This is a genomic window from Pseudomonas sp. FG35 (assembly GCF_057809295.1).
On sequence record NZ_JBMDJR010000012.1, the window covers coordinates 114449 to 172119 of the forward strand.

Sequence of the window (57671 nt, forward strand, 5' to 3'; positions counted from 1 at the left end):
CGGCGGTGCCGATGGTTTCGAACGCCGAGCGCTGCTCGCCCCAGATGCCCGCCCAGCCGAGGTTCAACTGGTGCGTGACGGGGCCGGTGTCGAAGCGGCCGTTGAGCCCGGCCATGGCACTCTGGTTGTCTTCGTCGTGGGGTGAATAGAGCATGCCGCCACGGGCGTTGCCGTTGAGGTCGGTGACGGTCAGCGACGAGTAAACCCCGTTCTCGCGGGTGTGCTTGGCGCCGCCGGACAAGTAGGCGGTCCAGTTGTCGTTGAGGTCGTACTCGGCGCGGGCCATGCCGAAGGTGTCTTCGAGTTGCGAGTAGCTCCAGCTCTGGGCGTAGCTGGCGTTGGCGTGCGGCACCTTGGGCGCTTTTGCCAAGCTCGAATCGACATAGACCACCGAGCGGCCCTGGTTGATGACCTGCTTCTGATAGCCGAAATCGGTCGAGACTCGCAGGCGATCGCCACGATAGTCCAGGCCGAGGCTGAACAGCGACGAGCGCTGGTCTTCGTCATCGACGGCAGTATCGCCTTCGCGCTGCATCAGGTTGACCCGCGCGCCGAAGCGGTTGTCCTCGCCAAAGCGCTGGCCCAGATCCAGATGGCCGCCGACCCGACCGTCGGCGCTGTAGTCGAGGGTGACGCTGCGGGTCGGCGTGTCCATGGCGCGTTTGGGTTGCAGGTTGATCCCGCCACCGATGCCGCTGCCGCTCGGGGTCACGCCGTTGACGAATGCATTCGGGCCCTTGAACAGTTCGACCCGGTCCAGCGCTTCGACGGCAATGATCTGCCGGGGCAGCACGCCATAGAGGCCGTTATAGGAAATGTCATCGGAGGCCAGCGGCAGGCCGCGGATCATGAACATCTGCGAGAAGTTGCCGAAGCCGTTGGACTGGCGCACCGAGGCGTCGTTGAGCAACACATCGCCGACGGTCTGGGCCTGTTGGTCGGCCATGGTCTTGGCGGTGTAACTGGTGACGCTGAAGGGCAGGTCGTTGACCTCCTGGTTGCCGAGCATGCCGATCTGCGCGCGGCGGGCGACCTGTTCGCCGCCGTAGGTGTCACCACTGTCGTCACGCAGGGCGCTGACGTTGGTGGCGCCCAGTTCCAGCGCGCTGTCCGCCGCAACTTTCGGCGCCACGGTGTAACCGTTGTGCCCGGTGCTGATCAGCTCGAAACCGCTGCCTTCCAGCAACCGGGCAAAACCGCTCTGCGCGGTGTAACTGCCTTGCAGGCCGGGGCTCTGGCGATTGCCCAATTGCGCCGGATCGAACGACAGCGGCACGCCGACGCTGACCGCAAATTGCGCCAGCACATGGCTGAGCAGGCCGGGGCCGATGTTGACGCTGCGGCTGGCGCTTTCACTGACGCTGTCGGCGGCTTGGGCGGCGCTCGGCAGCAGTGCGCTGAAGGCCAGGGCCAGGCTCAGGTTCAGGGCCTTGAGCGCAAACGTGGCGTGGCGGGGCGATGGCATTGCGGTCATTCGGTGTTCCTGTCGGGGGCGTGGAATCGGAAGGTCTATCCACTCACCGGACGAGTCGCGAAAAGGTATCAGGGAATATTGAAAATATTGTCCGAGGGCTCAGACACGGGGCTCCACCGACAGCCAATAGCGGGTCAGGCTGTTGATGTTCAGCGGCAACGTATCGCTGAGCAGACGCAGGCTGGCGTCGGTGTCGCGCAGGGAAAACGCCCCGGACACGCGCATCGCCGCCACGTCCGGATGACAGCGCAGCACGCCCCGGCGATAGCGGCTCAACTCGCCGAGCAATTCGTCCAGACGCATGTTGCTGGCCAGCAGCATGCCTTTGTCCCAGGCCAGGGACGCGGTGTCGAAGGTTTCGCTGCTGTCGAAGCTGTTGAGCTTGAAGCGCTGCCGTTCGCCGGCCTGGAGAATCGCGCTCTGCTTGAGCAGTTGCGGGGTGATCTGGACCTGGCCTTCGAGCACCGACACCAGGCTGCGCGAACCCTCGGTGCGCACGCAGAATCGTGTGCCCAGTGCGCGAGCCACGCCCTGCGGGGTTTCGACAATGAACGGGCGGGCGCTGGCGTCTGCGGCGGTGTTGATCAGCACTTCACCGTTGAGCAGCAGGACGCGGCGCTCTATCGGACTGAAAGTGATGTCCACGGCGCTGTCGGTGTTGAGCACCAGTTGAGTGCCGTCCGGCAGTTGCAGGTTCTTTTGTTCGCCGACGGCGGTGCGCTGGTCGGCTGCCCATTGCTGCCACGGCACATGCTGCGAAGCGATGCCCAGCGGCCCGGCCATCAACAGCAAGCCGAGGCGGGTGAGTGTCTGGCGACGGCTGAGGCCTTCTTTGCGCGAGGCGCGTTTCAAGGTCTGGATCGCGACGTTGGCCGGCACGCTGCGCAAATCCCCCAGCAGCGCTTCGGCCCGTTGCCAGGCCATGGCGTGCTCGGCGCTGCGGCTGCGCCATTGGGCGATGGCCTGATGGTCGGACGGGGTGGCGGTGCCGGAATGCAGTTGCACCAGCCAGTCGGCGGCTTCGCCGAGAATCTGCGGATTGATCATCGACGAACTCATCAGGCGACACTCAGGCAGGCAATGAACGCAGCACGCATGTGGCGTTTGACGGTGATCAGCGAAACATTCAGGCGCGTGGCGATCTGCGCGTAGGTCAGGCCTTCGATCTGCGACAGCAGGAAGGTCTCGCGGGTCTGTTCCGGCAGTTCGCGCAGCAGCGCTTCGATGCGCCACAGGGTTTCGAGAATCAGGTAGCGGGTTTCCGGCGACGGCACTTCGGCGGCGGGCAGGTGCGCGATGGTTTCCAGGTACGCGCGCTCCAGGTCCTGTCGCCGCCAGCGGTCGATCACCAGACCTTTGGCAATGTGCGTCAGCAGCGCCCGGGGCTCGTTGCCCAAGGGCTTGATCACCTGCCGGGTGAGCAGGCGCAAAAAGGTATCGTGCGCCAGATCGGCCGCATCGCAGCGATTGCCCAACTTGCGTTGAAGCCAGCCCTGCAGCCACCCGTGGTGTTCGCTGTAGAGCGTCTGGACTTGCTGATTCAACGGCTGATCGAGGGACGACATGGAGGGCAGATACTCGTTTCGGGCGTCCGTTGCCAGAGATGCAATCGAGAGTGCGATTAGGGTGCAATTAAGAATTGATCGCATTCTAGTGGCGCGCAACGAGTGATGGCAATTGTCCTTTCACACTTTCTTTTCTGACACCGACGCAGTGGCCTACCCATCTTCCGGGAGATTGGCTATTTGCCGGTCCGGGCGCCGGGACTAACGTAGCCCCACATTCACTTGCCCCGGAGATCCCCGATGAAACCTCGTATCGATTTCTACACCGCGTCCCCCGATGCCCTGAAAGCGATGATTGCCCTGGAAACCGCCGTCTCGAAACTGCCGCTGGAAAAGACCCTGATCGAACTGGTCAAGCTGCGCGCCTCGCAGATCAACGGCTGCGCGTTCTGCATCGACATGCACACCGCCGACGCGATCAAGGGCGGCGAAACCCCGCGCCGTTTGTTCGCCGTGACCGCGTGGCGTGAAGCGCCGTTTTTCACCGAACGTGAACGCGCCGCGCTGCTGTGGACCGAATCCCTGACCCAACTGAGCCTGACCCACGCCCCGGACGAAGACTACGAAGTGGTCGCTGCGCAGTTCTCGCCTCAGGAAATGGTCGACCTGACGGTCGCAATCAGCACCATCAACAGCTGGAACCGCCTGGCCGTGGGCTTCCGTAAAACTCCGCAAGCCTGATCGATCAATGTGCATCGGCACTCGGCGCGGCCGGTGGTTGCACCTTGCGCATCAAGGGCACCATCGCCGTGGCGATGCCGAAGCACACCATGATCATCAGGAACGTGTCGCCGTAGGTTTGCGTCTGCGCTTCACGGTAGGTCAGCAGCCATAGCTGACGCAGGCTGGCGGTGAGGCCGACGTCGCCGCTCTGACCCAGCGCGGCAAAGTTGCCGCCGACCTGGGCCAGCCACTGATTCACCGCTTCGTTGCTGCTGTTCAGATGCTCCGCCAACCGGGTGAAATGCAGGTTGGTGCGGTCATTGAGGATGGTCGCGCAGGCGGCAATCCCGATAGCACCGCCCAGATTGCGCATCAGGTTGAACAGGCCCGACGCATGCTTGAGCCGCGCCGGTGCCAAGCCCCCTAAAGTCAATGTCACCGCCGGCGGCACCGCCAGTTGCTGGGCAATCCCGCGCAGGGCTTGCGGCAGCAGCAATTCTCCGGCGCCCCAATCGTGGGTGATCGGACTGAATTCCCACATCGACAAGGCAAACAACGCCAGGCCCGCCATCATGATCCAGCGCAGATCGATGCGATTGGCGAGAAAGGCGTACAGCGGAATCGCCATGATCTGGAACACCCCGGTGGAGAAAACTGCCAGACCAATATCCAGCGCGCCGTAGCCGCGTACCCGGCCGAGAAACAGCGGCGTCAGGTAAATCGTCGCGAACAGGCCGATGCCGGTGACGAAGGAAAAGAAGCAGCCAAGGGCGAAGTTGCGATCCTTGAGCGCGCGCAGGTCGACGATCGGATTGGCGACGTGCAGCGTGCGGCCGACGAAGGCCAGCCCGGCCAGGCCACTGATCCACGCGGTGGTCAGGATCGTCTGGTCGCTGAACCAGTTCCAGCGCGGGCCTTCTTCGAGGGTGTATTCCAGGCAGCCGAGAAACAGCGCCAGAAACACCATGCTCAAATAGTCCGCGCCTTTGAGCAGCGACAGTTCCGGCTGGTCGATCTTCACCAGCATCGGCACCGCCACGGCGACGAAAATCCCCGGCACCAGATTGATGTAGAACAGCCAGTGCCAGGACGAAATATCGGTGATCCAGCCGCCGATCACCGGGCCCAACGTCGGTGCCAGCGAAGCCACGGCGCCGATGGTCGCGGCAGCAATCACTCGCTGCTTGCCGGTGAAGAAAAAGAACGCCGTGGTGAACACCAGCGGAATCATCGACCCACCGAGAAACCCTTGCAGCGCGCGAAAGGCGATCATGCTCTGGATGTTCCAGGCGATGCCGCAGAGCAGGCTGGCGAGGGTGAAGCCGACCGCCGAGGCGCAGAACAGCCAGCGCGTGGAAAACACCCGCGACAGCCAACCCGACAGTGGAATCACGATGATCTCGGCGATCAGATAACTGGTCTGCACCCACGCCGTTTCATCGGTGCCGGCGGACAACCCGCCGCCGATATCGCGCAGCGAGGCCGAGACGATCTGGATGTCCAGCAACGCGATGAACATGCCGATGCACATTGTGGCGAAGGCGAACACCTTGGTCGCCGTCGCCATCTCGGCGGCATTGAATGGCTGCGCGGCGGCGGTGAGGGCGGTGCTCATGGCGCGCTGGCCACGGCAGTGGTTTCAGGTTGGGCGCGGGTGTCGACTTCAGCGGTCACCGACAGGCCGGGACGCAGATGGCCGAGCACGCCGTCCGCCGGGTCGAGCAGGATCCGCACCGGCACCCGCTGAACGATCTTGGTGAAGTTGCCGGTGGCGTTTTCCGGCGGCAGTACGCTGAATTGCGAGCCGCTGGCCGGGGCGAGACTGTCGAGGCGGCCGTGGAATTCCTGGCCGGACAACACGTCGGCACGGATGCTCACGCGCTGGCCGGGTTTCATTCGCGCCAGTTGATCTTCCTTGAAATTGGCATCGACCCACAGACCGCTGGCCGGCACTACCGACAACTGTTGCGAACCGGCCTGTGCATAGGCGCCGACCCGCGCGCGGCGGTTGCCGATCACGCCGTCGACCGGGGCGCGCAGCTCGGTATAGCCGAGGTTGAGTTGCGCCAGATCCCGTTCGGCCCGGGCTTGCTGGAGGGCGGCGCGGGCCTGTTGTTTCTGGGTTTCGATCACGGTGAGCTGGCGCTGCGCGGCCAGCAGTTCAGCCTGGGCCTTGGCGCTCAAGGCTTGTGCGGTCTTGAAGGTGGCGTCGGCCCGTTGCGCGCTTTCTACCGAGACCGCGTTGGTGGTCACCAGACGTTTATAGCGCGCGTTGTCATCCCGCGAACGAGCGGTTTCAGCGCTGGCGGCATCAATGCCGGCGCGGGCCTGACCGATCACCGCTTGCTGCAGTTGTTCGGTGGCGTCGAGGTTGGCCAGCAGCGCCTCTTCGGCGGCGACCGCGCCTTCGGCCTTGGCCAGATTGGCGCGGTAGTCGCGGGCGTCGAGGCGAATCAGCACGTCGCCGGCCTTCACCTTCTGGTTGTCGCTGACCAGCACTTCTTCGATGTAACCGGCGACTTTCGGCCCGATCACCGTGACGTCGCCGCCGATGTAGGCATCGTCGGTTTCCTCGAGAAACCGCCCCGTGCCCCACCAATGCACGGCATATAGCCCGGCGAATACCAGCGCAGCCAGTCCCGCAGTCGGCAACAGCAGGCGTTTGAGCAGGGGAGGTTTGGGGGCGCTGACCGGAACGGCGAGATCGGGTTCTACGGTGGGCATGCTGGTCATGGCGTAATACCTGAAGAAGCGGAATGGCTATTACGACCGTAATATGACGTGAGTAATATTTTGTGGCAATTGATTTTTATCGCCGGTCGTCAGATGAATCTTGTTGAAAGCAAAAGCTGATCATTTGTTTAAGAAATGTAAGCGCTGTAGGAAGCGTCTTGCATTTGTGTAGGAAGGCTCTGACTATCACCGCAATTGATGGGGTGGCATTACGCCAGTTGATTGCAAGGATGTTGAGTGCCGTATTCGCTTTGCGTTGTTTCTCGTTGTCGTTCCCTGCCGCGCCCGCTGTTGTCGGCCTTGTTGTTGAGTGTGTGCGCGCCCAGCGTTCTCGCCGCCGAAACTCCAGCCCCTGGCCAGGAAGTGCTGCGTCAGCAGCAACTGCAACAGCGTGACCTGCAACAACTGCAACTCGAACAGCGCAAACGCCAACTGGAGCGCGGCGCGTTTGGCCCGACGCCGGTCAATCCGGACATTCCTGAGTCGATCAAACCTGATGAGCGCTGCTGGCCCTTGAGTGGTACGCGCATCGGCGGTGTGACGCTGATCGATAAAGACAAACTCAACGCCCGGATCAAACCGCTGTTGGCGCCGTGCATGGGCGTCGGCCAGATCAACCATTTGCTGGCGACCATCACCGCGCTGTACGTGGAGAAGGGCTATATCGCCAGCCGGCCATACCTGAGCAGCGCTCCAGCGGCGGGGCAATCGCTGGATATCCTGATCGACGAAGGCTACATCGAGTCCATCGAGCTGGCCGACCAGAGCCTGCCAGTGTCGCTCGGCGGGGCGTTCCCCGGAATGCTCGGCAAACCGCTGAACCTGCGGGATCTGGAGCAGGGGCTGGATCAGTTGAACCGTCTGCGTTCGCTCGATCTGACCGCCGACATCGCCCCCGGCGGCCAGCCCGGCGCGTCGAAAATCATCCTGCGTTCGCGGACCTCCTGGCAGTCGCGCTGGGCCCTCGGTGCCGGTTTCGACAACCTCGGCAGTGCCAGCACCGGTCGTGACCGTGACACCCTGAGCCTGACCCTCGACAGTCCGCTCGAACTCAACGACCTGCTGAGCCTCAGCGCCAGCGACACCCTCAATCAGGGGGATCGCTACAGCCGCAACGCCAGCCTCTATTACGCGATTCCCTACGGTTACTGGACGTTCAGCGCTTTCGCCAGCCACGCCGAATACCGTGCGCCGTTCAAACTCAGCGCGGCGACCCTGCACAGCACCGGCATCACCGATCAGCTCAGCCTGCGCGCCGACCGGGTGTTGTGGCGCGACCAGAGCCATCAGCTCAGCGCCAACCTGCAACTGGCGCACAAGGACGTCGACAGTTATCTGGAAAACGTCCGCCTCGGCATTCAGAGCCCGACCCTGACCGTGGCCGAAGCCGGGCTCAATCTGTTCTGGCTCGACCGCGCGGTGTGGAACCTCGACGTCAATTACGCCCAGGGTTTAAGCGGGTTCGGTGCCGACGACGATGCCGATCGCCAGGTCAAAAACCTGCCCAAGGCACAGTTTCGCAAGTACCGCGCCGGCCTCAGCCAGTGGCGCAACGGCCAGCTCGGCGCGCAAGCCTGGCAATGGCAGAGCCAACTCAATTTGCAGTACAGCCCGGATCCGTTGCCGGCCATCGAACAACTGCTCGGCACCGACGATTCCGCCGTGCGCGGTTACCGGGTCAGCAGCGCGTCCGGCGCCAGCGGCGCGATCTGGCGCAACACCTTGCGCCTGCCGCTGCGCAGCGATTTGCCGGTGCAGCTCACCCCGCGCGTCGGCCTCGACCACGGCTGGATCAAGGCCGATCACGGCGCTCCGGTTCAACGCCTGAGCGGCGCCAGCATCGGCCTCAACCTGGGCTGGAAAAACCTGCAGGTGGACGTCGATTACCAACGCAGCCTGAACACCCCGACCGGCCTGCACCGCGAACCTGAAACCTGGTTGATGCGGGTCGGATTACAGATATGAACGTCAGTGAACAACAGCCATCGGACCTGAGCGCGACAGCCGTGGCCTTCAACTTAACGCGCAACGTGATGCCGCACTACATGGAGAGTTTTTTATGCCAATGAATACCTTTGCGTTTCATCTTTCCCCACGGGGCAAACTGCGCTGGGCGATTGCCAGCCTGTTTCTGGTCGCTCACCTGCCGGGCGCCATGGCCGGCGGTGTGGTGGTCGCGCCCGGCCCCGGCGGCACCGCGCAATTGCAGACCCAGGGCGGCGTCCCGATCGTCAACATCGTCGCGCCCAACGGCTCGGGCCTGTCGCATAACCAGTTCCTCGACTACAACGTCGACCGTCAGGGCCTGGTGTTGAACAACGCCTTGCAGGCCGGCCAATCGCAGCTCGCCGGGCAACTGGCGGCCAACCCGCAATTGCAGGGCCAGGCCGCGAGCGTAATCCTCAACGAAGTGATCAGCCGCAACCCGTCGGCCATCAACGGCGCCCAGGAAATCTTCGGTCGCGCCGCCGACTACGTACTCGCCAACCCGAACGGCATTTCGGTGAACGGCGGCAGCTTCATCAACACGCCGAACGCCAATCTGCTGGTCGGCCGTCCCGAGCTGAACGACGGCAAACTGCAAGCCCTGAGCACCCGCGACGCCACCGGCCAGTTGCAGATTCAGGGCGGCGGTCTGCGTAGCGGCGAAGGTTCGATCAACCTGATCGCCCCGCGCATCGACAGCCAGGGCGCGATCACTGCACGCGATCAACTGAACCTCACCGTCGGACGCAATCAGATCGACTACGCCAGCGGCCAGGTGAAAGCCGTGGACCCGGCGGGCAACACCACCGATCAACGGATCGACGCCAGCCTGTTCGGCGCGATGCAGGCCGGGCGCATCAACATCGTCAGCACCGCAGAAGGCGCGGGCGTGAAGGTCGGCGCTGTGCAAGTCGCCGGACGCGACGGCGTACAGATTCGTTCGGCTGGCGACTTGAGCGTCAGCGGTCAGGCGATCCCGGACAGCCTCGACGTAACCCGCGCCGGCATTCGCAGCAGCCAGGGCGACGTCGGCCTGCACAGCGGCAAGGACCTGACGCTGGCCGCCACCGATGTCAGCGGTCGGGACGTGAAGGTCGAGGCCAAACGCAACCTGACCCTGACCACCGTCGAAAGCCGCAAGCTCCAGGAGCAGCGCGAGAACTGGAACAACAGCACCATCGGCATCACTTGGGAAACCTACGAACGCACCAAGACCGACAGCGATTCGCGCCAGCACGGCAGCCAGATCGTCGCCAGCCGCGACGCGCAACTGTCGTCCGGCAAAGACAGCGAACTGAAAGCCGCCAAGGTCGAGGCGAAGAATAACCTCAGCGTGCAAAGCGGCGGCGACCTGCGCCTGACCGCTGCCACTGAAAGCCACACCCAGACCGACCAGGGCAAACACCGCAAACACCTGTGGAAAGCCGATTGGGACAGCAGCAGCGAAGAGCAGCGCAGTATCACCAGCGAGCTGAAGGCCGGCAACATTGCCCTGCAAACCGCGGCACTGTTGCGCTCCGAAGGCGCTGAACTGAACAGCGCCGGCGATCTGCAACTGGCCGGCAAACAAGTGGAAATCACCACCGCGACCCGCACCAACCGCAGCAGCGACAACCGCTATTCCGGTGATCTGGTCGGCGGCGGTTTCTTCGGCAAGACCGGCGACGCCGACAAGGGCCAGACCCAGCATCAGGGCAGCAAGATCAACGCGGCCGGCAAACTGCTGGTCAAGGCTGACGACGTGCGCATCAGCGGCAGCCAGGTGCGCGGCGCCAAGGACGCGAGCGTGATCAGCGACAACGGCTCGCTGACCATCGACGGCGTGCAGGACACCTCGCACAGCAACAACCACGACAAGGACAGCAAGTTCTTCGGCATCACCAAGGACGAGTCCCGGCAGAACAGCAAGGACAGCACCACGGTGCGCAGCGAGCTGGCTTCCGACAGCAACCTCAAGCTCAAGAGCGCCAAGGACATCGAAGTCGCCGGTTCCACGGTCAAGGCCGGCGGTTCGCTGACGGCAGATGCGGCGGGTGATGTGGAGGTGCATTCGACGCAGAACACCCACGACAGCAGCAACAGCACGCAGACCCGTGGCTTCGACGCCTACGCCAAGGAGCAAACGGCGGAGCAGTATCGCGCCGGCGTGCATTACCAAGACAAGGCGCAAACCGTCACCGCCAACGACGTCACGCAGCAGGGTTCCAGCCTCAGCGGCGGCAGCGTGCAAGTGAAGGCGGGCGGCGACGTGACGCTCAAGGGCGCCGAGGTGAAATCCACCACCGGCGACACCACCCTGAGCGGCAAGAACGTCTCGCTGCTGGCCGAGCAGGACAGCCACAGCACCTCGACCGAAACCCGCAGCACCGGCGGCGGTTTCTACTACACCGGCGGCCTTGACCGCGCGGGCAGCGGTGTGGACTTCTCGCACAGCACTTCTCAAGACACCACCGCTAAAACTACTGCGCAAACCACCGGCGTGCAGAGCAGCGGCAGCCTGAACATCAACGCTGACAAACTCGCCACCGAAGGCGCGCAACTCAAGGCCGGCAACGGTCTGAACGTCGCCGCCAACGAAGTGGACAACCGTGCCGCCAGCAACACCGAAAGCAGCACTCACAAGGAAAGCAACTGGTCGGCGGACATCGGCGCCAACGTCGAGTACAAAGACATCGCCCGGCCGATTGCCGGCGCGGTGAAAGAAGTACTCGACGGCAAAGTGCCGGACAAGGACGCACTGGCCAATCTCGGTCAGCCGAACGTCGGTATTGACGTGGCAATCGGTCATGCCAGCGCCGATAAAACCGAGCAGGGCAGCAACGCGGTGGTCAGCCGGTTCGACGGCCAGACCGTGGACGTGAAGGTCGGCGGCGCGCTGCGCGACCAGGGCACCCAGTACAACGCCAGCGCCGGCAAAGTGAATATCAGCGCCGACAAACTGGTGGCCGATGCGGCGAACAACACCCACAGCAGCACCGAAAAATCGGTGGATGCCAAGGTCGATGTGCGCGTCTACACCAAGACCGGTGAAGACGTGAACGTGGCCGGCAGCGGCGCGGGTGGCAGCAGCCAGTCGAGCAAGGACAGCTCCACCGCGGTGGTCGGCGGTTACGCTGGCAACCAGGGCGTGAACATCCATGTCGGCGGCGATGCACAGTTCGAAGGCAGCCGTTTCGACGGCGGGCAGGGCGGTGTCAGCGTCAAGACCGGCGGTGATCTGGCCCTGAATCAGGCCAACGACCGGCAGAGCAGCGACAGCTCCAGCCTGCGTGGCAACGGCTCGTTGACCGTCGGCACCTTGCCGGGCACTGACGGCACCAACATCGATCTCGGCGCCGGGTTCCAGCTCGATCACAAAGGCCACCAGACCACCGACAGCCAGGCCCACGTCGCCAGCCTCAGCGGCAACGGTCCGGTGCGATTGAGCAGCGGCGGCAATCAGGTTCAGCAGGGCACGAAGATCGACAGTGCTGGCGCAATCGATCTGAAGGCTGGCGGCAAACTCGACCTGCAAGCAGCTACCGATTCGCACGTCGCCACCGGCAGCAATCTTGGCGGCGGCCTGAACGCCGGCGGCAGCAAAACCAGCAGCGAGAAGAGCCGCGATCAGGGCGGCAACCTTAGCGGCAACTTCAAGATCGGTCGGGTCAACGAAAACACCCAGACCCTCAGCGGTGGCCAGCTCAACAGCCAGAACGGCATCGCCTTGAGCGGCGATTCGGTGCACCTGCAAGGCACTCAGGTCAGCGCGCCAAACGTCAGCATCGACGCGCAGAAGGGTGGTTTCGTTCAGGAGTCCGCGCAGTCCACCGACAACCGCAACAACTGGAACGTCGCGTTGAATGCCGGTGGCAATCTGAGCAAAAGCACACCGACCGCCGCCGATGAAAAAGTCAGCAGCGATCACGGCTTCAGTGCCGGGGCCAAGGTGGGCGTGGATTACCTGCAAGGCACCACTCAGCAGAACAGCCAGATCAAGGCCGACACGGTGGTGTTGAACAGTGGCGGTGATGCGAGCCTGAACGGTGCGCGGATTGATGCGCGCAATGTCAGCGGCAAAGTGGCCGGTGATCTGTCGGTTGAGAGCCTTCAGGACTCCAGCTCTCACGCCAAGGTCGATGTGGATCTGGGCCTGACCGCCAAGAAGACCCCGGCCGACGACAAGGGCAAACTGGCTGGCACCGACTACAAGCCAACGCTGAAAGTCGATGGCGAATACGCGCACAAGGACAGTGTGAAACAGGCTTCCGGTATCAGCGGTAGCCAGGGTGTGAATCTCACGGTCGGCGGCGCTACCCAACTGACCGGCGCGCGGATTTCCGCCACCGAAGGCAAGGTCGATCTGGGTGGTTCGAAGGTCAGCAGCAGCGATCTGAGCAACCTCGACTACGGCGTAGAAGCCGGCCTCGACCTGCCACACAAAACCGAAGAAAACGCACCGAAGGTGTCCCTTGAAAACGGCAACCTGAAAGTTGGTCCGGTGACCCTGAGCGGTCATCTGGACAGTCAGCCGCTGCAAGCGGGGATCGACGAAAAAGGCTGATTCACCGTCAGTGAAACCGGCGGGAGCGAGCCTGCTCGCTCCCGTTTCTGGATGGATGCCCCGCTCAAAACGGCAGCCACTGTCGTTTCCCGTCAAGTCGATGAAAACACGCGCTCTACACTCGGGTGAAACCGGGAGGCCGCGCCATGCACGACAACGTCGAACACCTGAGAATCCAGCTGGCCTGCCTGAAGGACTCGCGGCTGCCACCGATCGAGCAGAACAGCATGCGGTTTTTCGAGCGGATGGCGATTGATGACGGCTTTGACGGCATGGGCCTTGGGGAAGAAGCGGAGCGGGGGAGCAGGCTGCTCGGTGACAAGCCGATCCTGCTGATGGGCAATCACGGCTTGTTGGTCGCGGCACCGAGCGTGGCCCAGGCGTTTGATGATCTGTATTACTTCGAGCGGGCTTGCGAGGTGTACATCACCGCACTGGCGACCGGGCGCGAGTTGCACGTGGCCAGCGATGAAGTGGCGCGCAAGACGTGTCGGCAATGGCTGGAGTATCCGGGGGTTACGGATAAGCATTTCAACGCATTGATGGAAATCCTCGACGAAGAGGAACCGGTCTACCGCCAGCTGAATTAGCGCTGAGTTCTCGGATAGCCGATCTAAAATCCGCGCGGATTCGTGCCACAGTGAAACTGAGTTTGGCTGGAAAGAACAAATTGTTATAGCGAATGGGTCTTGAATGACTGTCAGTTCTGACAGTGTGCAAAAAGCTGATAAGGGACGACGATTGGCTTGAGGCGCGTGGTTCCGATTGAACCTGCGCTGACATTGAGCCAATCAATTCAGGGAACTGAAAATGAGCAACATTACTTTTCCAGGCGCATTTAACGGTGCGATCATTTGCCGTTCTGACCCAATGAACGGCATCAAGGTAAAAATTGGACCACTTACCGGTGCGCAAATCGGTGGTGTGCTGACAATCACATTGCAGGGATACAGTGATCCAGGTGGCTCAGTACCCATCCCCGGCACTCAGACATCGCTGAATCATTTTATTACCCAGAATGACGTCGACAACGGGTTGGAAAAAACCATCGGTGACTGGCTCGCAAATATCAAACCCATTCAAAACGGCTCGGCTCGCGTTGACTACACGATCAATGGCGGTGGTGGGAACAATGCGTTGGTAGCGGTCCGGTTATTGAACTCAATTGGTCAATCGTGCGACGAAGTCTGAACGCACAGCTGAACGTTCGAGTTTCAACAGTGCCTGCCTGTGGTAGGCATTTTTTTGCCAAAAGCTTGCGCAACGTCTCGGGTGAACGGCCGCTCTTCGTTTCAAGGTGCCTTGCCCAGCGGCTGGCGCATCACCGGCGCGCTCCACGCCTGACGCCGATCCTCACTCGGCGGGCAACCAAACCGCGCGCGGTAAGTGCGGGAGAAATGCTCCAGTGAGCCAAACCCTGAACACGCCGCCACCTGGGCCACGCTCATCTGTGTCTGTTGCAACAGGTTGTGTGCCCGAATCAGGCGCATGTCGGCCAGATCCGGAAACACGCGGCGTATTTCCTCATCGACCCCAGGGTACAGATCCCGCGGCGACAGTGCATTCGGGTCGAGGTTGAAGTAGATGAAGCCGCCGAGTTCTTCGGTGCGCACTTGGGAAATGTTGAACTGTGCCAGCTCGAAATTCTTTATCCACTTGCAACGCGGCGTACCGTGCGGAACGGGTGTGGGGTTGATGGATTGCGACCAGTCGATGGGCGGAATGATCAATCGCCTGCTTCACGCGAGAGCCTTGACAGCCCTGCGATAATGAAACTTCGCCGCGATCTGCGCGGAGCATTCGATCATGATGCAGAGGAAGGTTTTCCATGGACAATCAAGCACTCAAGGCCTTGTTCGACCAGCAGTCCGCCGTCTATGACAAACAGTGGAGCGGCATGGCGCCGCTTCGTGATGCCCTGTATTTGCTGCTGGATTCGGTGTTTGCGGGCCTGCCGGAGAATGCCCGGATACTCTGCGTTGGCGTGGGCACCGGTGTGGAAATGGCCCATCTGGCGCAGCAGTTTCCCGGCTGGCGATTCACTGCAGTCGACCCTTCGGGCGCCATGCTCGACGTGTGCCGTAAGCGAGCGAAAGAGGGTGGTTTCATTGACCGCTGCCGGTTTCACGAAGGCTACCTCGATACGCTGACGGATGAATCCGGTTACGACGGCGCGACCTGTTTTCTGGTGTCGCAGTTTTTGCTCGACCCTCAGGTGCGTATCGGCTTTTTCCATGAGATTGCCCGTCGTCTGGTGCCGGGTGGAATTCTGGCTAACGCTGATCTCGCCTCGGATACCGAATCACCGGCCTATGAAGCATTGCTGCGTCACTGGATGACGCTGATGGCATCGGCCCAGGTGCCAGTGGAGATGCTCGAGCGAGCGCGTTCGGCCTATGCCCGGGATGTGGCGATTCTGCCGGCGCCGCAGGTCGCCGGTCTGATCGAGTCGGCCGGGTTCGAGACACCGATCCAGTTCTTTCAGGCGGGTTTGATGCATGGGTGGTTCTGCCCACGCAAGGCAGGGATTGCCGCGAATTAGAGCGCCGAAGGGATAGAGGAAAACAGCTTCGTCGGCACACCCGAGGAATCCATTGCTTCGCCTTAATAGGAAGCATTACTATTCACGCCCCTTTCCTCAGCACGCCGCAATGATCCCCATGCTGCCCCGCAGACCCGGCTTTCTCGAGCATTACGAAGAGTTGATCGGCACCTGGACCCGTCGCCTGCGCAATCGCTCGCAGGCCGAGGATCTGGCGCACGACACCTTTGTGCGGGTGCTCGAATCCGATTCGTCGGCGGTGCAGCAACCTCGGGCGTATTTGCACCAGACCGCGCGCAACATTGCGGTGGACGGCTATCGGCGTGAGGACCGGCGGGGCGCCATGGAGTCGGAGGCGATCGATCTCAGTGAGTCGCCGACCGGCGACCCGGAGCATTACATGCATGCGATCCAGCTGGCCGATTCCATCGAACGTGCGCTCACGGAGCTGCCGGTCAACTGCCGACGAATCTTCGTCTGGCAGAAGATCGAAGGCCTGACCCAGGCGGAAATCGCCGAACGCCTGGGCCTGTCCAGGAACATGGTGGAAAAGTATATGATCCGCACCCTGCGGCATCTGCGTGATCGCCTGGACGGGGCGCAATCATGAGCCGTGGCGTCTTTTCATCCCCAGCCAAACAGGACATTCCATGATGGATACTCGTGATTGCGCGTGCGGGCAAACAACGGTGCGCGATGACGCGGCACGCTGGTTTGTGCGTTTGCAGGAGCCGGCCGTCAGTGCCGACGAACAGCAGCGCTTCGATGCGTGGCTGAACGAACATCCCCAGCACCGTGACGAATTCCAGTTACTGCAAGGCTTGTGGTCAGCGGCGGATCTGCTGCCGGCGCCACGGCTTAAAGCTTTGTGCGAAACCCCGCCGGCGCGGCGCGAACGCCGTCCGCTGTTGCGTTATGCCGTGGCGGCCAGCGTGGTCACGGTGGCGCTCGGGCTCGGGCTGTTCAGCGGCTTGAATCATCCGCAAGGTTACAGCGCCGAATTCGCCACCGCGTTGGGCGAGCGCAAGCATGTGGCGCTGCCGGACGGCTCGATGATCGACCTCAACAGCCGCAGCCGTTTGCAGGTGCGTTTCGAAAAGGATCGGCGGCTCATCGAGCTGACCGAAGGCGAAGCGATGTTCAGCGTCGAGCACGATACGTCCCGCCCGTTCGTGGTCGAGGCCGGCAGCGGCAAGGTCACGGTCACCGGCACCCGTTTCGATGTGCGGCGCGACGTGACCCAGACCCGGGTCGCGGTGGAGCAGGGCACGGTCAAGGTGCAGGGCCGTGATGCGGCCGATGCCGATTTCATCAGCCTCACTGCCGGCCTCGGCACGCGGATCGATGCCCAAGGCAAAGTGGCGCCAGCCTACGCGGTCAACCCGGCGGAACTGACGGCCTGGCGCAGCGGCAAACTGGTGTTCAACAACGCCAGCCTCAGCGAAGTGGCCGAGGAAGTGTCGCGTTATCGCGACAAGCCGCTGAAAGTCGCCAACCCGGCCGTGGCCAATTTGCGCCTGACCAGCGTGTTCAAATCCGACAACACTGAGGCCTTGCTCAAGGCGTTGCCGAGCATCCTTCCGGTGGCCGTGCGCACCCTTGCCGACGGCAGCCAGGAAATAATTTCAAAATAAAATTCAGGTTTTTTTCGAGTTCGTCGTCTTCCTGTTCAACTGCAACTGGTTTGCATTAACAGCCGCATACTCTTGCGATCCACAGGACTCCGTTCGACGTGAAAAACTCCACCGCCAAAAACAAAAAATCCCCTTGGTTGCCGCTGGCGCTTGCGCTGGCGGTCAACGCCGCCGTGCCGATGGCCTTCGCCGCCGAAGCCATTCACATCCGCGCACAGCCGTTGGGCCAGGCCCTGAGCGAACTGGGCCAGCAAACGTCGTTGCAGGTGTTTTTCAGCCCGGACCTGGTTGCCGGCAAACAGGCCCCGGCGGTGGACGGCAATCTTTCTCCGGAGCAGGCCCTGCGCCAATTGCTGCAAGGCAGCGGTCTGGATTATCAGATCAATGAAGGCTCGGTGACCTTGTCCCCGGCCCCGACTTCCGCCGCCAACGGCCCGCTGGAGTTGGGCGTGACCGACATCAAGGTTGTCGGCGACTGGCTCGGCGACGCCGACGCCGCCGTGGTGCAGAACCACCCCGGCGCGCGCACGGTGATCCGTCGCGAAGCGATGGTCGAGCAGGGCGCGATGAACGTCGGCGACGTGCTGCGCCGCGTGCCGGGCGTGCAGGTGCAGGAAGCCAACGGCACCGGCGGCAGCGATATTTCGCTGAACGTCGGCGTGCGGGGTTTGACGTCGCGTCTGTCGCCACGCTCCACCGTATTGATCGACGGCGTGCCGGCCGCGTTCGCCCCGTACGGTCAGCCACAACTGTCGATGGCGCCGATTTCTTCCGGCAACCTCGACAGCATCGACGTGGTCCGTGGTGCCGGCTCCGTGCGTTACGGGCCGCAAAACGTCGGCGGCGTGATCAACTTCGTGACCCGCGCGATTCCGGAAAAAACCACCGGTGAAATCGGCACCACCCTGGAAACCTCGCAGCACGGTGGCTGGAAACACATCGACACCGCGTTCCTCGGCGGCACCGCCGACAATGGCATCGGCATGGCGCTGTTGTATTCGGGCGTCAACGGCAACGGTTACCGCGAGCGCAACAACGGCAACGACATCGACGACGTGATCCTCAAGACCCACTGGGCACCGACCGATCAGGACGATTTCAGCCTCAACTTTCACTACTACGACGCCAGTGCCGACATGCCCGGCGGCCTGACGCAGAAGCAGTACGACGACAAACCGTTCCAGTCCGACCGCGACTACGACGGCTTCAGCGGCCGCCGCAAGGACGTGTCGTTCAAGTGGATCCGGCAGATCGACGAGCGTACTCAGGCAGAAGTGCTGACCTATTACTCCGACAGCTTTCGCGGCAGCACCATCGCCGCCCGCGATCAGAAAACCCTCAGCTCGTTCCCGCGTTCCTACTACACGCTGGGCATCGAGCCGCGTGTCTCGCGTGTGTTCGACGTCGGCCCGACCACCCAAGAAGTCAGCGTCGGTTACCGTTATCTGAAAGAGGCGATGCACGAGCAATCGAGCCGTCTGGCGCTGGTCAACAATGTGCCAGTGGTCACCAAGACCTCCGATGGTCATGTGTTCCAGGACCGCACCGGTGGCACCGAGGCCAACTCGGTGTACATCGACAACAAGATCGACGTCGGCAACTGGACCGTGACTCCGGGCATTCGCTTCGAACACATCAGCACCGACTGGCATGATCGCGCCGTGCTCGACACCGCCGGCAAACGCGTGCCGGAAAAAAACCGCAGCATCGAAAGCAACGAGCCGCTGCCGGCCCTGAGCGTCATGTATCACCTGTCCGATGCGTGGAAGCTGTTCGCCAACTACGAGACATCGTTCGGCAGCCTGCAGTACTTCCAGCTCGGTCAGGGCGGCTCGGGTGACCAGACCGCCAATGGTCTGGAGCCGGAGAAAGCCAAGACCTACGAAATCGGCACGCGCTACAACGATGACGTGTGGGGCGGGGAAGTGACGCTGTTCTACATCGACTTCGATGACGAACTGCAATACATCAGCAACGACGTGGGCTGGACCAACCTCGGCGCGACCAAGCACCAGGGTATCGAAGCGTCGGTGCACTACGACATGGCGGCGCTTGACCCGCGCCTTGATGGCCTGACCGCCAACGCCGGTTTCACTTACACCCGCGCGACCTACGAAGGCGAGATCCCGGGCTTCAAGGGCCGCGACCTGCCGTTCTACTCGCGTCAGGTGGCGACCGTCGGCCTGCGTTACGACATCAACCGCTGGACCTACAACATCGACGGCTTCGCCCAGTCCAAACAGCGCTCGCCTGGCACCGGCGTGAATGCTGATGGCAGCTTCAATGGCAATTACATCACCGAAGGCACGGCGGACGGGCAGTACGGCGACATTCCGGGCTACGTGACCTGGAACTTGCGCGGCGGCTATGACTTCGGTTCGCAGCTGTCGAACCTGAAGCTCGGCGCCGGGGTGAAAAACATCTTCGACAAGCAGTACTTCACCCGCTCCAGCGACAACAACTCGGGGATCTACGTGGGCACGCCACGGACTTTCTTCGTGCAGGCCAGCGTCGGTTTCTGATTGGCAGGGCAGGCGGCTGGTGACAACCGCCTGTTTTTCATTAGGTTTGAACGAGCCAGTTGCCGGTCATCACTGACTGGGCAACGCAAAATCACTAATTGGAGAGGGATTGCCTGCCATGTCTGTGGTCTTGAGGCAGACTTTTTTCGGGCCGTCCCCCACCGAAACCTTAAAGTCCAGCAGCGGCGGCCTGACCGACTTGTAACCCTCACTGCTTTGGCAGTCGACCATTTCTGGTTCACCACTTTTGTATTGGTAGCGACTGACGTCCAGATCCGGCGTTATCCCGAGCGGTTGTACGGTGAACTCATCCTTTGCACTTTCAAATGCGCTGTAGGCAGGCGGCGTTTTGACGGGTTCTGCCAGAGCCCAGCGGTAATAGATTCTTGCATTGCGGCCGGCCCATCTTTCCCCGGGCCCTGCATTATGTTGTTGCCCGACCACACACAGGAAATACAGACCCGGTCCATCGCGCAGCGTCTGAGTCGAACTGTCTGAATCGTCTCCATGGCTCGGTTGTACCGGATCGTAACCGACGTCCGACGCACAGTCGGCCAATGTCTTTACAAGCCTTACCCGATAGAACGGTTGATCGCTGGTGAACGATTGCTTCCATTGCAAAGGGATGAATTCCCCATTCGCGCCACGGACCAACCTCATATAGACGTCACCAAATATGGGATCGAAATTTGTCGCGCGGCCCAATGGGCACTCCGGGTTTTTCGGGTTGAAATGAGTGGCTGTAAAACACTGGTTCAGCTGCGCTGCTCCGGTGGCGTAGTTGGTCTCCGGTATTTTTATCGATTCCCCTTTGTTGACTTCGCACGGGGCGTTGCGAGTGCAACGTGAGAGCCCGCTGCCTTGCGTTGTGGTGCCGACGATCGCCACGATTTCATTGCTGTACCGATTCAAGACAGGTGAACCCGAAATGCCGGGCCGTACCTCCCGGCAACGGTTGCTGAATTGTCCGGGCCATGCCCAACCCGCTTCGAAAACATCCGCGCGGTGCTCCTGAGGGCAGGCGGCGCGTTGCACATGGCCATCCATCGGTGCGCCAACCACCAGCACATCACTGTCGACAGTCAGCGGTTGCGACGCCACTTTGAGCGGCGTGATGCCATCGGTCATCAATTGGTTGAGTGTGCGATCGAGCCTGAGAATTGCAATGTCGAGACCTCGCAGGGTGCTCCACTCGATTCCAACGATCGGGTAGCGCTTTTGTTGGGACTGGGTGTCCTGGAAAAAGTTGAAGGTAACGAGACCGGACGCCGGGGCGTTTTCGACGTACCGGTTAGCGTCACCTTTTGCGCAATGTCCTGACGTCAGGACGTAGGCCGGGCCACTGCGGTCATCGTTTGAGCCTCGGGTATCGATCAGGCTGCCCGAGCAGACAGAACTGCCTTCAACCTTGACGCGAGCAATGGCTTGCCAGTGATCGTAGCGCCCGGCTGCGTTGTTCAGAATTTCGGCAGGGGAGAGGTTGACTGCGCCTTCTCCCCAATCCTGAGTGGCCGCACCGTCGAGCGTGGTGCAACCGCTCAGGGCGATGAGGAACGTCAAGGCAATGGACTGATGCGCGATAGGAGGTTTCATGGTTTCAACACCAGTAAGGGTTCCTCTCATGCTGGAATCCCAGGCTACCGGTGTCTACTGTCAGATCTGACAGTCAGTTCAGCCAACATCGGCCGCTTGATGTTTGTCGGCTCAGACCTTGAGCGCTTTGCCGCCAATCGCCACCGCCACCAGCAACGTCGCCATCAACCCGAAGGCGAAACTCAGACTGCTGGCATGGGCGACAAACCCGATCACCGCCGGCCCCGCCAGAATCCCCGCATAACCCAGCGTAGTGATTGCCGGCACGGCGATGCTTTCCGGCATCACCGTCTGCTTGCCCACCGCCGTGTACAGCACCGGCACGATGTTCGAACACCCGGCACCGACCAGTGCATAACCGACCAGTGCGGCTTCCCAGCTCGGGGCGAATGTCGCCAGAAACAAACCCGCCGCCGCCAGCAGGCCACCGAACAGAATGATCCGGGTTGCGCCCAATGCGCGAACGATCCGGTCACCGGTCAAGCGGCCCGCAGTCATCGTCAGCGCGAACGCGGCATAACCCAGCCCTGCATACGCCGTATCGATCCCGCGTTCCTGCGCCAGAAACACCGCGCTCCAGTCCAGCGCCGCGCCTTCGGTGAGGAACACGATGAAGCACATGCCGCCGATGAACAGCACGATCCCGTGGGGCACCGCGAACGCCGGCCCCGAGCTTTCACTGCCGTAAGGCAACATGTGCGGCACCGCCTTGAACAGCGCCGCGATCAACACCACGACCACCACCAGCATCGCCGCCAATGGCGACAGCCCGAGACCGAGCAGGGCGCTCACGCCCGCTGCACCGACGATCCCGCCGAGGCTGAACAGGCCGTGGAACCCCGACATCATGTTCTTGCCGCTGGCCCGCTCGACGATCACCGCTTGCAGGTTCACCGTCGAATCCACCGTACCGAGCCCGGCGCCGAACATGAACAACGTGGCAATCAACGCCGGAATCGACGACACCGTCGCCAGCAACGGCAACGCCGCGCAGATCAGCAGCGTGCCGCCGGTGGCCACCTTCCGACAGCCGAACCGGGTGGCCAGAATCCCCGCCAGCGGCATTGCCAGAATCGAACCGACGCCCAGGCACAGCAACAGCAACCCCAGCGTCCCTTCATCGAGCCCGGCGCGCGCCTTGGCGTACGGCACCAGCGGCGCCCACGCGGCGATGCCGAGCCCGGCGATGAAGAAGGCGATGCGCGTGGACATCTGTTCGAGGCGTCCGGGAACGAACGTGTCTTGAGGGGTGAGGCTGGTCATAACGATCCTTGGCAAAAAACGTTTCAGCAGCGGACATCCTTGCACAGCTCTTTCGATGGAGCGAGCCCGCTCGCGTCGGCAGGGCGTTGCGATTTACAGTGGCGTCCCTGTCGACGGGAAAAACAAGGGCGGGTTCATGACGCAGTTCTACGATGCACGGGGCAATATCTACGGGGTCGTTTCGCCGCGAGTGCTACGCGATGCCGGTATCGATTTACCGACCAGCGCGGCGCAGTGCGCGTCGTCGCGCCAGACGTGGAGTACCGCAGCCATCGCGCAGTGTTGCGATTGGCCCGACGGTCAACGTCCCGTCGGCAGCAAATCCCATCGCAGCGATGGCCTGTTGATCGGCCCGTTTCAATCCGCGCCCCCCTTCGACCTGCTGATCGTCAACACCGACGGCACGCTGGCCGAGCGCAGCGGCAACGGCCTGACGATTTTCTCCCGGGCGCTGCTTGAACAAGGGTTGATGCCGGAGGAAGGGGCGACGCTGCGGGTGCATCACGACAAACAGGACTCGCAATCGCCAGTGCCAACCTCGGTGAAACCGGCGCAAGTAGCGGGCGTGCACGGCTTTTGGCTGGACCTCGGCCAGCCCGGTTTCGGCCCGGTAGCCGTCGGTGCGCTCGGGGTTGAACCGGTGCCGTTCAACGGTGTGGAGGTCAACCGTGTTCGGCCGTTGGCGCAACTCGATCCCGCCTGGGCGCACAGCCAGTTCGTGCGGATCGGTAATCCACATTGCGTGACGCTGGTGCGGGATGAAGCCGCATTGCCGAGCAACGCGCAGATGCTTGAACCGCCGCTGACGGACAATCTGACGGCCATCGCCTACGCCATGCCCACCGGCGCCGGCCAGCCGTGCCCGGCCGGGGTCAACCTGCAATGGGCGACGCGCGCCGGGGATCAGCGCATTGTGGCGCGGGTGTTCGAACGGGGCGAGGGGCCGACGGCGTCTTCGGGCACCAGCGCCAGCGCGGTGGCCAGCGCTGCGTGGCGAGTGGGTTGGGTGTCGGCGGGAGAGGTGCAAGTGCTGATGCCGGGCGGTACGGCGCCGATTTTACTGGAAGAGCGCGATGGCGAGCTGCTCGGCGTGCGTCTGTTCGGCACCGCGCATCGGACAAAAAGGTGAAGTCCCTTTCATGATCGTCCCCCCGGGAACGATGGATCCCTTGGGGCTTACTGTGGGCCTGCGCGCAGCGCTTGTCGCCTGTCAGATCTGACAGGTCGACGCTATCGTTTTGCGATAAAACCGACCCGTTCCATAACCATGAAACCGCTCATTGGGCCTTGAACAGTTTTACGGCGACAACAGTGTCATCGACCACCGTCGCATACAGCAGGGCTCTGGGTTGCGTCTCGGGGCTTTGAAAACACTCGACGATTACAGCCTGCGCTGTGCAGGCTTGCAGCGCCAAACGGTCCGCCTGACGTAACTGGCGTTTCACTGCGGCACTCAGCGGAATCGGTGGATGGCCCGCGCGAACGTCTGCGCAAAATCTCGAAGTGACTTCTCTCGGGGTGGGGGGCGGTGGTGATTCAAGGCCCGCTTCTGCAAACAGATGATTGAGTTGCTCCGCCGCACTGACCGCTCGGGGGAAACCGGCGAAGGCCGAAGCCTGCAGCAGTATTTCAGTCAATTCACCCGGTGCGAGGCCCGATGCCAGGCCGGTTTTGAGGTGCACGCTCAGCGGAGGTCCGACCATGCCCGAGGCGACAATGGCGGCAAGGGACACCGCTTCGCGCAATCGCGGATCAAGACCAGGCCGCGAGTGTAAATGTCCGTACACCACGCCGACGGCCAGTTGGCCCAATGCGGGAACGGTATGGAACAAGGCGTCGAGCCTGGCCCCGCCATCGGGTACGAGTTCGACAAACGTGTGGCGGCCTTCCTGGTAAAGCGTGGCCATGGGATCGGAAGTGGTCTTTTGATTCATGTCGCGTCCTCACGGATCAATGAGGATGGCAGCGGAGCAACAGCGCGCGAACTACGGCATGACAGGCGTCCATCGGAAGCAGTCGGCGACGTTGCGACGCCGACTTCTACACCTTAGACGAATTCCACCACCGGCATCTGCCGCTTCATCAACACCTTGCCATTACGGATCGAGTACAGCGGCAGGCCTTGGCTGCGGATCACTTCGTAATCGCTGTCCGCCGACAGGATCAGCAGGTTCGCCGGGCGGCCCTGTTCCAGACCGTAGCGTTCGCCAAGATGCATGGCTTTGGCGCTGTTGTCGGTGACCAGATCCAGCGCGCTTTGCAGGTTGCGGTAGCCGAGCATGTGGCAGATGTGCAGGCCGGCTTCGAGTACTCGCAGGATGTTGCCGTTGCCCAGCGGATACCACGGATCGACGATCGAGTCCTGACCGAAGCACACGTTCATGCCGGCTTCGAGCAACTCGTTGACGCGGGTCACGCCGCGGCGTTTCGGGAAGTTGTCGAAGCGACCTTGCAGGTGAATGCTTTCGGTCGGGCAGGAGACAAAACTGATCCCCGAATGCCCGAGCAGGCGGAACAGTTTGGCGCAGTAGGCGTTGTCGTAAGAGCCCATCGCGGTGGTGTGGCTGGCGGTCACGAGGGCGCCCATGTCGCGGCTGCGTGCCTCTTCGGCCAGCACTTCGAGGAAGCGCGAATGCGGGTCGTCGGTTTCGTCGCAGTGCACGTCCACCAGGCAGCCGGTGCGCTCGGCCAGGTCCATCAGGAACTTCACCGAGCTGACGCCCTGATCGCGGGTGTATTCGAAATGCGGAATCCCGCCGACCACGTCGGCGCCCATGCGGATCGCTTCTTCCATCAGCTCGCGCCCGTTGCGGAACGACTCGATGCCTTCCTGGGGGAACGCGACGATCTGCAGGTCGATCAGGTGACGGCTTTCCTCGCGTACTTCAAGCATCGCTTTGAGTGCGGTGAGTTGCGGATCGGTGACGTCGACGTGGGTGCGCACGTGCTGGATGCCATGGGCGGCGAGGGTCTGAATGGTTTTCTTGGCCCGGGTCTTGGTGTCTTCCTGGGTGATGGTGACCTTGCGCTCGCCCCAGCATTCGATGCCTTCGAACAGCGTGCCACTCATGTTCCAGCGCGGCTCGCCGGCGGTCAGGGTGGCGTCGAGGTGAATGTGAGGCTCGACGAAGGGCGGCACCACCAGATTGCCGCCGGCATCAAGGTCGTCGGGGCCCAGGGTCGGCGCTTCGGTCTGGCGCGCGATGCTGCGGATCAGGCCATCTTCCAGGTGCAATTCGTGCAGACCTTCCTGGTTGCGCAGTCGGGCGTTGATGATGTGCATCGGGCGAATCCTTTTATAGATCTTGTAGAGGGGCGGCCGCGTTGCGGGCGCCGAGCAGGCCGGTCACTGCGATATACGTTAACGCGGCAACGGCGATCCCGACCAGCGGCGCGACCCACGGCGAGCCGAACGCGGCGACGGTTCCGGCCGCGTAAGCCGCCAGCCCCGGCCAGTTGAACGCCGGTAGCCGTGCGTCGGCCAGACGCGGATAACGCCCGCGCCAGCGGAAGAAAAAGTCCGCCATGATCACCCCGCCAATCGGCGGGATCACCGTGCCCAGCAGGATCAGATAAGGCACCAGCATGTCGTACATGCCCAGCAGCGCGAGCGCCGTGCCGATCACGGCACCGGCCAGGGTCACGGTCTTGCGGCGCCCGGTGCGCAGCAGGTTGCAGCCGGCGACGGCGAAGTTGTAGATGGTGTTGTCCTGGGTACTCCAGATGTTCAGCAACAGCATCGCCATCGCCGCCGTGGCGAAGCCTTGCAACAGCAGCACTTCGACCACGTCGGGTTGTTGGTAGACGATTGCGCCGTAGGCGCCGATCAGCACCATCAGGCCATTGCCGATGAAAAAGCCGATCAGGCTGGCCAGCACCGCAATGCGCGCCGAGCGCGAAAAACGCGTCCAGTTGGTGGCCTGGGTCGCGCCGCTGACGAAGGTGCCGAACACCAGCGTGATGGCGGTCGACCAGTCCAGCGAACCGCTGGGTACGACGCTGAGCAATCCGTCGAGGCCGCCGACTTTCACGGTCGCAACCCACATCGACAGCATCAGCAGCAACATCATTGCCGGCACCGCGATGTACGACAGAATTTCCAGCCCTCGATAACCGACATACGCCGTGGCGCAGAACACCAGGCCGAACAGCACCATCAGCCCCAGCACCGTGGCTTCATTCAGATCGAAATACTTGCCAAGTACCACCGCCGCCGTCGCGGTGCCCCAGGCGTACCAGCCGATCTGGGTGAAGCCGAGGATCAGGTCGCTGAGCTTGCTGCCGACTTCGCCAAAACAGAAGCGCCCCATCAGCACCGAATTCAGCCCGCTTTTGAAGGCGATGTAACCCAGGCCTGCGGCGTACACACCAAGCAGCAGGTTGCCGATGACGATGACGGCGAGCATTTCGCCGAAGTTGAACGCCACGCCGAGCTTGCCGCCGGCAAACATGGTCGCGGTGAAGAAGGTGAAGCCCAGCAGCACCATCGCCGTGGAGGCCAGGCCTTTGCGCGCGTGCATCGGCACTTCACTGAGGGGGTAATCGTTGCCGGGATCGTTTTGCGTCATGGGGGCGTTCCTTGCTGGAAAGAGGAGGACGCGAAGAGGTTGCAGCGGTCGTGCCAGTCACGGATTGACGGGGTTATGTATAGACGAGGCACGGATGATCGGCGCGAAAGCAGTGCATCGGGCGCCGCACCGAACCATGTGGGAGCAGCTGTTCCCACAGGGTCATGGGATTGGATCAGAGGAACCGCAGCAGCGCGGCGACTATGGCTTCAGGCGCATCTTCCTGCACCAGATGCCCGGCATTCGGGACCGGATGAAACTGCGATCCCGGAATCATCTTGTGCAACTCGCGTCCGCGTTCGATGGGAATCCACTGATCGTCCTCGCCCCAGAGAATCTGCACCGGGCAACGGATCGTAGGGTACAGCGGCTGCACTTCCAGCGTGTAGCGCTGATCCATCTGCGCGATCTGCCGGTGGAACGCCGCTTGCCCCGGATCGCCCAGCCATGGCTGCACGTAGGGCGCCAGTTCGTCATCGGGAATTTCCCGGTGAATCGCCCCGCGAATGTAGGTCGGCACGATGGCGCGCTGGATGTAATCGGGCAGGCCGCTGAACGCCGCTTCATGAGCGGCGGGCCGTCGCCGCGCACCCCGTGGCGAATCTGTCGCCCGTTGAAATCAAAGACCTGATCCAGCAGCCAGTCCGTCATGGGCCTGTCCTCTTGGCGGGTTCGAGCCAAAAAGCATAGGCGTAAAAAAACCACCGGTCTCGGTGGTTTTTTGTGTCGCGGGAATTACTCGCCGCGATAGATGCAACCGCTGGTGCAGGTCTCGTGGATGCGGATCGCACTGAGTTCCGGCAGCAGGGGCTTCAATTCATTCCAGATGAATTTGGCCAGCACTTCGCTGGTCGGGTTCTCGAGGCCCGGAATGTCGTTGAGGTAGTTGTGGTCCAGACGCTCGTACAGCGGCTTGAAAATCGCCTTGATCTCGGAGAAATCACGGATCCAGCCGGTGTGCGGATCGAGGTCGCCGCTCAGATGAATCGCCACTTTGAACGAGTGACCGTGCAGGCGTCCGCACTTGTGGCCGTCCGGTACGTGGGGCAGGCGGTGGGCGGATTCGAACGTAAATTCCTTGAAGATTTCCACAGTGATTTCAGCTCTGTTCAGATGGCGTTCGCCGCAGCGAATTCGGGCAGGCGGCGAGTTTATCAGCTTGTTCCCGGCTGTGCTGACTAAAGGGTCAGCAAGCGCTCGGCGAGGCGACCATTGGCAGTCAGTTCGAGGAATTCGTCGCCCAGCCGTCGGCTCTCGTCCATCGCCGCGCGCCAGTATTTCTGCCGGCTCGGCGCATCGCCCATGAAGCGCTTGAAGTCGTTACGGTCGGGGAGTTTGCCGTAGGGCAGGCGCGCCAGGTATTCCTTTGACGGCGCCAGCAACAGCACGTCCTGCAAACGCTCGACCGAAGCTTTGCGCCACGGCAGGGTCTTGTCGAACCAGCCCGGAATCACCCGGTCGGTGAAGTGCGGATAGAGCACGATGCCGTCGCCGCTGTAGGGCAGGTCGAGGTGATAGTCCAGCAGGCCGCCGTCGCGGAACGTGCCGGCACCGGCGCCCGGCAGGTCGCGCACGCCTTCCATGACCATCGGGATCGAGCCGGACGCCAGCAGCGCCTGACGCAGGTTGCCGGCATCGAGGGCGACGAAGCGCGACGGGAAGTCGTGCAGCGCATGTACCGGCGGCGCCAGGCGCGGGTCGTGGATGATCAGCCGTTCGAAGTGCCGCGACAGCCGCGCGCGGCCCCGCAGGTTGTCGGCGATCACCGAGCCCAGCGCCAGCCCGAGCCGGCCGCGATGGTCGTCCGCCAGCCCGCCGTGGCTTTTGACCACCATGATGTTCAAGCGGTAATGGGCGTTGGTCAAAAGGCTGGCATCGCGTCCGTCGAGCAGGTCATCAAGCATGCGCTGCGAGCTGCGGCTGACCTCGCCGATGGTCACGCCTTTGTTGAAGTTCTGCTCGTTGTACAGATGACCGAGGCGGCGTATGCCTTCGGCGGCGTCCGGCAGACAAGCGCTGGCGAAGCGCCAGGAGCCTACCGACGCACCGATCAGCGAACGCTCGCGCGGCGCCGTCGGCAACCACTCGCCGAACAGCGCCAGATCCAGCCCCTGAATCCCCAGCGCCTTTGGCCCGCCGGCAGCACCGGGCAGGGTGCCGACGTCAGCGGCGCTCAGGCCTTGGGCACGAATGCGCGCCATGGCCCGGGGGCCGGCCTTGAGGGTGAGGGCAGGAAACTTGATGTGGATGGCGGTCATACCGGTCTCGATCGTTAGCAAGCGAAAGATTATAAGCACATGTTGCCGGGCTCAGTAGGGGCAGGCCCAATGATGGCCATTCAGTTTCAGTTAAGTTCGCACCGTTAAGGTGCCGCCCGTAGCGACACATAAAAATACGGAGACACCATGAAAACCCTGACTGCCCTGACCCTCGCCTCGATCATCGGCCTCGCCGCCAGCACCGTTCACGCCCGCGATCTCGGCCCGGATGAAGCCCTGCGTCTGCGCGACGCTGGTACTATCGTCTCCTTCGAGAAGCTCAACGCCACCGCGTTGGCCAAACACCCGGGCTCGACGATCACCGACACCGAGCTGGAAGAGCAGTACGGCAAGTACATCTACCAGATCGAACTGCGTGATCCGCAGGGGCTGGAATGGGACCTGGAACTGGACGCGGTGAGCGGGCAAGTGCTCAAGGATCATCAGGATACGTAATGAAGGTGAATGTTCGCGCCACCCGCTGTACAGCATTGGCGCTGGTGATGTTTTGCTCGACGGCCATGGCCCGCGACCTGGGTCCCGACGAAGCCCTCAATCTGCGCAAGCAGGGTGTGATCCTGCCGCTGGAGCAGGTATTGCAGCAGGCGATGGACCGTTATCCCGGCGCGAAACTGCTGGAAGTCGAGCTGGAAGAAAAACACGACGTCTACATTTATGAAGTCGAGTTGCTGACCGTCGAAGGTGTGGCCCGCGAGCTGCACCTGAAGGCCGACACCGGCGAACTCGTGAAAGACAAGGAAGATTGACCGATGCGCTTGCTTCTGGTGGAAGACCACGTACCGCTGGCCGACGAACTGCTCGCCGGCCTGCAACGTCAGGGCTACGCGGTGGACTGGCTGGCGGACGGGCGCGACGCGGTCTATCAGGGCAGCAGCGAGCCCTATGATCTGATCGTCCTCGACCTCGGTCTGCCCGGCGTGCCGGGGCTTGAGGTGCTGGCGCAATGGCGCGCTGGCGGTCTGACGATTCCGGTGCTGATTCTCACCGCCCGCGACTCCTGGGCCGAGCGCATCGAAGGCCTGAAGGCCGGCGCCGACGATTACCTGACCAAACCTTTCCACCCGGAAGAACTGTACTTGCGCATCCAGTCGCTGCTGCGCCGCTCCAAGGGCCAGGCCAACCAGCCGACGCTCAAGGCTGCCGGGCTGCACCTGGATGAGGGCCGCCAGTGTGTCGTGCGCGACGGTGCCGACATTCAGCTGACCGCCGCCGAATTCCGTCTGCTGCGCTACTTCATGCTGCACCCGGAGCAGATCCTTTCCAAGAGCCACCTCGCCGAACACCTCTACGACGGTGAGACCGAACGCGATTCCAACGTGCTGGAAGTCCACGTCAATCACTTGCGGCGCAAGCTTGGCAAGAGCGTGATCGAAACCCGTCGCGGTCAGGGTTATCTGTTTGGCGGACAGGCTTCGTGAGATCGATCCAGCGCCGCTTGAGTCTGGGGTTGATCAGCGTGCTGGTGGTCGTCGGCGTACTGCTGGCGCAAACCAGTCTGTGGTTGTTCGAGGTGGGATTGCAGCGCTATCTCGAAGCCGGCTTGCGTAACGACAGCGAGAGCCTGTTGGTGGCGCTGGTTCGCGGGCCACAGGGTTTGCAGCTGGATGAGCGTCACTTGTCGCCGGCCTATCAGCGACCGTTTTCCGGGCATTACTTCCGCATCGATTTCGCCGACAGCCATTGGCGCTCCCGCTCGTTGTGGGATCAGGATCTGCCGTTGCTCGAACGCTCCGGTCTGCACAGCAACCTGCAACTGGGGCCGGACGGTCAGCAACTGCTGGTGCTGCGTTCGGACTACCGACGGCTCGGCCAGTCGATTTCCATCAGCGTGGCTCAGGATTACACCCCGGTGCGCGAGAGCTTCCAGCGCATGCGGCAGATCGGTCTCGGCCTCGGGCTCGCCGGGTTGCTGCTGATTCTATTGCTGCAACGCCTGACCGTGCGCCGCGCGTTGCGTCCGCTGGAAAAGGCTCGCGAACAGATCGCCCAGTTGCAGCAGGGCCAGCGTTCACAACTCGATGAACAAGTGCCGGCGGAACTGGAGCCGCTGGTGGCGCAGATCAACCACTTGCTGGCGCACACCGAAGACAGCCTCAAGCGCTCGCGCAATGCGCTGGGCAATCTCGGGCATGCGCTGAAAACCCCGTTGGCAGTGCTGCTCAGTCTGGCGTCGAGTGAAAGGCTCGACGCACACCCGGAGCTGCGCAAGATTCTCAAGGAACAACTGGAGCAGGTTCAGCAGCGACTGAATCGCGAACTCAATCGTGCGCGCCTGTCCGGCGATGCGTTGCCGGGAGCACTGTTTGATTGCGACGCAGAACTGCCGGGGCTGCTGTCGACGTTGAACATGATCCACGGCGAGCATCTGGAGCTGAGTTATGTGGCGCCGCCGGGCCTGCAATTGCCGTGGGATCGTGAAGATTTGCTGGAACTGCTCGGCAATCTGTTGGACAACGCCTGCAAGTGGGCGGATGCCGAGGTGCGACTGAGCGTGCTTGAGCGGACGGATGGCTTCGCCCTGAGCGTTGAAGATGACGGGCCGGGAATTCCCGAATTGCAGCGTGCTCAGGTGTTCAGTCGTGGTACGCGACTGGACGAGCAGACCGACGGGCATGGCTTGGGCCTGGGGATTGTGCGCGACATCGTCGACACCTGGGGTGGGTTGCTGGTGTTGGGTGAGAGTGAGTGGGGCGGTTTGAAGGTGGTGATCGAATTGCCTAAACGCTGATTTCCGTCATTCCACAAACCTGTGGGAGCAGCCAGGCGGGCTCCCACAGGGACTTTGCGATGAACCCTAGACCCGAAACTGATCCATCAGACTCTGCTGCTGATTCGCCAGACTATTGAGCGACTGACTCACCCGCGCCGATTCATTCGCCTGTCCCGACAGCGACTCCGTCACATCACGAATCGTCGCCACGTTGTTGTTGATCTCTTCAGCCACCGCGCTCTGCTCTTCGGCGGCGCTGGCGATCTGCAGGTTCATGTCGCTGATCACCGTCACCGCATCGCCGATCTGGCGCAGCGCGGTAACCGCTTGACCCACCTGTTCGACACTGCCCTGGGCCTGGCGATGGCTGTTGCCCATCGAGCCGACCACGTCCTGGGTGCCGTTCTGCAGTTGCTCGATGACCTGACGGGTTTCTTCCACCGACTCTTGAGTGCGGCGGGCGAGGTTGCGCACTTCGTCGGCGACCACCGCAAAACCGCGACCTGCTTCACCGGCACGGGCCGCTTCGATGGCGGCGTTGAGCGCCAGCAGGTTGGTCTGTTCGGCGATGGCGCGAATGGTTTCCAGCACGGTGCCGATCTTCTCGCTGTTGGCGGCCAGGCCTTCGACTTGCACCATCGCTGCGCTCATGTCGGCGGCGAGGGTGTCGATGCTGGCGGTGGTGCGGTCGATCACGGTCAGGCCCTGACGGGTGGCGCGGTCGGCGTCCTTGGCGGCTTCGGCGGCTTGTGCCGCGCTGCGGGCCACGTCCTGGGCGGTGGCGCTCATTTCGTGGGACGCGGTGGCGACCTGATCGACCTGACGGTATTGCTGCTCCATGCCGGCGCTGGTCTGGGTCGCTATCGCTGAAGACTGGTCGGCGGTGTTGCGCGCGTCCTGCACCGAGCGTTTCACCTCGGCGATGATCGGTTGCAGCTTGTCGAGAAAGCGGTTGAACCAGCCAGCCAACTGGCCAAGCTCGTCCTTCTTGTCATAGGCCAGACGGCGGGTCAGGTCGCCTTCGCCGCTGGCGATGTCTTCCAGCATGTGGGCCACGCCGAGGATCGGTTTGGTCACGCTGCGGGCCATCAGCCACACCAGCAACAGGCCGATCAGCGCGGCAAGCACGCCGAGGCTCAGTTCGATCAGGGTGCCCGAAGTATTGCTGGCATCCAGTTGTTGCTTGAGCGCTTCGGCGCGTTCCACCAAAACTTTTTCCGGCACATCGAGCAGTACGCCCCACGACGGGCCACCGGGAATCGGCTGGAACGGCGACAGCACTTTCAGTTGCGCGTTGCTGTGCAGGCTGCTGACGGCGTTGCTCGAGGCGAGCAGACGCAGCAGTTCGGCGCCGCTGGTGGTGTCCACGGCATCCAGGCGCTGGCTGAGTTTGTTGGCGTCCGGGCTGTAGCCGGCGAGCAGGCCGGCGGGGCTGATGATGCTCACGGCGGTCTGGCCGTCGTAGAGCTTCTTGCTGGCGCTCTGGCTGATCGCTTGCAGGCTGTTGAGGTTGATGTCCACCGACAGCGAGGCGATGACTTTGCCGTTGACCATCAGCGGGAACACGATGCTGGTCATCAGCACCTTTTGCCCGTCGATCACATAGAAATAGGGTTCGATCACGCATGGCTTGAGCGTGGTGCGCGGGCAGGTGAACCAGGCGTTGGCAGCCTGGCCGCTGGGGCCGGTGCTGGTGTCGGTCATGTCGCTTTCCGACAGCGCCATCGAGGTCACTTTGCCTGGGGTCGGCTGCGACCAGTACAGGGCGAAGCGACCCTTGTCGTTGCTGCCTAATTCATTTTGCCCGGCGAATAGTTCGTCCTTGCCGTCCAGCGCGTTGGCTTCGAACACCAGCGACAGACCGAGCAGATCCGGGTTGGCCTGCAGTGCCGATTTCACCTGACGGGTCAAGTCCTCGCGCAGATCGAAGGCATCGAGGAAGCGCTTCTCGGCCTGCTCACGCAGGAACAGCACCTGACGCGAGAAACCGTGGCCATATTGATAGGCGTCCATGAACTGCTGGCGAATACCCGCTGCCTGGACTTCGCCCTGGGATTCGATGCGAGCCTGGGCCGATTCGGTGAGCATTTCCATGCTCGAAGCTTTCACCAGTTCGGAACTGTGCTCCATGCGATACAGCGAAAGACCCACCAACAGGGTCACGATACCGGCCAGGCAGAGCCCGGCGAGCAGGGTGATTTTCCATTGGATGGAAAGTTGTCCGAGTGACATGGAAACGTCCTTATTCGATAAATATCTGAGACTTTGCACTGTAACGGCCGCGTTTCGGCTTTCTTTATGGCGTAAATGCAATAGGGCGAATTGACGCATGTTGTGGCGGATATGCCTTGTTCAGCGGATTGATCATGGAAAGTTACACAGTGTTGCGACCCGTCGCTTTGACACTGCGCCCGCGCTGCGGCACAGTGCGCGCCCTTCTAATAAGACCCTCTATGCAAATCCGCTGGCGACCTTCGTGGCTTGTCGGCCGGACTCATTCTGTCTGGCGGTGAATGGCTTTACCGTCGTGTTTTCGAGGTAGTGAAATGAATGCAGTGATTGCTGCGGTCGGCGTCATGCTGATCCTCAGCCTGTCCCGGGTGCATGTGGTGATCGCGTTGATCGTCGGTGCGCTGGTCGGTGGCCTGACCGGTGGTCTGGGCATCGACGCCACGCTCAAGGCTTTCAACAGTGGCCTGGGTGGCGGGGCGACAGTGGCGTTGTCCTACGCGTTGCTCGGCGCTTTCGCCGTGGCGATTGCCAAGTCCGGCCTGGCCCACGCGCTGGCCGACAAGGCTCTGGCGATGGTCGATCGTCAGCATGCGACCGGTGGCGGCAGCGTCAAATGGCTGCTGATCGGCCTGCTGTGGGTGGTGGCGATCGCTTCGCAGAACATCCTGCCGATTCACATTGCGTTCATTCCGCTGCTGGTGCCGCCGCTTCTCTATGTACTGACCAAGCTGCAACTGGATCGCCGGTTGATCGCCTGCGTCATGACCTTCGGCCTGATCACGCCGTACATGTTCCTGCCGGTGGGTTTCGGCAATATCTTCCTCAACGAGATCCTGCTGGCCAACGTTGCTCGCAGTGGCGTCGACATCAGCGGGATCAACGTCACCCATGCCATGGGGATTCCGGCGCTGGGCATGCTGGTGGGGCTGGGCATCGCCTTTATCAGTTATCGCAAGAAGCGCGTCTACGACCTGGGGAAAATCGAGCAGGTCGAGCAGGTGGCGGTGCAGTACAACCCGCGAAGCCTGTTGATCGCCGGTGTCGCCATTGCCGCAGCCTTCATTATTCAGTTGCTGCTGGATTCGATGATTATCGGGGCGCTGACCGGTTTCCTGATCTTTTCAGCGTCGGGCATCGTCAAATGGCGCGAGACGGATGACCTGTTTACCGAAGGCATGAAGATGATGGCGATGATCGGCTTCATCATGATCGCCGCTTCCGGATTCGCCGAAGTGATGAAGGCCACCGGCGAGGTGCAGACCCTGGTCGAGTCTTCGGCGTCGTGGATCAATCACAGCAAGGGCATCGGTGCGTTGCTGATGCTGCTGGTCGGTCTTCTGGTGACTATGGGCATCGGCTCGTCGTTTTCCACGGTGCCGATTCTGGCGGCGATTTTCGTGCCGCTGTGCGTGCAACTGGGCTTCAGCCCGATTGCCATTGTCTGCATCGTCGGCACGGCCGGGGCCTTGGGCGATGCCGGTTCGCCCGCGTCCGACTCGACCCTTGGCCCGACCTCCGGTCTGAACATCGACGGCCAGCACCATCACATCTGGGACACCGTGGTCCCGACTTTCCTGCATTACAACCTGCCGCTGCTGGCGTTTGGCTGGGTGGCCGCGATGGTCCTGTAGCACCGCCCCTGCGGGGACTCACTCAACTTTTGGTTTCGCGTGCCGTTAAAGCCTTTAACCACGCCAATAAAATCAAAAGAGTGAGCCCCCATGCGCCTGAGTCTCAAGGCTAAAGTCCTGTCCCTTGCCGTCCTTCCGGTTTTGCTCTTTGCGCTGGTGATCAGCCTGACCACGCTGTTCATCCTCCAGGAACAGGCGCGCAATGAAGTCCAACAGACCCGCGAACGCCTGCTCGGTGACGCCAAAGCCACGCTGGCCAGTTACGTCGCCGTGGCCATGACCACCATCAAACCGCTGTACGACGCCGCCGCCCCCGGTGATGCCGAGGCGCGGGCGCAGGTGATCAAGCTGCTGTCGAGCATCAAGTACGGCAAGGACGGCTACTTTTTCGGCTACGACTCCGAGACCGTGCGCCTGTTCAAGGCCAACGACCCCGAAGGCGTGGGCAAAAGCTTCAAGGACAACCGCGACCCGAACGGCGTCTACGTCAACCGCGATCTGGTGAAAGTCGCGAAGGACGGCACCCATTACCTGCAATACAGCTCGCCGCTGCCGGGCAACGCGCAAGTGCTGGTGCCGAAACTCGGTTACACCGAATACCTGGCGAAGTGGGACATGGCGGTCGGTACGTCGGTCAACCTCGATGGCATCGAAGCGCAAGTGGCGGTGGTCGAGGCCAAGGTGCAGGAACGCATGCAGGGCGTGGTGCTGAGCATCGTCGGCGTGGCGGTGGTGGTGCTGCTGGTGATCGCGGCAGCGGGGATGCTGCTGGCCAACACCATCCTGCGACCGCTGACCCTGATGAAAGCCAACCTCGATGACATCGCGGCGGGCGAGGGCGACCTGACACGGCGTCTGACCATCACCAGCCAGGACGAACTCGGCGAACTGGCCGGCTCGTTCAACCGTTTCGTCGACAAGATCCACGGCCTGGTGCGGCAGATCACCGAAATGACTTCGCAACTGACCGGTTTGGTGACGCAGGTGTCGGATCAGGCCCAGCGCTCTGATCAGGCCATGGAACGTCAGCGCCACGAAACCGATCAGGTCGCCACGGCGATCAACGAAATGTCCGCCGCTGCCCAGGAAGTCGCCAAGAGCGCGCAGAACGCCGCCGTCGCCGCGCAGCAGACCGACGAAGAAGGCCAGACCGCCAAGCGTGTGGTGGCCGGCAGCATCAAGCAGATTCATGCGCTGGTGGACGACATCCGCAGCAGCGGCGTGTCCCTCGACAGCCTGCAGCAGGACGTGTCGTCGATTGTCGGCGTGCTCGGGGTCATCCGCTCGATCGCCGAACAGACCAACCTGCTGGCACTCAACGCCGCCATCGAAGCGGCGCGGGCCGGCGAGGCCGGGCGCGGGTTTGCGGTGGTAGCGGACGAGGTGCGGGCGCTGGCTTCGCGCACGCAGATCAGCACTCAGGAAATTCAGGGGATGATCGATCGCTTGCAGGCGGGTACGCAATCTGCGGTTGAGGCGATGCGCCGTTCCAGCGAGGCGGGTGACGGCACGTCGGCCCAGGCCAATCAGGCGGGGGCTTCGCTGGATGCGATGGCGGATCTGATTGCGACCATCAACTCGATGAACGCGCAGATCGCCAGTGCGGCGGAAGAGCAGACGGCGGTGGCCGAAGAGATCAACCGCAGCGTGCATCAGATTGCGGTGGCGGTGGATAACGTGGCGGATGAGACACAGTTGGGGGCGCAGACATCGCGCAGTCTCGCGGAGTTGGGGCAGCGATTGGGCAAACTGGTCGGCCAGTTCCGTATCTGACCCCCAAAGGCCCCCTCACCCTAACCCTCTCCCGGAGGGAGAGGGGACTGACCGCAGTGTCTTGCGTCATACATCGACCTGAAAAATCGTGTCGATTATGGATTCACAGCCGATCGCTCATGTCGGCGTATCTCTCGAATATCCCCCGTTCGGTTCCCTCTCCCTCCGGGAGAGGGCTAGGGTGAGGGGGCTTTTGATCTTCAGGGACGATCCCAATAAGGAACCTCCCCAAAACACTCAACAAAGAAATCAATCACCGTCCGCACCTTCACCGACAACCGCCGGCTCCCCGGCCACAGCACCGCAATCTGCTGCGGCTCCACGCTGTTCGACACCTGATACTCCCCCAGCACCGGCACCAGCGTGCCCTCACGCACCGCCTCACCGATCAGCCATGACGGAAACATCACCAGCCCCAGCCCTTGCACAGCGGCTTGAGTCAACGTGTCCGCGTGGTTGCCGGTGATCGGGCCCTTGACTGCATACGCCGTCCACTCGCCCTGATCCTGACGGAAGAACCAGCGTTGCTGGCCGGTCGCACCCTTGTAGGCCAGACACTGGTGGCGGGCGAGATCGTCGGGATGCTGTGGCGTGCCATAGCGCTTGAGATACGCCGGGCTGGCCGCGACCTGAAAGCGGTGCGGCGCGAGGATCCGCGCCTGCATGCTCGAGTCGTGCAGCGGGCCGATGCGAAACAGCAGGTCGGCGCCTTCCTGCAGCGGATCGATGTAGTGGTCGGTCTGCTGGATATCCAGTTGCAGCTTCGGATAGCGCTCGCACAAACGGCCCAGCCATGGCGTCAGGTGGCGCTGGCCGAACACCACCGGGGCGTTTATCCGCACCAGACCGGTCGGTTCGCTTTGCTGTTCCTGCAACGCCTGTTCGGCTTCTTCCAGTTGCACCAGCACCAGCCGTGCGTGGTGGCCGAGCATGCGCCCGGCCTCGGTCGGTGTGACCGCGCGGGTGTGGCGGTAGAGCAATTGCTGATTCAGCGCTTGCTCCATCAACTGGATCTGCCGGGAAATCGAGGAGGGCGCCACGCCCTCGCGGCGGGCGACTTCGGAAAAACTGCCGTGGTCGAGCACCGCCACAAACAGCCTTAGCGCCTTGAATCCCAGTTCGTTGAGCCCGTGCATCGTTTGTCCTGCTGTGCGAGTTGCGCAAAAGTGTTGTCAGGATGCTCCCATTTATCGCACAGCTGCGCCAGCCGATAATCCGCGCCATCGTTTCCTTCAGAGGTTTTTTGGATGCAGTCGTTTGATGAAGTGAGTGCCGCGCCGGCCCCGGTCGCCCGGCCGGGTTTGCGTTTGTTGCTGTTGCCGCTGGTGATTCTGGCCGGCATGGGGTTGTCGGTGGAGGCCGGGTTGCTGGGGCCGTTGGGTGAGCAGGTCGGGCATTTGTGGGCGACCTTGAGCATTTTCGGGGTGGGCTCGGCGATTCTGTTTTTGCTGTTGCTGTTTGCGGGGCCACAGAAGGGGCCGGAGCTGACGGATCTGCCGCGCTGGCAGTTGATCGGCGGGTTTCTGGGGCCGATGTATGTGGTGGTGTTGACGCTGGCGACGCCGCATATCGGGATTGCGATGACGATGATTGCGATTTTGTCGGGGCAGGTTGGCAAGAGTGTGCTGATTGACCATTTCGGGTGGTTTGGGGCCACGCGCAAGAAGGTCAATGCTGAGCGGTGGCTGGCGTTGGGGTTGATTGTGGCGGCTTTGGTTTTGATTGCGCGGGGGTGAGTGATGAGTCTGGTTATTTTGTTGGCAGTGGTGGTTTTGGCCGGTGCGGTGTTGAGTGTTCAGGCGGCGATCAATGGGCGTCTTGGGGAAACCGTTGGTGTGTTGCGCAGTAGCCTCCTGACTTTCGTGGTTGGCGCGGTGAGTACAGGGCTGCTGATTCTGTTTTTCGAACCGGCCCATGCGGTCAGCCTGCTGGATGTGCCGAAGTGGCAGTTGAGTGGGGCGCTGTTTGGGGTTGTTTATATGATGGTGATGGTGGGGGCGGTGCCTCGGGTGGGGACGGCTGTGGCGACGGTGGCGGTGATTGTCGGGCAGTTGGGGATGGGGATGTTGATTGATAATTTTGGCTGGTTGGGGAATCCCGCTATTGAGTTGTCTTCGAGTCGGGTTTTGGCGATGGTTTGTTTGGGGCTGGCGTTGGTGTTCATGTATCGCAGTAGCGTGCGTCAGGCCGTTTGAACTTGGCGGCCTTTGGGCCGACCAGGCTTTTGTTCGTTTTGCGTGTATATCCGTTTCTTCGGGGGTTGCGGCTGGCGGTTTCGCCCTTACGGCGAGTCACCTTTTCCAAACGCCGAAAAGGTAACCCAAAAGGCTTTACCCTGACGTACGGCCCTCGCTGTGGCTCGGGTTCCTTCGCTCCGGGATTGATCCGGGGGCATCGCCTACGGTTTGCTTCGCTGCACCTCCTCTCGATGCATGCGGCTGCGCCGCACGGTCGCTGCGCTCCCACCCCCGGATCAATCCCTCCACTCAGCCTGCCGACGGGCCTTGCGATCAAAAGCTTTACTCGAGCTAACGCTCATCGTGGTGGGTGGTGTGGGTTGGGAGGTTAGGTGGTTTTCACGTTCTACACTGGTAGCACGGCTGTTCTTTCGGCCTCAGACAACCACCACCAGAGGAGTCTGTTTCATGGCAGATAGAAAATGCGATTGTCCGGGATGTCGTTGCACGATCAAGGAGGGTGAGCATTCTTATGTGGCGCACGGTAAGCATTATTGCTGTGAGGCCTGTGCGCATCATCACAAGAGTGGTGAGGAGTGTTCGGGCAAGGGGTGTCAGTGTGCGCATCCCGAGTAATCTCGGGTATTGAAAAGGTGGAGCCTAATCAGGCTCCACTTCCAGTTTCAGGCTGTCGTCGTCCAGGCGTTCGGTGTGGCGGACGTTGCCATGCAGGCGGCGGCCTTCGACGTTGACGACGATGGTCTTGGCCTTTTCAAGGTCTTCCGGCAAGGGGGCCGGTACGCGCAGGGCGAAGCGGTAGGGGTCGTTTTCGACCGGTTCCAGGCCAACCGGGCAGTCAACGCTTTTGGTGATGCGGCCGAACAGGGTGTCCAGGCCGTAGTCCAGGTGCGCCGGGCTGTTGATGGTTGTCATGTGTGTTCCCCCGAAAGTGTCCCCACCGCGCGCAAGCTTAGCTTGCCGGTCGCCATGTGACGTTTTCCACGCCGAATTTTTCGGCCATCGGCTTGCTGGTCTTTTGCACTTTCTCCCGGCCGAAACGCGGGATGCGGCCGACCCCGGCGTCGCAGCTTGCCCAGTGCCACGCCTCGGTGTTGTCCATTTTGTCCGAGCGGATAATGAACGACTTTGGCGCGCCGTGAAGGGTGTAATCGATGACGTACAGTTTTGCGTTGTTCATAAAGCCCATCTTCCTCCCTGTGGTAATAGAAGGATCGCTGGGCTGCGGGAAAATTCACTCGGATTGTCAGACGGTATCTATCAATGGCGAGGTTCCGGTCGGACTGGTTACCATGGCGCTTTCGCCCACCCCGATGAATGTTCGCCATGGCCCTCGCTGCGCCCCCTGATCTGACTGATACCGATGTGCCCGTGCAGCCGCTGGCGCGCACCTATCCGCGTGGGTTGTTTATCGAGCCGCACGAGCATGTGTGGGGGCAGTTGCTGTATGCGATGAGCGGGGTGATGTGGGTCGAGACGCCGCACGAGGCGCTGGTGGTGCCGCCGCAGCGGGCGGTGTGGTTGCCGCCGGGGGTTCCGCACGGGATTCGGGTGGTGTCGGATTTGCAGATGCGCAATATCTACCTGCGCCCGGCGCTGGCGGCGACGCTGGATGAGACGGTGCAGGTGATCGAGGTCGGCGGGCTGCTGCGCGAGTTGATTGTCGGTCTGGTGGCGCAGGGCGACAGCGGTGATGCCGAGTATTACGAGGCGCTGGTCGGGCTGGCGCTGCTGGAGCTGAAACGTGCAAGGCGTTCACAGCTGAAGATCCCGTTGCCGGATGATGCCGACCGGCGGTTGATGAGTCTGTGTCAGGCGGTGATGGCCGCGCCTTCGCTGGACGTTCCCTTTGAGCAGCACGCCGAAAACGCCGGGGCCAGCGTGCGCACCCTGGCGCGGTTGTTCAAGGAGGGGCTGGGCATGGGCTTCGCCGAGTGGCGGCGTCAGGTGCAACTGGCGACGGCGGTGGCGGAGTTGATCCAGGGCGTGCCGGTCAGCGCGATTGCCCGTGAGCTGGGTTATTCGCCGAGCAGTTTCAGCGACATGTTCCGCCGCGAGCTGGGTGTCGCCCCTTCGCAATTCGATGGCGGGCCGCTTGCCGGTTGATTTGGCAGAAATTCAGAAGTCCTTGGCCGATGCCGGTCGCCGCCTTTCCCTAGACTTTGCCCATTCCCTTTGTGTGGCGGAGTGATCCCATGAATTACCTGATTTCACTGGGCGTCGGTCTGGGTGTCGGCCTGCTGTATGGCGCGCTGGATGTCCGTTCTCCGGCGCCGCCGACCATCGCGCTGGTGGGCCTGCTGGGCATGCTGGCGGGCGAGCAGTTGTGGCCGATGGGCCGGCAACTGGTCAGTGGCTGGCTGTCCTGAATCCTGTCTTTTTCCTTTGGTGGAGATTTCCATGAAAGCACTGCAATTCGATAAAACCGGCGACCTGTCGTCCCTGCGCTTCGTCGAGGTGCCGACGCCGGTGCCGGGCGCTGACGAGGTGCTGGTGCAGATCAAGGCTGCAGGCCTCAATCCCAGCGACGTGAAGAACGTACTCGGGCGTTTTCCGTACACCACGCTGCCGCGTATTCCCGGTCGTGACTTTGCCGGTGTGGTGGTCGAAGGGCCGCAGGCGTTGATCGGTCAGGAAGTCTGGGGCACCGGGCGTGAGCTGGGTTTTTTCGCCGATGGCTCCCACGCGCAGTTCGTCAAACTGCCGGCCAAGGGCGTGGCGCATAAACCTTCGCATTTGAGTTTCACTCAGGCCGCCAGCCTCGGGGTGCCTTACACCACGGCGTGGGATGCGCTGGAGCGCAGCCTGGTGAGTGCCGAAACCCGTCTGCTGGTCATCGGCGGCGGGGCGGTGGCGACGGCGGCGCTGGCGCTGGCCAAAGTGCGCGGCGCGCAGTTGCTGGCGGCGGCGCGGCGGCCGGAGCAGGTCAAGGATCTGCAGGCGCAGGGTTATCAGACGATTCAGCTGGACAAGCCCGAGGAGCTGGGGGCGCAGGTCGATGCGGTGTATCGCGGCGGTGCCGATGTGATCTTCGACACCACCGGTTTCTGGCTGCCGGCCTCGGTCGCGGCATTGGCGACCTTCGGACGGATCGCGATCATCGCCGCACCGGTGGACGGGCATGTGCAACTGCCGGCGCTGGCCCTGTATCGCAAGGGCGGTTCGGTGGTCGGCATCAACTCGTTGCTGTATGGCGTTGAAGCCTGCGCGGCGATGCTGGATCAGTTTGGCCGGTTCTTCGACGAAGACCTGCTGCCACTGCCGCAAGGGTTGGTGGAAGCGCCGCTGGCCGAAGGGCTGGCGCGGTATGCCGATGTGAATCAGGGCAGTGGCGACAAAGTGATTCTTGTCCCCTGACGGTCTCTGTTTTTCATGACATCACAAAACCGTGGGAGCGAATTCGCTCCCACGGTTTTTTGGGTCTCAGGATTGCGGGACGCCGTTCTCCCACGCCGACCAGTTCTTCAGGATGTCCTGCACCAACGGATTGCCCGCGCGGTAGAGGTTTTCCAGTGCCGGCACAAATCCGCCCTGATCGGCATACTTGAGCAGGTTGTCCACTTCGCTGCCGCCGGGCGCCGGACGGTCGAAGTCGGAGCCGGCGCGCACCACGGCCAGGCGCTGCACGTCCACCAGGCCCTCGCGGCTGGCGCGCAGCAAGGCTTCGTAGGTGGAGTTGTCTTCCTGTTGGGTGGTGCAGTATTCACCCTGGTTGTCGGTCAGCAGTTTGGTCCAGACCTCGGCGCGTTCGCTCAGACGCGTGCCGGAGAACCAGGTATTGCCCGCCAGCGTGTCGCAACGGGTGACCACCGGCGGCTGATTGGCCGGCGCTGCCGGGTATTTCAGGCGCCACACCGCCGATTCCTTGCTCTCGCTCAGTTCGACCTTGTGGCTCAGGGCGTAGGCCTTGGCCTGCAGTTTCGGGTTGAGTTCGAAGACTTCGGTCTTGTAGTCCAGCGGTGGTTTTTCGTTCGGGCCCTTGGTGTTGATGCCCAGGTATCCGGTCGGCCAACTCGATGGCGCGTCGCGGGAATCCAGTTCCCACTGGGTGCCGAACTCGACCAGGTAATGCGCCCAGGCGGCAGTGCCGATGGTCCCGTGTTTCGGGCTGATGCCGGCAATCCCGGCGATCAGGAAGTAGCTTTTGCGCAGGTCGAACTTCGGTGACAGCGCCAGTGCCAGGGTCGAGGCGGCGGCGTTGGTCTGGCCCATGCCGGTGGTCAGCAGGCACACCTGCTGCGTGTTGCAGCGGATGGTCGGGTATTCGGCCGACAGGCCCGGCACGCGGATTTCCTGTGTGAGCTCGAGGCGATCGATCCAGTGCTGTGCCTCCGGGGCGAACATGGTGATCAGCACCACTTTCGGCTGAATCGGTGCCTCGGCCGCCCATGCGGTGGAAGAGAGCAGGGCGGCAGCGGCCAGTGATACACGCGTCATTGCTTTCATGGTTGCTCCTTGATTCAGAATTGATAACCGATGCCGGCGTAGTAACCCCAGCCATTTGAGCGCGCCCGGAAGTTGCCGTCGCCGAAGTTCAGCTCGCTGCCATCCTCCCAGTTGCCGCCGTTGTGGAAATATCGGCCGACCAGGGTGAAACGCAGGTGTGTGAACGAGTACAGCAAGACGTTGGTCGCCACCGTGGCATTGGCAGTGCGCGCCGGGTTGTCCTTGTGCAGGTCCGAGCCGAAATCGAAGTTGGTGAAGCCGATGTAGGTCAGCGAGGCGCCATTGCTGAATTTGTCGATCGGCACGATGTACTTGAGCTGCGCGCGGTAGCCGTCCCACGAATACTCGTTGCTGGCCCCGTAGTTTTCCCACTGGTAGCGTCCGTACAGGTTGGCCGACAGATTGACCCTTGAATGGGTGTCGATGTCGGTGCCGAAACCGCTGTACAGCGTGTTGGCGCGGTTCTCTTTGCGGCTGCCGTGATCGTAGATCCAGTCGAACGCCACGTACCATTCCTTGAACGGCCCGATGGCCAGGCTGCGGCCGGCGAGGTAGTCGATGGAGATGCGCGGTTCGTGCTCCATGAACACCGGCGAGCCATGGTCCCACACGCCTTTGTCGTGGCTGTTGCCGATGTTGAAGATCTTCGGAATGTCGATGTAGCCGTACAGCTCGAACGGACCCTTGCGCCCGAAGTACTCGTATTCGAGGTAGATGTCGTCGGCCGGTTGCGGACCGAAACTGATGTCCTTGCTGCCGATCAGCATCAGATCCTGGTTGTACCAGTCCGACAGGTACGCGCCTTTTTTCGGCGGGCTGGCTTCGGGGCTGAGGGCTTCACCCTGGGCGGATTCCTCGGGCAGGGCAGGTTGCGCCAATGCGGTGTGACTGAGAACTCCAGTAACGCCGGCCAGTAGCAGGGAAACAGCAAAGGTGCGTGCACCGCGACGGCGGTGGCAGGAAGAAACGTACATTCAAAGTCCTTTTTGCAGATCAAGGCCCGAAATGATGGGCCCTGTACGGTTTTGTAACGAAAACGCAGTCAATAGCGACTAGCAAACGTTTGCACAAGCCGTACCAGTTTCTCAAGTCGCTGAAAAAACGATCGATTCGCGGGTTTACCTGGCGACTCGGTCAGCTCCTGAAAAGGGCCTGCGAAAACCCTCATCACCTTGCTCAGAACGGCCGGAAGTATCGACGCAGGGCCTTATCGCACAAAAGTATTAACACTATTTAACCGGTGCCCCATCGAAGGGCATCAACTAGCGTGTGTCTGGAAAGCGACGGTTTATCTGATGACCGTCATACGCTTGATGCGTGCTGGGTCTTGCTGCATTTGCACGCCTTCAAGGACGAAATTGGCCACGCAAGGAGTAGCCCGTGGAAGCAAGGTTTGGTGTTGCCCTCGTCTCGCGTTTTTCCCCTCTGTCCCTTGCTGTGCATCTGAGCGTCGCCGGGCTGCTGTTCGGTGGTGTCAGCGAGCAGGCGTTCGCCACCTGTTCGGCGGCGGGTTCCACGATTACCTGTTCGGGCGTCCCGACCCTGCCGCTGTTTCTCAATGATTACAGCAGCGCCACCAGCGGCCTGACGGTCAACGTCACCAACGGCGCGCAGATGAACGCGACGCTGGGCGGCAAGGTGATCAACCTGACCGGGGCCAACATCAACCTCAACAACTCCGGCACCCTCGACCCGGCCTTGCTCGGCCTGGTGTCGATCCTCAGTGGCGGTGCGTTCATCGGCACCGGTGCAACCAGTACGGTGAGCATCGTCAACAACACCACCGGGCTCATTCGCGGCACCGGCATGTTGCTCGGCCTTAACCTGACCAGCATCGACGGTCTGGGGATTGGTGTGAACAACTCGGTGTCGGGCACCACGACCATCACCAACGACGGCACGATTACCTCCACCGGGCTGTCGGTCGGCGGCATCACCCTGGCCGATACCCCGGTGGTCGGGGTGTATGGCGGTTCGCAAGTCAACATGACCAACAGTGCCAGCGGCACGATCAACGGCCGGATTGCTTTCGAGACGTCGGCAGCAGGCAACACCTTCACCAACGCCGGTAACATCACCGGCGGTGTGTCGATGGGGGCGGGCAGCACCAACACCTTCTACGCGATCACCGGTTCCAGCGTTAACGTCGGTGACGGCGTGCAAGTGTCCGTCGGCCTCGGTGGCCTGATCGGCATCAACCTGACTTTCGCCCCGACCGGCACCATCGATGGCGGCGCGGGGGGCACCAACACGCTGATCCTGCAAAACCCGATCGGCGTCGGTGGTGGCGTCACCGGGACCGGCACTGCGTCCAGCGCGACCTACGTCAACTTCAACAACCTGACCCTCAACAGCGGCACCTGGACCTTGCAGGGGCCGTTGGTCAGCGGGGCGACCACACTCAATGGCGGTGTCGCGCAGTTCAACGACAACGCCGCGTTCGGCAGCGGTGTGCTGACGTCCAACGGCGGGATTCTTCAGGCCAGCAATGCCGGTTTGTCGCTGGCCAACCAGATCAGTCTGGGCGCCGGTGGCCTGACCCTGCAGGGCATCAACGGCACCACCCTGAACGGCGTGATTTCCGGTACTGGCGGCTTGACCAAGATCGGCAGCGGTCAGCTCAACCTCAACGGCATCAACACTTACACCGGCAACACCGTGCTCAACGGCGGCACAGTGCTAGTGGGTAATAACTCGGCATTCAGCACTGGCGGCATTACGGTCGGCGGCGCTTCGAGCATCTCGGCAACGACGCCGATTTCGCTGGCCAACGCGATCACGCTCAACAGCACCCTGACCGCAACCGGCACTGGAGCGCTGACCCTGGGCGGGGTGATCAGCGGCGCCAGCAATCTGACCAAAACCGGCAGCGGCAGCCTGACCCTCAACGGCATCAACACCTACACCGGGATCACCAGCCTCAGCGCCGGGACTTTGCGCGTCGGCAACAACAACGCATTGGGCACCGGGGTCCTCAACACCAGCAACGGCACCAGTCTCGACAGCACCGGCAACGTGACCTTGGCCAACAACGTCGGCATCACCGGTACGTTGAATGTGCTCGGCAGCAATGCCCTGACCCTGGCCGGCATCGTGTCCGGCACCGGCTCGATCACCAAGAGCGGCAGCGCCAGTCTGACCCTGACCGGCAACAACACCAACAGCGGCAGCACCGCTCTCAACGGCGGCAGCTTGCTCGTCGGCAGCAACACCGCCCTCGGCACGGGCGCGTTGAACGCGGCGGCCGGCACCACGCTGGATGCGACCACCGCCGTGACCCTGGCCAACGCGGTGGCGCTGGCGGCGGATCTGACCATCGGCGGTACTCAGGCACTGGGCTTGAGCGGGGTCATCAGCGGCGCCGGCAATCTGATCAAGGGCGGCACCGCGAATCTGACCCTCAGCGGCAACAACACCTTCTCCGGCGGTACAGCGCTGAACAACGGGACGCTGATCATCGGTTCCAACACCGCGCTCGGCACCGGCGCACTGACCACGGCGGCGGGCACCACCCTCGACGCCAGTACCAGCGTGGCGTTGAGCAACGCGGTCGCCCTCGGCGGCAACCTGAATATCGCCGGCAATGCCAATCTGACCCTCGATGGCGTCGTCAGCGGCAGCGGCGGGCTGACCAAGAACGGCGCGGCGAACCTGATTCTCAACGGCACCAACACGTTTCTCGGTGCTATTGCATTGAACGCGGGCACCATCACAGCGGGTGCCAACGCTGCGCTGGGCAGTGGCAATATCACTGTCGGCGGCGCGGCGACCCTCGACAGCAATACCGCGGTGACGCTGAACAACAACGTCATTCTCAACAGCAATCTGGGGATCGGCGGCAGCAATGCACTGACCCTTGGCGGGGTGATCAGCGGCGCCAGTCAATTGATCAAGAACGGCACGGCCAACCTGACCCTCAACGGCGCCAACACCTTCACCGGCGGCACCGCACTCAACGCCGGAAGCTTGACCGTCGGCAACGGCGCGGCGCTCGGCACCGGCACGCTGACCGTGGGCGGGTCGGGCGGCACGCTCAACAGCAGCGCCAACGTGACGCTGAACAACGCCATTGCGCTGAACGCCAACCTCACTACCGGCGGCGCCAACCCGCTGACCCTCGGCGGTGTGATCAGCGGCGCCAGCAACCTGATCAAGACCGGTGCTTCAACCCTGACCCTGACCGGCAACAACACCTACACCGGTGCTACGTCGCTGAACGCCGGGACTCTGCTCGTCGGCTCCAACACCGCCCTCGGCACTGGCGTACTCAACGCCGCCAATGGCACCACGCTGGATGCCAGCACCGCGACGAGTCTGGCGAATAACGTAAACCTCGGCGGTAACGTGACCCTCGGCGGTAGCAACGCGCTGACCCTCGCGGGCGTGGTCTCGGGTGTCGGTGGTCTGACCAAAAGCGGCCCCGCCGATCTGATCCTCAACGGCGCCAATACCTATTTCGGCAACACCGCACTCAACGTCGGCAAGCTGATTGTCGGCAGCAATACCGCAATCGGCAGCGGCGCATTGAACGCGGCGGCCGGCACCACGCTGGATACCAATACCGCCGTCACTCTGGGCAATCAGATCAACCTCGCAGGCGCGCTCAATGTCGGCGGCAGCGCGGACCTGACCCTCACCGGCACCGTCGCCGGTGCCGGCAGCCTGGTGAAAGACGGTGCGGCCAATCTGAACCTCAATGGCACCAACACCTACGTCGGCGGCACCACCCTGAACGCCGGTACCCTGACCGTTGGCAACAGTTCGGCGCTCGGCACCGGCGCCTTGACCGTCGGCGGGGCAGCAACCCTCGACAGCAGTTCGCCGCTGGTCAGCCTGGCCAACGCGGTCGTGCTCAATGCGGCGCTGAGCGTCGGCGGCTCGCAGAACCTGACCCTCGGCGGCGTGCTCAGTGGCACCGGCCAACTGGTCAAGAACGGCAGCGCCAACCTGACCGTCAATGGCACCAACACCTTCAGCGGCGGCACCACCCTCAACGCCGGCACCCTGACCCTCGGCGCGCCCGGCGCATTGGGCAGCGGCACGCTCACCGTCGGTGGCGCCGCGACGCTGGACAACAGCACCGCTTTCACCCTCGGCAACAACATCACCCTCGATGCCGGGCTGACCCTGGCCGGCAACAACGGCCTGACCCTCAGCGGCGTGATCGACGGCGCCGGCAGCCTGACCAAGACCGGCCTGGACGACCTGACCCTCAGCGGCAACAACACCTTCACCGGTGCGCTGAACATTGCCGCGGGCAGCGTCACCACCGTGAGCAGCGGGGCGCTGGGCAATACCTCCGGCGCCGACATCAGCGCCGGTGCCAGTCTCAATCTGGGCAGCAACGCCAGCCTCAATGGCCTGAGCGGTAGCGGCAGCGTGCAGATCGGCGGCGGCAACACATTGACCGTGGGCGGAGTCAGCAGCACCAGCACCTTCGACGGCGACCTCAGCGGCAACGGCGGCCTGACCAAGGTCGGCACCGGCACCCTGAACCTGACCGGGATCAACGGCATCATCGGCAACACCGCGGTCAACGGCGGCACCTTGAATCTCAGCGGTTCGCTGGCGAGTGCCCAGGTCAACGTCAATACCGGCGCGACCGTGACCGGCAGCGGTTCGATTCTCGGAGCCCTCAACGTCAACGACGGCGGCCACCTGGCGTTGTCGTCGGGCACCACCCTGTCTGCAGCGTCACTGGTTCTGGCCGCCAACAGCAATATCGATGCGAACCTCGCGACGCCATCGACCACGTCGCTGATGGACATCGGCGGCAACCTGACCCTCGACGGTAACCTCAACGTCACCGATGCCGGCGGTTTCGGCGTCGGTGTCTACCGCTTGTTCAACTACATCGGCGCGCTGACCGACAACGGCCTGACCGTGGCCGGAGTGCCGGTGGGTTATGGCCTCGGCGACATCCTCGTGCAGACCCTTGGCACTCAGATCAACCTGGTGGTGTCGGCGCCGAACACCAACCTGCGTTTCTGGGACGGCAGCCAGACGATCGCCAACGGCACCGTGGATGGCGGCACCGGCACATGGACTGCAGGCGGCACCAACTGGACCAATTCCAGCGGCACGGTGAACCAGACCTGGGCCGGCGACTTCGCGGTATTCCAGGGCACGGCCGGCACGGTAGCGGTCAACGGCACGCAACTGTTCACTGGCATGCAGTTCCTCACCGATGGCTACAACGTGGTCAACGGCACTTCGGGACTGCTGACCGCCGTCAACGGCACCGGCGGCACCACGGCGATGCGCGTTGACCCGGGCGTGACCGCCACGGTCGGCGTGAACATCGACGGCAGCGGCATCCTCAACAAACTCGACGCGGGCACCCTGGTGCTCAACGGTGCCAACAGCTACAGCGGCGGCACGCAACTGGACGGCGGCACCCTGGTGGTCGGCAGCAACACCGCCTTGGGCACTGGCGCGCTGATCGCCAATGCCGGCACGCAACTGGACAGCAACACCGCCGTGACCCTGGCCAACGCGGCCACGCTGAACGGCAACCTGACGATACTCGGCAGCAATGCGCTGACCCTCAACGGTGTCATTTCCGGCACCGGCGGCTTGATCAAGAACGGTTCGGCCAGCCTGACCCTTGGCGGCAACAACGCCTTCCTCGGGCCGGTGGCATTGAACGCGGGCGGTCTGATTCTGGCGTCGAACAGCGCACTGGGTTCGGCCACCCTGAACGCGGCCAACGGCACCACTCTGGATGTCAGCGGCGCTTTCACGGCGGGTAATGCGATCAACCTGGCGGGCAACCTCGGCATCGTCGGCAGCAACGATCTGACCCTCAGCGGCGCGATCAACGGCGCCGGCAGCCTGACCAAGAACGGCGCGGCCAACCTGATCCTGAGCGGGGCCAACAACTTCCTCGGCGGCATCACCCTCAACGCCGGCACCCTGACCGCCGGCAGCAACGGCGCTCTCGGTCTGGGCAACCTGACCGTGGCCGGCGCCTCAGCGCTGGACAGCAACACTTCGGTGTCGCTGGGCAACAACGTGGTGCTCAACGCCAACCTGACCAACACCGGCAACAGCGATGTGGCACTCAGCGGCGTGGTCAGCGGCACCGGCGGTCTGATCAAGAACGGCGCCTCCAACCTGACCCTCAACGGCATCAACACCTACAGCGGCGGTACCACGCTGAACGCCGGCACCGTGACCCTCGGCACCTCGGCGGGTCTGGGCTCCGGCGCGGTAACCGTGGCGGGCGCTTCTACCCTCGATACCACTGCGCCGCTGGTGCTGGCCAACGACGTCAACGTCAATGCCAACCTGAGCGTGGCCGGTAACAACAACCTGACGCTCGGCGGCGTGATCGCCGGGGCCGGCACCCTGACCAAGAACGGTCTGGCCGACCTGACGCTGTCCGGCAACAATACCTTCAGCGGCACCTTCGACGTGCAATCCGGCAGCCTGACCACCCTGGGCAACTCGGCACTGGGCAGCAATGCCGGAATCAATCTCGGCGCTGCGGCGACCCTCAACCTCGGCGGTTCCGGCAGCCTCGCCAGCCTGACCGGCAGCGGCACTGCACTGATCGGCGGCGGCAACACGCTGAGCATCGGCGGCAACAACGCCAGCAGCATTTTCGGCGGTGTGCTCACCGGCACCGGCGAGTTGAGCAAACTCGGCACCGGTACGCTGACTCTGACCGGCCTCAACAGCCTGACCGGCAACACCACGGTCAACGCCGGCACCTTGAACGTCAGCGGCTCGCTGGACAGCGCCAGTGTGCTGGTCAACAGCGGCGGCACCCTGACCGGCGGCGGCTCGCTCGGCGGGGCCGTGACCGTGGCGGACGGCGGTCATCTGACCGGCGCCACCGGTAGCACGCTTTCGGTGAATTCGCTGGTGTTCAACGGCAACTCCAACTTCGATGTCGGCCTCGGTACACCGGTCTCCGGTGGCGGCAACGCACTGGTCAACGTCGGCGGCAACCTGACCCTCGACGGCACCCTCAACGTCAGCGACATCGGCGGTTTCGGCAGCGGCGTGTACCGGTTGATCAACTACACCGGTGGCCTGACCGACAACGGCATGCTGATCGGCACCGTGCCGGGCAGCGTCAACCCGGGCGACCTGACCCTGCAAACCGCGCTGGCCAACCAGATCAACCTGCTGGTCACCGCACCGGGCGTCACCGTGCAGTTCTGGGACGGCAACCAGCTCGTCGCCAACGGTTCGGTGGATGGCGGCAGCGGCACCTGGGGCACCGGCACCACCAACTGGACCGACGTCAACGGCACCACCAATCAGGCCTGGACCAACAACTTCGCGGTATTCCAGGGCACGGCGGGTACCGTGACCGTGAACGGCGCGCAAACCATCACCGGCATGCAGTTCGTCACCGATGGCTACAGCCTGCAGAACGGCACGGCCGGTTCGTTGAATCTGGTCAACGGTTCGTTGGGCAACGCGACCGTACGGGTCGATCCGAACGTCACCGCCACTGTGGGCGTGGCGCTCAATGGAGCCGGCACGCTGGGCAAATACGACACCGGCACCGTGGTGCTGAACGCCGCCAACGGCTACACCGGCGGCACCGCGCTCAATGGCGGCAAAATCGTGGTCGGCAACAACGCGGCCCTCGGCACCGGCGTATTGACCGCCGCCAACGGCACGGCGCTGGACAGCAACGCAGCGGTCAGTCTGGCCAACGCCGTGGTGCTCAACGGCGGACTCACCGTCGCCGGCGCCAACGCATTGACCCTCGACGGTGTGGTCAGCGGCAGCGGCAGTCTGATCAAGACCGGCGCATCGAGCCTGACTCTCAACGGCAGCAACACTTACAGCGGCGGTACTCAACTGTCCGGCGGTTCGCTGATCCTCGGCAACAACAGCGCGATCAGCAGCGGCGCCCTCAGCGTGCTGGGTAACGGCACCCTGGATAGCACCAGCGCGCTGCAACTGGCCAACGCCATCAACCTGGGTGCGCAACTGACCCTGGCCGGCAACCAGAACGCCACCCTGATTGGTGCAATCACCGGCAGCGGCAGTCTGGTGAAAAACGGCGGTGGCGACCTCGTGCTCAGCGGCGCCAACACCTACAGCGGCGGTACGACGCTGAGCGGCGGCAGCACCCGTGGCGACACCAGCAGCCTGCAAGGCGCCATCGTCAACAACGCGACGCTGACCTTCGAGCAGAACAGCGACGGCAGCTATACCGGCAATCTGACCGGCGCCGGCAACTTGAACAAAACCGGCATCGGTGCCTTGCTGCTGACCGGCAACAACACCTTCACCGGCAACACTGCGGTGCAGGCCGGTGCGCTGAACGTCAACGGTGTGCTCAACAGTGCCAACGTCAACGTCGCCAGTGGGGCGAAAATCGGCGGCAGCGGCGTGTTCGCCGGCGCCGTGCAACTGGCCAACGGTGCGACGCTGACTGGTGGCGGCAGTGCAACGCCGTTGTCGGTCGGTTCGCTGGCGTTGTCTTCGGGCACCAACCTGGACTTCACTCTCGGCTCGGCCGCCAGCTCTACAACGGTGGTCAACGTCGCCGGCAACCTGACCCTCGACGGCACACTGAACATCAGCAACGCCGGCGGCTTCGGCACCGGGGTCTATCAACTGTTCACCTACGGTGGCAGCCTGACCGACAACGGTCTGGTCTACGGCAGCCTGCCGGTGTCGGCGGCCAACCTGACCCTGCAGACCGCGCTGGCCAATCAGGTCAACCTGCTGGTGCAGAACGCGCCGAATGAAGTGCAGTTCTGGAACGGCGGCAAGACCAATCCGGACGGCAGCATCGGTGGTGGCAGCGGCGTGTGGGGGCCGGGCACCAACTGGACCGATCCGACCGGGACTCAGGCGCAGGCCTCCAGCGGTCAGTTCGCAGTGTTCGGAGGACAGGCTGGCACGGTCACCGTACAAGGCAACCAGAACTTCACCGGGTTGCAGTTCCTCACCAACGGTTACAGCCTGATTCCGGGCGCCGGCGGCACGCTGACGCCGGTCAACGGGCCTGGCGGCAGTCTTGCTCCGGTGCGGGTCAATGCCGGGGCGAGCGCGGAAATTTCCGTACCGCTGATTGGCAGCGGCGGGATCGAGAAGCTCGATTCCGGCACCCTGATCCTCAGTGGCGCCAATACTTACAGCGGGGGAACCACGGTCAGCGGCGGTACGTTGATCGGCAACACCACCAGCCTGCAGGGCAACATCCTCAACAACGCATCGCTGGTGTTCCAGCAAAACGCCAATGGCCAGTTCAACGGGACACTCAGCGGCCTAGGGGCATTGGCCAAACGTGGCAGCGGGACGTTGTTGTTGACCGGTAATCATCCGTTCAGCGGCACGGTGTCAGTGGATCAGGGCGTGCTGCAGGTCGGCAGTCCTGCGGCGAGGGCTTCCCTGGGCGGGCAGGTTACGGTGGCCAATGGCGCGGGCTTGAGCGGTAATGGCAGCGTCGGTTCAGTGGTCAACCACGGGGTGGTTTCTTCCGGTGCCGAGGCCGGTACGCTGAGCGTAACCGGTAACCTGACCAACGCCGCCGACGGTCTGCTGGCCCTGACCGTCAGTTCGCCAACGGCGACGCCGCTGGCCGTCGGTGGCACGGCGACTCTTGGTGGTGGCCTGCTGGTCAACAGCCTTGCGCCGTTTACCGGTAACGCCGTGTATTCGTTGATTACCGCTGGCGGCGGGGTAACTGGCACCTTCAGCGCCGCTGATCTGCCGCAATACGCGTTCCTGAATACGACGCTGGCCTACGATGCCAACGCGGTGAATCTGGTCGTCAGCCGCAACGGCAATTCGTTCGTCGACGTCGCCGCCACTGGCAACCAGGGCAACACCGCTTCGGCGTTGATGCGCAATGGCGCAGCCGGTGCGGTGTTGCAAAATGAAATCGTCAACCTCAGCGTGGCCGATGCACGGAACGCCTTCGACAGCCTGTCGGGGGAAATCCATGCCAGCACCGCCAGCGCGATCCTAGAGGATTCGCGGTACGTGCGGGACGCGGTCAACGACCGCATGCGCCAGCCGTCGTGCAGCGCACCGGACGATCCACGCCGCGCCCTGGCCCCGAGCGACAACCAGCTGACCAGTAACGGTTGCCACGGCGAAATGGTCGGCTGGGCCCGCGCACTCGGCGCCTGGGGCGAGTCGGACGGCGACAGCAACAGCGCGAAACTGGATCGCAACCTGAGTGGCTTCATGCTCGGCACCGACAAGCAGCTCGACGACCAATGGCGCGTCGGCATGGCCGCCGGCTACACCCGCAGCGATCTGGATGCCCATGATCGTCGTTCGAATGCCACGGTCGAGAGCTACCACCTGGCGGCGTACCTCAACTCGCAATTCGATGCGTTGGCAGTGCGCCTCGGTGCGGCGTACAGCTGGCACGACATCGAGACCAAACGCGACGTCAGCGTCGGCGCCTACAACGACCGATTGAAGGCCAATTACGACGCCCGCAGCGCCCAGGTGTTCGGTGAAGTCGGCTATGCCATCGAAGCGGCCGGGATCGCTCTGGAACCGTTCGCCGATTTGGCGTACGTCAACTACGACAGCGACAAGGCCAAGGAGAAAGGTGGGGTGGGGCGCCTGCGCGCCGAGTCCGATCAGGACATCACCTTCTCGACCCTGGGCGTGCGCGCCGGCAAGGTCATCACCCTGGCCAACGGCGGGCAATTCACCCCGCGCGCAGCCCTCGGCTGGCGGCATGCCTTCGGTGACACCAAACCCGACGCCGACCTGACCTTCATCGACGGCGGCGCCTCGTTCAACACCCAGGGCGTACCGATTGCCAAGGACAGCGCGGTGGTCGAAGCAGGCGTGGACTTCCAGATCAGCCCGACCGGCAAACTCGGTATCGGTTACTCGGGGCAGCTGTCGAACGAGAGCAACGATCATGCGATGACCATCAGCTTCAGCCTCGGGTTCTGATTCAGGAGCGAAGCACTTCAGCCGCCCGCAAGGGCGGCTTTTTTTTGCCTGCCGACCCCTCTGCTAAAATCCCTTCCACTGCCTCCCGGAGACTGCCCCATGACCGAGCCCATCCGTCTGACCCAATACAGCCACGGCGCCGGCTGTGGCTGCAAGATTTCGCCCAAGGTGCTGGAGGTGATTCTGGCCGGCAGCGGGGCGCAGAATCTTGATCCGAAACTGTGGGTCGGCAACGCGTCGCGCGATGACGCGGCGGTGTATGAAATCGATGCCGAGCGCGGGGTGGTCTCGACCACGGATTTTTTCATGCCGATCGTTGATGACCCGTTCGACTTCGGCCGGATTGCCGCCACCAATGCCATCAGCGACATCTACGCCATGGGCGGCGATCCGTTGATGGCGATTGCGATCCTCGGCTGGCCGGTCAATGTGCTGGCGCCGGAAGTGGCGCGGGACGTGATACGGGGGGGGCGAGCGGTGTGCGATGCGGCGGGGATTCCACTGGCCGGCGGGCATTCGATCGATGCACCGGAGCCGATCTTCGGTCTGGCTGTCACCGGGCTTGTGGAAAAGCGCTTCATGAAACGCAACGACACGGCCACCGCCGGTTGCCTGCTGTACCTGACCAAACCATTGGGCATCGGCATCCTCACCACCGCCGAGAAGAAGGGCAAGCTGCGCCCCGACGACATCGGCGTGGCCCGGGACTGGATGTGTACGCTGAACAAGCCCGGCAGCCGTTTTGGCAAACTGGCCGGGGTCACCGCGATGACCGATGTCACCGGCTTCGGCCTGCTCGGGCATCTGGTGGAAATGGCTGACGGCAGCCAGCTGACGGCGCGCATTTTTTACGACCGGGTGCCGCGACTGGCGAGCGTCGAGTATTACCTCGAACAGGGCTGCGTGCCCGGCGGCACCCTGCGTAATTTCGACAGTTATTCGGGCCGCGTCGGGCGGGTGCAGGAATTGCACAAACGGGTGCTGTGCGACCCGCAGACCAGCGGCGGTCTGCTGGTGGCCGTCACCCCTGAAGGCAATGCCGAATTCCTCGCCGTCGCTGCCGAACTCGGCCTCGCGCTTGAGCCGATCGGTGAGTTGATCGGGCGACAGAGCCACGCGGTCGAGGTGAATTGATGTCCATCGACGTCACCGACTACCGCGACATCTTCCTCAACGACCGACCGCTGATGGACGCCCGCGCGCCGGTCGAATTTCACAAGGGCGCGTTTCCCGGTGCGCTCAATCTGCCGCTGATGAACGACATCGAGCGTCAGCGAGTCGGCACTTGCTACAAGCATCACGGGCAGCAGGCGGCCATCGAGCTGGGCCATCAATTGGTGTCCGGTGCGGTCAAGGCCGAGCGCCTCCAGGCCTGGGCGGCGTTTGCCCGCGCGCATCCCGAGGGTTTTTTGTATTGC

The 57671-nt window shown here is 62.8% G+C and carries 42 protein-coding genes and 4 pseudogenes (2 of these 46 running past the window's edge); 25 read left to right on the plus strand and 21 right to left on the minus strand.

What is annotated here, in order from left to right; translation table 11 throughout:
* The 3 genes from ACODTD_RS22345 to ACODTD_RS22355 form a co-directional block, all read right to left on the minus strand.
* Positions 1–1474, minus strand: partial view of a TonB-dependent siderophore receptor gene (locus ACODTD_RS22345; protein WP_489105222.1) — the 5' portion only. 956 nt of this gene lie to the left of the window's left edge; only the first 1474 of its 2430 coding nucleotides appear in the window; the start codon lies at positions 1472–1474; its stop codon lies beyond the left edge, outside the window.
* A 99-nt stretch (positions 1475–1573) separates the two neighbouring features.
* Positions 1574–2533, minus strand: a complete 960-nt coding sequence (locus tag ACODTD_RS22350; protein ID WP_011335128.1) for a FecR domain-containing protein — start codon at positions 2531–2533, stop codon at positions 1574–1576.
* On the minus strand, positions 2533–3039 hold the full coding sequence (locus tag ACODTD_RS22355) for a sigma-70 family RNA polymerase sigma factor (RefSeq protein ID WP_041475360.1): 507 nt from the start codon (positions 3037–3039) through the stop codon (positions 2533–2535). The genes ACODTD_RS22350 and ACODTD_RS22355 overlap by 1 nt, the downstream gene beginning before the upstream one ends.
* Positions 3040–3279: 240 nt before the next feature.
* Between ACODTD_RS22355 and ACODTD_RS22360 the strand changes: the two genes are divergently transcribed.
* A complete protein-coding gene (locus ACODTD_RS22360) occupies positions 3280–3720 on the plus strand; it encodes a carboxymuconolactone decarboxylase family protein (protein WP_011335126.1) in 441 nt (146 codons plus the stop codon).
* 4 nt (positions 3721–3724) lie between these two features.
* On the opposite strand, the gene ACODTD_RS22365 is transcribed toward ACODTD_RS22360, so the two are convergent.
* Both ACODTD_RS22365 and ACODTD_RS22370 read right to left on the minus strand, forming a co-directional pair.
* Positions 3725–5317: a DHA2 family efflux MFS transporter permease subunit gene (locus tag ACODTD_RS22365; RefSeq protein WP_489105223.1), complete on the minus strand. Its 1593-nt coding sequence runs from the start codon at positions 5315–5317 to the stop codon at positions 3725–3727.
* On the minus strand, positions 5314–6435 hold the full coding sequence (locus ACODTD_RS22370; RefSeq protein WP_285354439.1) for an HlyD family secretion protein: 1122 nt from the start codon (positions 6433–6435) through the stop codon (positions 5314–5316). The genes ACODTD_RS22365 and ACODTD_RS22370 overlap by 4 nt, the downstream gene beginning before the upstream one ends.
* Positions 6436–6672: 237 nt before the next feature.
* On the opposite strand from ACODTD_RS22370, the gene ACODTD_RS22375 reads away from it, so the two are divergent.
* The 4 genes and pseudogenes from ACODTD_RS22375 (at position 6673) to ACODTD_RS22390 (ending at position 14155) form a co-directional block, all read left to right on the plus strand.
* Positions 6673–8400, plus strand: coding sequence for a ShlB/FhaC/HecB family hemolysin secretion/activation protein (locus tag ACODTD_RS22375; RefSeq protein ID WP_201819948.1), 1728 nt, complete (start codon positions 6673–6675; stop codon positions 8398–8400).
* Positions 8401–8494: 94 nt separating this feature from the next.
* A complete protein-coding gene (locus tag ACODTD_RS22380) occupies positions 8495–12964 on the plus strand; it encodes a hemagglutinin repeat-containing protein (protein WP_489105224.1) in 4470 nt (1489 codons plus the stop codon).
* 176 nt (positions 12965–13140) lie between these two features.
* A pseudogene (locus tag ACODTD_RS22385) lies at positions 13141–13554 on the plus strand (class II aldolase/adducin family protein); the annotation flags it as partial.
* 220 nt (positions 13555–13774) lie between these two features.
* Positions 13775–14155 (plus strand): hypothetical protein, encoded by a 381-nt coding sequence (locus ACODTD_RS22390; RefSeq protein ID WP_011335120.1) that lies wholly within the window; start codon positions 13775–13777, stop codon positions 14153–14155.
* Between the two features lie 101 nt (positions 14156–14256).
* Here the strand turns inward: ACODTD_RS22390 and ACODTD_RS22395 are convergent.
* Positions 14257–14454, minus strand: a pseudogene (locus ACODTD_RS22395) (helix-turn-helix domain-containing protein); the annotation flags it as partial.
* Between the two features lie 338 nt (positions 14455–14792).
* Here ACODTD_RS22395 and ACODTD_RS22400 point away from each other — a divergent pair.
* The 4 genes from ACODTD_RS22400 (at position 14793) to ACODTD_RS22415 (ending at position 19662) form a co-directional block, all read left to right on the plus strand.
* Positions 14793–15506, plus strand: coding sequence for a class I SAM-dependent methyltransferase (locus ACODTD_RS22400; protein ID WP_201819954.1), 714 nt, complete (start codon positions 14793–14795; stop codon positions 15504–15506).
* 109 nt (positions 15507–15615) lie between these two features.
* Positions 15616–16116, plus strand: a complete 501-nt coding sequence (locus ACODTD_RS22405; protein ID WP_011335117.1) for a sigma-70 family RNA polymerase sigma factor — start codon at positions 15616–15618, stop codon at positions 16114–16116.
* A 40-nt stretch (positions 16117–16156) separates the two neighbouring features.
* On the plus strand, positions 16157–17140 hold the full coding sequence (locus tag ACODTD_RS22410; protein WP_201819958.1) for a FecR family protein: 984 nt from the start codon (positions 16157–16159) through the stop codon (positions 17138–17140).
* Between the two features lie 98 nt (positions 17141–17238).
* Entirely contained in the window at positions 17239–19662 is a 2424-nt protein-coding gene (locus ACODTD_RS22415; RefSeq protein WP_201819961.1) for a TonB-dependent siderophore receptor, read from the plus strand.
* 69 nt (positions 19663–19731) lie between these two features.
* Here ACODTD_RS22415 and ACODTD_RS22420 read toward each other — a convergent pair whose 3' ends face one another.
* Positions 19732–21255 carry a trypsin-like serine peptidase gene (locus ACODTD_RS22420; RefSeq protein WP_285354437.1) on the minus strand — a complete coding sequence of 508 codons (1524 nt, stop codon included), beginning with the start codon at positions 21253–21255 and terminating at the stop codon, positions 19732–19734.
* A gap of 111 nt (positions 21256–21366) precedes the next feature.
* The gene (locus ACODTD_RS22425; protein WP_011335113.1) at positions 21367–22518 is read right to left on the minus strand and encodes an MFS transporter; all 1152 of its coding nucleotides are present in this window, start codon (positions 22516–22518) and stop codon (positions 21367–21369) included.
* Positions 22519–22654: 136 nt separating this feature from the next.
* On the opposite strand from ACODTD_RS22425, the gene ACODTD_RS22430 reads away from it, so the two are divergent.
* Positions 22655–23647: a diaminopimelate epimerase gene (locus ACODTD_RS22430; RefSeq protein ID WP_285354436.1), complete on the plus strand. Its 993-nt coding sequence runs from the start codon at positions 22655–22657 to the stop codon at positions 23645–23647.
* Positions 23648–23795: 148 nt separating this feature from the next.
* Here the strand turns inward: ACODTD_RS22430 and ACODTD_RS22435 are convergent, their stop codons facing one another.
* The 6 genes and pseudogenes from ACODTD_RS22435 to ACODTD_RS22460 all read right to left on the minus strand — a co-directional run bounded on the left by ACODTD_RS22435 (position 23796) and on the right by ACODTD_RS22460 (position 29344).
* On the minus strand, positions 23796–24452 hold the full coding sequence (locus tag ACODTD_RS22435; protein WP_221614339.1) for a carboxymuconolactone decarboxylase family protein: 657 nt from the start codon (positions 24450–24452) through the stop codon (positions 23796–23798).
* A 113-nt stretch (positions 24453–24565) separates the two neighbouring features.
* Positions 24566–25801 (minus strand): cytosine deaminase, encoded by a 1236-nt coding sequence (gene codA, locus ACODTD_RS22440; RefSeq protein WP_127798933.1) that lies wholly within the window; start codon positions 25799–25801, stop codon positions 24566–24568.
* A 13-nt stretch (positions 25802–25814) separates the two neighbouring features.
* The gene (gene codB, locus ACODTD_RS22445) at positions 25815–27086 is read right to left on the minus strand and encodes a cytosine permease (RefSeq protein WP_489105225.1); all 1272 of its coding nucleotides are present in this window, start codon (positions 27084–27086) and stop codon (positions 25815–25817) included.
* A 175-nt stretch (positions 27087–27261) separates the two neighbouring features.
* Positions 27262–27654, minus strand: a pseudogene (locus tag ACODTD_RS22450) (alpha/beta fold hydrolase); the annotation flags it as partial.
* A gap of 167 nt (positions 27655–27821) precedes the next feature.
* Positions 27822–28178, minus strand: coding sequence for a 6-carboxytetrahydropterin synthase QueD (queD, locus tag ACODTD_RS22455; protein WP_007955941.1), 357 nt, complete (start codon positions 28176–28178; stop codon positions 27822–27824).
* 86 nt (positions 28179–28264) lie between these two features.
* Entirely contained in the window at positions 28265–29344 is a 1080-nt protein-coding gene (locus ACODTD_RS22460) for a patatin-like phospholipase family protein (RefSeq protein ID WP_221614340.1), read from the minus strand.
* Between the two features lie 147 nt (positions 29345–29491).
* Between ACODTD_RS22460 and ACODTD_RS22465 the strand changes: the two genes are divergently transcribed.
* From ACODTD_RS22465 to ACODTD_RS22480, 4 genes are read left to right on the plus strand one after another with little or no spacing between them, the layout of a single operon-like run.
* Entirely contained in the window at positions 29492–29800 is a 309-nt protein-coding gene (locus ACODTD_RS22465; RefSeq protein WP_011335107.1) for a PepSY domain-containing protein, read from the plus strand.
* Positions 29800–30111 carry a PepSY domain-containing protein gene (locus tag ACODTD_RS22470; protein ID WP_011335106.1) on the plus strand — a complete coding sequence of 104 codons (312 nt, stop codon included), beginning with the start codon at positions 29800–29802 and terminating at the stop codon, positions 30109–30111. The genes ACODTD_RS22465 and ACODTD_RS22470 overlap by 1 nt, the downstream gene beginning before the upstream one ends.
* Positions 30112–30114: 3 nt before the next feature.
* On the plus strand, positions 30115–30783 hold the full coding sequence (locus tag ACODTD_RS22475; protein WP_011335105.1) for a response regulator transcription factor: 669 nt from the start codon (positions 30115–30117) through the stop codon (positions 30781–30783).
* The gene (locus ACODTD_RS22480) at positions 30780–32093 is read left to right on the plus strand and encodes a sensor histidine kinase (RefSeq protein ID WP_011335104.1); all 1314 of its coding nucleotides are present in this window, start codon (positions 30780–30782) and stop codon (positions 32091–32093) included. The genes ACODTD_RS22475 and ACODTD_RS22480 overlap by 4 nt, the downstream gene beginning before the upstream one ends.
* Before the next feature lie 66 nt (positions 32094–32159).
* Here the strand turns inward: ACODTD_RS22480 and ACODTD_RS22485 are convergent, their stop codons facing one another.
* Both ACODTD_RS22485 and ACODTD_RS22490 read right to left on the minus strand, forming a co-directional pair.
* A complete protein-coding gene (locus ACODTD_RS22485; protein ID WP_371807414.1) occupies positions 32160–32915 on the minus strand; it encodes a methyl-accepting chemotaxis protein in 756 nt (251 codons plus the stop codon).
* 102 nt (positions 32916–33017) lie between these two features.
* Positions 33018–34406 (minus strand): annotated as a pseudogene (locus ACODTD_RS22490) (methyl-accepting chemotaxis protein); the annotation flags it as partial.
* Between the two features lie 215 nt (positions 34407–34621).
* On the opposite strand from ACODTD_RS22490, the gene ACODTD_RS22495 reads away from it, so the two are divergent.
* Positions 34622–35938 carry a Na+/H+ antiporter family protein gene (locus ACODTD_RS22495; RefSeq protein ID WP_011335102.1) on the plus strand — a complete coding sequence of 439 codons (1317 nt, stop codon included), beginning with the start codon at positions 34622–34624 and terminating at the stop codon, positions 35936–35938.
* A gap of 90 nt (positions 35939–36028) precedes the next feature.
* Complete coding sequence (locus tag ACODTD_RS22500; RefSeq protein WP_064380901.1) at positions 36029–37711, plus strand: methyl-accepting chemotaxis protein; 1683 nt, start codon at positions 36029–36031, stop codon at positions 37709–37711.
* Positions 37712–37911: 200 nt separating this feature from the next.
* Here the strand turns inward: ACODTD_RS22500 and ACODTD_RS22505 are convergent, their stop codons facing one another.
* Complete coding sequence (locus ACODTD_RS22505) at positions 37912–38847, minus strand: LysR family transcriptional regulator (protein WP_489105226.1); 936 nt, start codon at positions 38845–38847, stop codon at positions 37912–37914.
* Between the two features lie 111 nt (positions 38848–38958).
* On the opposite strand from ACODTD_RS22505, the gene ACODTD_RS22510 reads away from it, so the two are divergent.
* The 3 genes from ACODTD_RS22510 (at position 38959) to ACODTD_RS22520 (ending at position 40524) form a co-directional block, all read left to right on the plus strand.
* The gene (locus tag ACODTD_RS22510; RefSeq protein ID WP_221614342.1) at positions 38959–39447 is read left to right on the plus strand and encodes a DMT family transporter; all 489 of its coding nucleotides are present in this window, start codon (positions 38959–38961) and stop codon (positions 39445–39447) included.
* Between the two features lie 3 nt (positions 39448–39450).
* Positions 39451–39906, plus strand: a complete 456-nt coding sequence (locus ACODTD_RS22515) for a DMT family transporter (protein WP_011335098.1) — start codon at positions 39451–39453, stop codon at positions 39904–39906.
* 450 nt (positions 39907–40356) lie between these two features.
* Positions 40357–40524 carry a metallothionein gene (locus ACODTD_RS22520; RefSeq protein ID WP_011335097.1) on the plus strand — a complete coding sequence of 56 codons (168 nt, stop codon included), beginning with the start codon at positions 40357–40359 and terminating at the stop codon, positions 40522–40524.
* 24 nt (positions 40525–40548) lie between these two features.
* On the opposite strand, the gene ACODTD_RS22525 is transcribed toward ACODTD_RS22520, so the two are convergent.
* Entirely contained in the window at positions 40549–40821 is a 273-nt protein-coding gene (locus ACODTD_RS22525; protein ID WP_011335096.1) for a hypothetical protein, read from the minus strand.
* Positions 40822–40858: 37 nt separating this feature from the next.
* On the minus strand, positions 40859–41086 hold the full coding sequence (locus ACODTD_RS22530) for a DUF6555 family protein (RefSeq protein WP_011335095.1): 228 nt from the start codon (positions 41084–41086) through the stop codon (positions 40859–40861).
* 137 nt (positions 41087–41223) lie between these two features.
* Here ACODTD_RS22530 and ACODTD_RS22535 point away from each other — a divergent pair, with 137 nt between their 5' ends.
* The 3 genes from ACODTD_RS22535 (at position 41224) to ACODTD_RS22545 (ending at position 43263) form a co-directional block, all read left to right on the plus strand.
* Positions 41224–42012, plus strand: coding sequence for an AraC family transcriptional regulator (locus tag ACODTD_RS22535; protein WP_011335094.1), 789 nt, complete (start codon positions 41224–41226; stop codon positions 42010–42012).
* An 89-nt stretch (positions 42013–42101) separates the two neighbouring features.
* Positions 42102–42275, plus strand: coding sequence for a DUF1427 family protein (locus ACODTD_RS22540; RefSeq protein ID WP_007958996.1), 174 nt, complete (start codon positions 42102–42104; stop codon positions 42273–42275).
* Positions 42276–42306: 31 nt separating this feature from the next.
* A complete protein-coding gene (locus ACODTD_RS22545) occupies positions 42307–43263 on the plus strand; it encodes a quinone oxidoreductase family protein (protein ID WP_285354433.1) in 957 nt (318 codons plus the stop codon).
* A 66-nt stretch (positions 43264–43329) separates the two neighbouring features.
* Here the strand turns inward: ACODTD_RS22545 and ACODTD_RS22550 are convergent, their stop codons facing one another.
* A complete protein-coding gene (locus ACODTD_RS22550; RefSeq protein ID WP_011335091.1) occupies positions 43330–44352 on the minus strand; it encodes a purine-nucleoside phosphorylase in 1023 nt (340 codons plus the stop codon).
* 14 nt (positions 44353–44366) lie between these two features.
* Positions 44367–45326 (minus strand): nucleoside-specific channel-forming protein Tsx, encoded by a 960-nt coding sequence (locus ACODTD_RS22555; protein ID WP_285354431.1) that lies wholly within the window; start codon positions 45324–45326, stop codon positions 44367–44369.
* A 406-nt stretch (positions 45327–45732) separates the two neighbouring features.
* Between ACODTD_RS22555 and ACODTD_RS22560 the strand changes: the two genes are divergently transcribed.
* The 3 genes from ACODTD_RS22560 to mnmH all read left to right on the plus strand — a co-directional run.
* A complete protein-coding gene (locus ACODTD_RS22560) occupies positions 45733–56253 on the plus strand; it encodes an autotransporter-associated beta strand repeat-containing protein (protein ID WP_285354430.1) in 10521 nt (3506 codons plus the stop codon).
* Positions 56254–56352: 99 nt separating this feature from the next.
* On the plus strand, positions 56353–57387 hold the full coding sequence (selD, locus tag ACODTD_RS22565; RefSeq protein WP_489105227.1) for a selenide, water dikinase SelD: 1035 nt from the start codon (positions 56353–56355) through the stop codon (positions 57385–57387).
* Positions 57387–57671: the start of a tRNA 2-selenouridine(34) synthase MnmH gene (mnmH, locus tag ACODTD_RS22570; protein ID WP_489105228.1), read on the plus strand. It continues 819 nt past the right edge of the window; 285 of the gene's 1104 nt are visible here — the first part of the coding sequence; the start codon lies at positions 57387–57389; its stop codon lies off the right edge, out of view. Before selD ends, mnmH begins: the two co-directional genes overlap by 1 nt.

Bases quoted from the DNA above. Each gene is read 5' to 3' on its own strand.
- ACODTD_RS22350 (WP_011335128.1), bottom strand. From the start codon at position 2,533: ATGAGTTCGTCGATGATCAATCCGCAGATTCTCGGCGAAGCCGCCGAC.
- ACODTD_RS22355 (WP_041475360.1), bottom strand. From the start codon at position 3,039: ATGTCGTCCCTCGATCAGCCGTTGAATCAGCAAGTCCAGACGCTCTAC.
- ACODTD_RS22360 (WP_011335126.1), top strand. From the start codon at position 3,280: ATGAAACCTCGTATCGATTTCTACACCGCGTCCCCCGATGCCCTGAAA.
- ACODTD_RS22365 (WP_489105223.1), bottom strand. From the start codon at position 5,317: ATGAGCACCGCCCTCACCGCCGCCGCGCAGCCATTCAATGCCGCCGAG.
- ACODTD_RS22370 (WP_285354439.1), bottom strand. From the start codon at position 6,435: ATGACCAGCATGCCCACCGTAGAACCCGATCTCGCCGTTCCGGTCAGC.
- ACODTD_RS22380 (WP_489105224.1), top strand. From the start codon at position 8,495: ATGCCAATGAATACCTTTGCGTTTCATCTTTCCCCACGGGGCAAACTG.
- ACODTD_RS22390 (WP_011335120.1), top strand. From the start codon at position 13,775: ATGAGCAACATTACTTTTCCAGGCGCATTTAACGGTGCGATCATTTGC.
- ACODTD_RS22400 (WP_201819954.1), top strand. From the start codon at position 14,793: ATGGACAATCAAGCACTCAAGGCCTTGTTCGACCAGCAGTCCGCCGTC.
- ACODTD_RS22405 (WP_011335117.1), top strand. From the start codon at position 15,616: ATGATCCCCATGCTGCCCCGCAGACCCGGCTTTCTCGAGCATTACGAA.
- ACODTD_RS22410 (WP_201819958.1), top strand. From the start codon at position 16,157: ATGATGGATACTCGTGATTGCGCGTGCGGGCAAACAACGGTGCGCGAT.
- ACODTD_RS22420 (WP_285354437.1), bottom strand. From the start codon at position 21,255: ATGAAACCTCCTATCGCGCATCAGTCCATTGCCTTGACGTTCCTCATC.
- ACODTD_RS22425 (WP_011335113.1), bottom strand. From the start codon at position 22,518: ATGACCAGCCTCACCCCTCAAGACACGTTCGTTCCCGGACGCCTCGAA.
- ACODTD_RS22430 (WP_285354436.1), top strand. From the start codon at position 22,655: ATGACGCAGTTCTACGATGCACGGGGCAATATCTACGGGGTCGTTTCG.
- ACODTD_RS22435 (WP_221614339.1), bottom strand. From the start codon at position 24,452: ATGAATCAAAAGACCACTTCCGATCCCATGGCCACGCTTTACCAGGAA.
- codA (WP_127798933.1), bottom strand. From the start codon at position 25,801: ATGCACATCATCAACGCCCGACTGCGCAACCAGGAAGGTCTGCACGAA.
- codB (WP_489105225.1), bottom strand. From the start codon at position 27,086: ATGACGCAAAACGATCCCGGCAACGATTACCCCCTCAGTGAAGTGCCG.
- ACODTD_RS22460 (WP_221614340.1), bottom strand. From the start codon at position 29,344: ATGACCGCCATCCACATCAAGTTTCCTGCCCTCACCCTCAAGGCCGGC.
- ACODTD_RS22465 (WP_011335107.1), top strand. From the start codon at position 29,492: ATGAAAACCCTGACTGCCCTGACCCTCGCCTCGATCATCGGCCTCGCC.
- ACODTD_RS22470 (WP_011335106.1), top strand. From the start codon at position 29,800: ATGAAGGTGAATGTTCGCGCCACCCGCTGTACAGCATTGGCGCTGGTG.
- ACODTD_RS22475 (WP_011335105.1), top strand. From the start codon at position 30,115: ATGCGCTTGCTTCTGGTGGAAGACCACGTACCGCTGGCCGACGAACTG.
- ACODTD_RS22485 (WP_371807414.1), bottom strand. From the start codon at position 32,915: ATGGAGCAGCAATACCGTCAGGTCGATCAGGTCGCCACCGCGTCCCAC.
- ACODTD_RS22495 (WP_011335102.1), top strand. From the start codon at position 34,622: ATGAATGCAGTGATTGCTGCGGTCGGCGTCATGCTGATCCTCAGCCTG.
- ACODTD_RS22500 (WP_064380901.1), top strand. From the start codon at position 36,029: ATGCGCCTGAGTCTCAAGGCTAAAGTCCTGTCCCTTGCCGTCCTTCCG.
- ACODTD_RS22505 (WP_489105226.1), bottom strand. From the start codon at position 38,847: ATGCACGGGCTCAACGAACTGGGATTCAAGGCGCTAAGGCTGTTTGTG.
- ACODTD_RS22510 (WP_221614342.1), top strand. From the start codon at position 38,959: ATGCAGTCGTTTGATGAAGTGAGTGCCGCGCCGGCCCCGGTCGCCCGG.
- ACODTD_RS22515 (WP_011335098.1), top strand. From the start codon at position 39,451: ATGAGTCTGGTTATTTTGTTGGCAGTGGTGGTTTTGGCCGGTGCGGTG.
- ACODTD_RS22520 (WP_011335097.1), top strand. From the start codon at position 40,357: ATGGCAGATAGAAAATGCGATTGTCCGGGATGTCGTTGCACGATCAAG.
- ACODTD_RS22525 (WP_011335096.1), bottom strand. From the start codon at position 40,821: ATGACAACCATCAACAGCCCGGCGCACCTGGACTACGGCCTGGACACC.
- ACODTD_RS22530 (WP_011335095.1), bottom strand. From the start codon at position 41,086: ATGAACAACGCAAAACTGTACGTCATCGATTACACCCTTCACGGCGCG.
- ACODTD_RS22535 (WP_011335094.1), top strand. From the start codon at position 41,224: ATGTTCGCCATGGCCCTCGCTGCGCCCCCTGATCTGACTGATACCGAT.
- ACODTD_RS22540 (WP_007958996.1), top strand. From the start codon at position 42,102: ATGAATTACCTGATTTCACTGGGCGTCGGTCTGGGTGTCGGCCTGCTG.
- ACODTD_RS22545 (WP_285354433.1), top strand. From the start codon at position 42,307: ATGAAAGCACTGCAATTCGATAAAACCGGCGACCTGTCGTCCCTGCGC.
- ACODTD_RS22550 (WP_011335091.1), bottom strand. From the start codon at position 44,352: ATGAAAGCAATGACGCGTGTATCACTGGCCGCTGCCGCCCTGCTCTCT.
- ACODTD_RS22555 (WP_285354431.1), bottom strand. From the start codon at position 45,326: ATGTACGTTTCTTCCTGCCACCGCCGTCGCGGTGCACGCACCTTTGCT.
- selD (WP_489105227.1), top strand. From the start codon at position 56,353: ATGACCGAGCCCATCCGTCTGACCCAATACAGCCACGGCGCCGGCTGT.